The sequence below is a fragment of the Mesorhizobium sp. Primo-A genome (genome assembly GCF_003997175.1).
GTDB lineage: Bacteria > Pseudomonadota > Alphaproteobacteria > Rhizobiales > Rhizobiaceae > Mesorhizobium > Mesorhizobium ciceri.
Genome location: NZ_RZTG01000011.1, coordinates 1 through 53927 on the forward strand (window position 1 = coordinate 1; position 53927 = coordinate 53927).

Below are 53927 nucleotides of genomic sequence, written 5' to 3' on the forward strand. Positions count from 1 at the left end.
GAGTAGGGGAGTAGGGGAGTAGGGTGGGTTCGAGAGAATTCCAAACACACTCCCTTATTCCCTGCTCCCTTACTCCCCTGAATTCTAATTCCCCAGCGCCAACTGATCCGTGATCTCAAACCGCTCCGAGACGCCGACACGGATCATGTTGAGGCTGCCTTCCCTGGTGAAGCGGAAGTCGCCGGGCGCGTCGGAACCGGCCGGCTGGCCGGCACGGAAAGAGATGATGCGCGTGCCGCCATCGGGCCAGGTCACAGTGATGTTCGCCTTGTCGGCGGTGTGCACCACGCTGACCTTGCAGCGCTCCATCGGCTGGCCGACATAGCGGGCGCAGGGAATTTCGGGGCCAGAAGCCAGCGTCGGAGCGGAATCAAGCGGGACGTCAGGCGCCGCCAGCGCCAGTAGGTACGCATCCTGCATGGCGGCGTGGCCGATTTCCTCTGGCGATTTCGGCGTGCTTTCGGCTGCCGGACCGGCGCCGCCAAGCCGCGCCGTCAGGTCGGGCGGTGCGACCGGCGCGCTGTCGGCTGAGCCGGTGGCCTGCGATTGGTCCGGTGCCGAGGCCTGCTCGGCCCCACTGCCGGTGGAGGCAACCACCGGCGCACCGGCCGGTCTTGGCTCACCTTCGACATAGGGGTTCGGATTGAGGGGGATGAGATAGCGCGCCGGCGCCCAGCCGCTCAGCTTCTCCTTGCCCGTGCTCTCGACCTTGCACCATTTGTAGCCGTTGATGTCGTTGCAGCCGAGATTGGTGACCATGTCGCCACTGCTCAGCCGCGCCTCGACCGTGGCGACCGGCGATGCGGTGGTGCGGACCTTGAGAAGGTCGTCCGGCGCCAGGCCGGTAACGACGGAGATGACGAGCTCCGGCGCCTCTTGGGCCATCTCTTCAGCCATAGCGGGGGCAATCACAGGCCACGCCGTCATCAGCAGCGGAGCAGCAATCAGCGCATGGAGGATTGTTCGGAGCGTAACTGTGCGCCTCATCGTTTGGCCGTGCGCTGATACCGTGCCGCGGCGGATCGAGCCCGCCGCAAGCCCGGCCGGTTTTATAAGGGACGACGCGGCGCCATGTAAGCCCGAAAATTCGGGCCGCCGTTTCGCCAGCCTTCAGCCGGGCAGGGGCATGAACCCGGTTCTGAGCGCGTGAGCCCATTCCGGCCGGCCCGCTTGTTCGGCCTGCCTGGCGGCCGCCTCGTGGTCGTAGTCGACGGCGATGGCCTCGAAGCCGTCGGGCTGGCCGTTGCTGCCCAGGGTGACAATGCCGTAGCGCGCATGCGGCGAGCCCTGCTCGGAGACATGCGCCGGCGGCGTGGAATCGTCATAGGCAGGGCAGCCGATGCTGCCCGGATTGAAGATGACGGGACCGTCGGGGACGCGGATCAGTTCCGCGCGGTGGCTGTGGCCGCACAGCGCGATGCGGCAAGCCGGGTCGAGCGCCTTCAGCCGCCGCCGGATCGCCGTCAGCGGCGCGCGTACCAGCTGGCCATTGACGATCGTATCAGTGAGATATTTCTCGTCATGGTCGGGACGGGCGTGGAAAGCGATGATTCCGGGTGCGATCTCCAGCGTCAACGGCTGGGCGAACAGCACCTGGCGCTGTGCCTCGGTCAGCCGCTCCTGCGCATAGACGTCGGAGGGCCACATGGTGTCATCAGCGGGGTCGGCGGCAACACGGCGGTCGTGGTTGCCGCGCACCGTCGGCAGGTTCAGCGCCTGCAGCCGTTCCATCGTTTCGCGCGGCCATAGCGGGCCGGAAACGCTGTCGCCGAGATTGACGGTCAGGTCGGCGCCGCCGCGCCGGCGCAGGTCGTCAAGCACGGCGTCGAGCGCCAGCACATTGCCGTGGATATCGGCGAGGACGGCGATGCGCATTTCGGGAAGCTCCTGTGTGACGCCGCTTTTCCTTTTCCCCACGTTCGTGGGCGAGGAACCCAAGTCCTTCAGGGTCGGGCGTGCACTTCGATATCGTGGCCGCCAACCGCCGGCAGTGCGGGATCGTCGCCGGCGGCGGCGATGACGCTGTCGAGCAGGCCGGGGAAGCGGGCGTCGAGATCGGCGCGGCGCAGTGTGATCATGCGGTTGGTGCCGACCACCTCGGCGCGGGTGACGCCGGCCTCGCGCAATTTGGCGAGGTGGTAGCTCAGATTGGTCTTCGAGCCGAAATCGAGGAACTGGCTGCAGTTCAGCGGCACGCCCTGCTTGCTGGCGAGATAGCGCACGATGGCAAGCCGCGTCGGGTCGCCGAGCACGCCAAGCACGATCGGCAGGCTGATCTGGTCCGTATTGGGGTGTGGCAAGGTCATGGCTCGAAACTAAGCACAGTCGGGTCCGATTTCAACGCATCCATCATTGTTGGCTCCACGTGGCCTTTCTCCGTCTCGCGCGAACCCCGCCCGGCCTGTGCTGACACAGGGCTGTCAGGAAGGTTCAGCTATTTTTCCCTGGCTTCATTGACATGATGCCCTGTTATGTCCAATTGTTCAATAACTTTTGAACTAAGGACATCCCGCCATGGACAAGCGCCTCTTCTGGCTCGCGCTCGGATCGTTCACGATCTCGACCGAAGGCTTCGTCATCTCCAGCCTTCTGCCCGACATCGCGGCGGATGCCGGCATCTCCATTCCGCTGGCCGGCACGCTGATTACCGCCTTCGCGCTCGCCTATGCGGTCGGCACGCCGATTCTCGCGACGCTGACCGGCGAATGGGACCGGCGCCGCGTCATCCTGTGGACGCTGGTGTTCTTCGTCATCGGCAACATCGCCGCCGCCTTGAGTTCCTCCTTCGAACTGCTGCTGGTCGCGCGCATCGTCATGGCGCTGTCGTCGGGCCTGTTCGCCGCAACCGCGCAGGGCACCGCAGTAGCGCTGGTCGATGATCATCACCGGGCGCGTGCCATCGCCGTCGTTGTCGGCGGCACCACTGTGGCCGTTGCGCTCGGTGCGCCGCTCGGCGCGCTCGTTGCCACCGTCGCCGGCTGGCGCGGCACCTTCTTTGCCATCGCCGGCCTTGGCGCGCTTGCAGGCGCGATCCTGTGGTACCGGCTGCCGCAGGGCATCGTTGGCACCAGGCTGCCCTTGAAGCGCAGGCTGGCGGCAGCGCTGCGTCCCGGCGTGATGCCGATCCTGTTGACGACAGTGCTGGCGCTGATCGGCGCCTTCACCGTCTTTGCCTATGTCGCGCCGCTTGCCATCGAGGGCGGCGGTCTCAGCCAGATCGCGCTGCCCGGCATGCTGCTCGCCTTCGGCGTCGGCGCCGTCATCGGCAACATTGGCGGCGGCCAGGCCGCCGACCGGTTCGGTGCGACCCGCACCGTCGGCTGGTCGCTGGCGCTGAGTGCCGGCATGCTGGTCTTATTGTCGGTCATCCCGACCTTCCTGCCGCACCATATTGCCGGGCCGGCGCTGATGGCGATGATGGTGCCGTGGGGCATCGTCGGCTGGGCGTTCCCGCCGGCGCAGGCGAGCCGCATCATCAAGCTGGCGCCCGATGCCGCCCCGATCGTGCTGTCGCTCAACGCCTCGGCGCTCTATCTCGGCGTGGCGCTGGGTGCCGTGGTCGGTGGTGCCGTGCTGCGCTACGGCGCGCCGGCCGATCTCGGCCTGGTCGCCGCGATCTTCCCGATCGTCGGGCTTGGCGTCGTGGTCGCCGGCCGCTGGGCGGCTCGGCCTGTAGAAATGCCTGCCGAGTAGAGTCTTTGGCAAACGCTGGCCTTAGGGCGTGGCCGGCGGCAGATCAAAATCCAGCGCGGCGATCTCATCCAGAGCCGCGCGCAAATCTTCGGCCTTGTCCTTGCCGACGACATCCTCGAAACGCTGCTGGGCGATTTGCCACAGTTTCATCGCTTCCTCGATCTTGTCCAGGCCCTTTGGCGTCAGTCGTACACGCTTGACGCGGCGGTCCTCCGGGTCGGCGAAGGTCTCGACATAGCCGTCGCGGATCAGCGGTTTCAGCGTATGGCCGAGCGCCGACAGGTCCATGATCAGCGACGTGGCGATGGCGCCCATCGCCGGCTCATCGCCCATATGGATCTGGTAAAGCAGGCCCTGCTGCGTCGCCTTGAGGCCTGACGGCTCCACCACATCATCATAAAACTTGCCGAGCTTGCGCGCCGCGCGGCGCAGCGCGGCGTTGTTGCAGAGCGTGAGGCCGGGCAGGCTGTCCTTTGACATGATGGTCCCTGGCGCCGGCGAATGAGGCCCGGCTGCTCCCCTCAAATAATCCCCGCCCGTCTCATTGACAAGATAGTGGCATATGCCTACTTCACGATTAATGGTATATGCCACTATCTTGCGGCTTTCCGGCAGCGCGGCAGATGCCACGGTGCCGGGGGTCATTCGAAACGAACAAGATCAGTTGAAGAAGGAACAGGACAATGAGTGGACAGGGCAACAAGGGCACGGCGGTCGTCACCGGTGCTTCGTCGGGCATCGGCGCGGTCTATGCCGACCGGCTGGCCGGGCAGGGCTACGATCTGGTGCTGGTGGCGCGGCGCGCCGACCGGCTGGAGGAACTGGCCGGGAAGCTGCGCCAGACCTATAGCCGCAAGGTCGGCGTGATCAGCGCCGATCTTGCAAACGACGATGATGTGCGCCGCGTCGAGCAAGCTGTAACAGCCGACGAGAGCATCACACTGCTGGTCAACAATGCCGGCATCGGCGGCCAGGCCGTCGTGGCCACCGCCGATGTCGACGCGGCCGAGCGCATGATCAAGGTCAACACCATCGCCTTGACGCGTCTAACCCGCGCCGTGCTGCCGGGGCTTTTGGCACGCAACCGCGGCGGCATCGTCAACATCGCCTCGGTGCTCGCCTTCGACACCTCCTTCGGCGGCATCTACAGCGGCACCAAAGCTTATGTGGTCAACTTCACCGAAGCCCTGCACCGTGAGGTTGAGGGCACCAATGTGAAGGTGCAGGTGGTGCTGCCGGGCGCGACCCGGACCGATTTCTGGGAACTTGCCGGCACCGATATCGCCAACGTTCCGAAGGAGATCATCATGACCGCCGACGACATGGTCGATGCCGCACTTGTCGGCTTGGCCAAAGGCGAGGCGGTCACCGTGCCCGCGCTTGCCGATGCGGCCAAGCTCGACACATTCCTCGGCGCCCGGCAAGCCTTCTACGGCAGCCTGCACGCCGACAAGCCGGCGGCGCGTTACGGGGTTTGAAGTTTGAGAGGCTGGTTCGCTTTGCGAACCAGGACCCCCACCCCGCTGCTTCGCAGCGACTTGCCGGGGCGAGCCACGGGTCTCGCCCGTCCTTCGGACCCCCATAAGGGGGAAGGTTGGGGACGCGGCTTGTCCGCCCATGCGACAATGGTCTTGTGGGGTGCGAAAAGCTGGACTCCCCACCTCCCCCTTGTGGGGAGGTCGGACCGAAGGTCAGGGTGGGGGGCTGGCGCGGGTTTTGGCTTGAGCGCTTTACACCGACCGCCACATCGGAATGATCGAGGCGGCCAGTACCAGCGCCAACACGACGTTGAGCGCGCGCCATTGCCATTCGGTCTTGAGCAGCCGCGCCAGCACCATGCCGGCCACGCACCACAGTGACAGCGAGGCGGCGGCCGCGAGGCCGAAAGTGGCGCCGAGCAGCAGCGCGAGCTGCATCGGTCCGCTGGCCAATGCCGCGAACGACGCCGCGGCGCCCAGTCCCATCGCCCATCCCTTCGGGTTCATCCATTGAATGCCGGCGCCGCCGAGAAAGCTGTTCGGCCTGGCCATGCTCACATCCAGATTAGGCGGTCCGCTGCGGCCGATCTTGATCGCCAGCCAGACGAGATAAAGTGAGCCGGTGACCTTCATCGCCAGTTGCAGCGAGGGCACGGCGAGCAGCAGGCCGGCAAGCCCGGCGGCAGCGGCACCCGTGACGGTGGCGAGGCCGGCGGCGCTGCCGACCAGCAAAGGCACGGAACGGCGAAAGCCGAACTGCGCGCCGGACGCGGTCGACAGGGTCGTGGCGATGCCGGGCGTGGTGGTGGCGACGATGGCAAACAGGATGAGCGGGAAAATGGGCTCGAGCATGCGGCGTCCTCGGTGGGAGGGCTGCCATCGTAGCTGCGCACGAACTTCAGTAAATGCAATGTTTGCTATGGTTGACATTAGCAAGCATAATGCCAACCATGATCCGAAATCTCGACATGGCGCTGATCCGCACCTTTATCACCGTCGCCGACAAGGCCAGCATGACAGCGGCGGCCAATGCACTGCACCTGACGCAAGGTGCTGTCAGCCAGCAGGTCAAACGGCTGGAGGAGGCGTTCGGCTCGAGCCTCTTCGAGCGCGACCGGCGCGGCTTGCGGCTGACGCGCGCCGGTGAACAGCTGTTCGGCAGGGGCAAGCGGCTGCTGGCCTTGAATGACGAGATCTGGGCCGAAATGGCTGGGAGCCCGGTGGCCGGCCAGGTGCGGCTCGGCGTGCCCTACGACCTTGTCGGCACCTTGCTGGCGCCGGTGCTGAAGACCTATGCCGAGACCTATCCGCAGGTCGAGATATCGCTGGTCTGCGCCTCGTCGCCAGAATTGACTGCTGCCCTTGCGGCCGGGACCATCGACCTTGCCGTGATCGAGGAATGCGCCGGCCCGTCGGCCGGCGAATGCCTCGTCGTTGACCGGCTGGTCTGGGTCGGTGCCAAGGGCGGCGTTGCCCGCGCCAAGCGGCCGCTGCCGGTCTCGATCGTCGCCGACACCTGCGCTTTCCGGCCGGCTGTGTTGGCGGCGCTCGGTGAGCATGGGCTGGAGTGGCGCACCGTGTTCGAGAACGGCAACATCGACGCGACGACCGCGACGGTGCGCTCCGACCTCGCCGTCACCACCTGGCTGGCCTCCACGGTGCCAGCCGATCTCGACATATTGCGATCGGAGTCCGGCCTGCCGCCGCTGCCGAATTTTGCCATCAACCTGCATCTGCCGAGGCATGGGGTAGGGCCCGCGGCGCAGGAATTCGCACGGCATATACGGGAAGGGCTGGCGCGGCGACCAGTCGCTGCTTGAAGCTTCTCAGAACTTGGGTTCCTCTCCCCCGTCGATCGGGGAGAGGTGTCGAGCGAAGCTCGACCGAGTGGCGGGTCGATCTTTCATCGTGGGGCGAGGAACCCAGGTCCTGCTTACTTCCAGTTCTTCCGCCGCTCGAGCTCGGCTTCCGACGGCTCTCCCGTGACAAACGACCCGACCTTGACCTCGCCCGCGCGTTCGTAGGTCGCCATGATGACGCCGGTGCCGGTTGCCTGCGACTTAATGAGCTTGAAGGCGGCCGGGATCGCGCTGTCGCCGAACAGCCGCTTGCCCTTGCCCAGCAACAGCGGGAAGATCATCAGCCGGATCTCGTCGATCAGCCCGTTGGCGAGCAGCGTTTGGATCAGGTTGCCCGATCCCTGGATGAGCAGGTCGGGTCCATCCTCCTGCTTGAGGCGGCGCAACGCCGCAACGATATCGGGCCCGAGCGATTGCGTGTTCTGCCAGGTGAGGGTGTCGGGCCGATGCGTCGCGACATATTTGGCCGCAGGGTTGAAGGCATCCGCGATCGGATCTTTCTGATATGGCCAGTAGGCGGCGAAGATATCGTAGGTCCTGCGGCCGAGAAGCAGGGCGAAAGGCTTGGAGAACAGTTCATCCATCGCCGCGCCCCCCGCCTCGTCGAAGTAATGGAAGGTCCAGCCGCCGAACTTGAAGCCGCCGACCGGATCCTCTTGCGGGCCGCCGGGCGCCTGCATGACGCCGTCGAGGCTGATGAATGTCGCAGAGATGATCTTTCTCATTCCAATGCTCCCGTTCTTCGGTCCACGCCGTCGTGGCGGACTTCAGCCCAAGGACGGGCGACGAGCCACCGGTCCGACAGGACAGGACGAAATTTTGGAAAATCACCGTTGCTTGCGAGGCTCGGTGTGGAGATTTTCCGACGAGAACCAGACATCGCCTGATATGGCGGTGGCGGTGTCGTCCGGCGCCCTGTCCTGCGCCAGCCAGATCGAGCGGCTGCGCGCGGCCTGCTCGCCGGTGGGGATCATCGCCGCGGGGTCCGCGACCGAGGCGCCGACACAGGGAATGAACCACGACCGCATGAACGGATCGCAGGCGAAGCCTTTTTGCGTGCGTGTCACCATCACCGCCAGCGGGACGCGCTCGGCCGGCCGCCAGGGAAAGATCATGCGGCCGCCTGGCCGCAGCGCCTTCAGCCATCCGGCCGGGGGCGCTGCGACCCCGGCATTGACATAGATGATGTCGGATGGCGGCAGGGGCGTCGTCACGGCATCGCCATGGACCACCGTCGCATTGCCATAGGCTTCGAGATTTTGACGCGCCAGATCGGCCAGCTTCTCGTCGAGTTCGAAAGCGGTGACGATGCCGCCTGGCGAAACCAGCCGGGCCAGCACGGCGGTGTAGTAGCCGGTGCCGGCGCCGATATGGCAAACCGCCTCACCGGGTTTCGGTTCAAGCTTTCCAATCCACATGGCGTGCAGGAATGGCTCGCCATTGTTGATGCCCTTGTCGTCGTCGAGCGCCACCAGCACGTTCTGATAGATATGAGCCGGATCGGCGCTTGGTGTTGTGACCCTGCCGTTGCCGGCGACGACCGTCCACGGTCCGGGACCGAGAAACGCTTCGCGCGGCACGTCGGCGAAAGCCGCTTCCAGACGTGGGTCGGGCGAGCCGGCATTGGCGGCCAGCAGCCGCGCGTAGAATTTCCTGATGTCTTCGATCCGGGTCATGATGCCGGAAAACATAGCGCGGATTGCCGATTTGTCGCGAGGCTGCCCCCTGCGCAGAGGGCAGCTGGTTTCCAGGCGAAGCGGAACTCAGCCGACCCCGAACATGGTGTCGTAGAGCAGCTTGAAGTTGAGCACCAGGATGATCGCGGCGACCACCCAGGCAAGGGCTGCGACGCCGCGCGGAATGGCGAGATTGCCCATCTTCTTCTTGTCGGAGACGAACTGCACCAGCGGGACGACCGCGAAGGGCAGTTGCATCGACAGGATGACCTGGCTGAACACCAGCAACTGGCCGGTGCCCTTTTCGCCATAGAGCGCGGTGACGACCACCACCGGGATAATGGCGAGGCCGCGCGTCAGCAGCCGGCGTGCCCAGTTGGGGATGCGCAGGCGCAGGAAGCCTTCCATAACAATCTGGCCGGCGAGCGTGGCCGTCACCGTCGAGTTCAGGCCGGAAGCCAGCAGCGCCACAGCGAACAGGATCGAGGCGATGCCGAGGCCGAGCAGCGGCGACAGCAGCTCGAAGGCCTGGCCGATCTCTGCGACGTCCTGGTGGCCGGTGTTGTGAAAGGCGACCGCGGACACGATCAGGATCGAGGCGTTGACGAACAAAGCCAGCATCAGGGCGATGGTCGAGTCCGTCGTTGCCCATTTGATGGCGTCGCGCTTGCCCTTGTCGGTGCGTTCATAGGCGCGGGTCTGCACGATCGAGGAGTGCAGATAGAGATTATGCGGCATGACGGTGGCGCCGATGATGCCGATGGCGATGTAGAGCATCGCCGGATTGGTGACGATTTCCGACGACGGCACGAACATGGCATGCAGGATCGAACCGGCCGGCGGGGCGGCGACGAAGATCTGGATGGCGAAGCAGCTGAAGATGATGATCAAAAGCGCGATGACGAAGGCTTCGAGATAGCGAAACCCCTTGTTCATCAGGAGCAGCACGAGGAAGGCATCGAGCGCCGTCAGCATGGCGCCGCCGATCAGCGGAATGCCGAACAGAAGCTGCAATGCGATCGCGGTGCCGATGACTTCGGCCAGGTCGCAGGCGATGATGGCCAGCTCGCAGGCGATCCACAGCACGAAGTTCACCGGCCGGGGATAATAGGCCCGGCAGGCCTGGGCGAGGTCGCGGCCGGTGGCGATGCCGAGCCGTGCCGCCAGCGCCTGCAAAAGGATCGCCATCAGGTTGGACAGCATGATGATGAACAGCAGCGTGTAACCGAACTGGGCGCCGCCGGCGAGGTCGGTCGCCCAGTTGCCGGGGTCCATATAGCCGACCGAGACCATGTAGCCGGGACCCATGAAGGCGAACAGGCGACGGAACCAGACGCCCGAGTTCGGCACGGCGATAGAGGAATTGACTTCGCGCAGGCTGGGCTGCTCGTCCTCGTCGGGCCTGGCGAACCGCCATGAGGAACGGGAGGCTGTGGCTTCGGCTTCGGACATGAAGGAGGGCTTTCCGCGAGACTGGACGATGTTGGCTTAAGCTATGCCATGGCTCAACATTATGCAATATGCTATATTTCATTGTCGTTGCTTTTTATCCGGCTGGCGGTCATCGGGTGAAGCGGCAATCGGAAGCCCCGGTTGCACCTGTGGCGGAATGCAAATAAACGGCCTGAAGAATCAGAGCCCGTGCTATGAAAGCATGGATGGCAAATAGTCCTGGGAGGAGCGCGTATTGGTGCTGAAGAACAGACCAGTTCCGCGCGAGCCGCTGCTCGACGCCGAAATTCATTCGGAGGGCTTCCGGCAGCAGCGCGAAGCGCGCCGCAGTGCGTTGGTCGAGGATTATGTCGAGCTGATCGCCGACCTGATCGAAGACGGCAACGAGGCGCGTCAGGTCGACATCGCCGCACGGCTCGGCGTCGCGCAGCCGACGGTGGCCAAGATGCTGACCAGGCTGTGCGCCGACGGTCTGGTGTCGAGAAAGCCCTATCGTGGCGTGTTCCTGACCGAAGCCGGCCGCAAAGTCGCGGAGGAAAGCCGCATCCGCCACCAGACGGTGGAAGCTTTCTTGCGCTCGCTCGGTGTCAGTGCGGAGACAGCGCGCATCGATGCCGAGGGCATCGAGCACCATGTCAGCGCCGAGACGCTGGAAGCCTTCCGCAAGGCGATGACGGCGCGCTGAGCGCCAGAGTTCCCGCGTCGCCGGAACCGTCGCACGCCAGACACGTTTGCACCAGATCCGTGCGATTGGCGCGCGAAAGGGAGGAAACGATGGGCATCGAACAAACGCCGGCGGCAAAGGGCAAGCAGGCAGCCGAGGGACTGAAACAGGCGGCGGCCAGGGATGAGCGCAAGACCGAAGCCGAAACCGGCCATCCGCTGAAAAAGGGCGCGGCGCGTTTCGAGGAGCGTTCGAAGAGCTCCGACGGCAAGAGCGCCGGCGCCAAGCAGGAAGATTAGCTCTCTGTCGGGCTTACGTGATCGGCTGTAGGCCACGGGGACGATTGCCACGCCGAGCCGCTCGCCACAACGAACTTGGCCGCAAGGCAACCCGTGTGGCCAAAAAGGCCATCGAAAAATGCTGTGACTTGGCGCAACCGTTGAGATAATTGTTTGTCGCCCCGGAGCAACGGGGAGGTTTGCTGCACGAGGAGTTGCCATGCTCTGGAAGGGCCGTCGTCAGAGTGACAATATCGAGGACGACCGCAGCGACAGCGGCGGCGGCGGACTCGGCGGCGGCGGTGGCCAGTTCCGCATTCCGATCGGCGGCCGTACCGGTGGCGGCGGCAGCATCTTCCTCGTCATCCTGGTGGTGCTGGCCGGATGGTATTTCGGCTTCGATCCTTCGACGATCCTGGGCGGTGGCGACGGCGGCCTGCTGCCGGGCGGCGGCGGCCAGATCACCGACAATAGCGGCCAGGACAACGGTGCCACACCGGCCAATGACGAGATGAAGCAGTTCGTGGCGACCGTGCTGGCCGAGACCGAGGACACCTGGACCGGCATCTTCAAGTCGCAGGGATTGACCTACGAGGATCCCAAGCTGGTGCTGTTTTCCGGCCAGGTGCGCTCGGCCTGCGGCTTTGCCTCCGCGGCGGCCGGACCGTTCTATTGTCCCGGCGACCACAAGGTCTATCTGGACATGACCTTCTTCCAGCAACTCGACCAGCAGTTCGGCGCTTCGGGCGAATTTGCCCGCGCCTATGTGATCGCGCATGAAATCGGCCATCATGTGCAGAACCTGACCGGCATCATGTCCAAGTTCAACCAGATGCGGCAGAGCATGGGCGAGGTCGAGGCCAACCAGATGTCGGTGCGAATCGAGCTTCAGGCCGACTGCTTTGCCGGTGTGTGGGCCCACTACACCGGACAGAAAGGCATATTGGAGCAGGGCGACATCGAAAGCGCGCTGAACGCCGCCAAGCAGATCGGCGACGACACGCTGCAGAAGAAGATGCAGGGCTATGTCGTGCCGGAAAGCTTCAACCACGGCACCTCGCAGCAGCGGCAGACCTGGCTGGCGCGTGGTTACAAGAGCGGCAAGCTGTCGGATTGCAACACGCTGAGTGGGCCGATCTGACCAGACCGTTGTCGAGCTTCACCTGCCGGCGATGCTGCCGTCAGGTGGTGTCAGGATGAATAGATTCGGCCTGTTCCTGCATTGTTCCTTTCCGCGAGCTCGCCTATAAGGTGCGTCCGCCTGCGCCTGAGGGCGAGCAGAGGAGCTTGATCCTGCATGATCGACCCCAAAACCGCCAGACGGGGCCTTGCGCTCGTCTTCACCACGCTGCTGCTCGACATTATCGGCTTCGGCATGATCATGCCGGTGCTGCCGGCCTATCTCCGGGAATTGACCGGGGTCAGCATCAGCGGCGCGGCGATCGAAGGCGGCTGGCTGTTCTTCGTCTATGCGGCGATGCAGTTCTTCTTCGCACCGATCATGGGCGGCTTGAGCGACCGGTTCGGGCGGCGGCCGATCCTGCTCGCATCGGTGCTGACCTTCTCCATCGACAATCTGATCTGCGCCGTCGCCTGGTCCTACCCGATGCTGTTCATCGGGCGCGTGCTGGCCGGCATTTCGGGCGCCAGCTATTCGACGACATCGGCCTTCATCGCCGACATCTCGAACGATGACAATCGGGCTAAGAATTTCGGCCTGCTCGGCATCGCATTTGGCGTCGGCTTCGTCATCGGGCCGGTTCTGGGCGGGCTGCTCGGCACGTTCGGGCCGCGCGTGCCGTTCTATTTCGCCGCCGGGCTCGCCTTCGTGAATTTCCTCATCGCTTTGTTTTTCCTGCCGGAAACGCTCGATGACAAGCACCGCCGCCGCTTCGAGTGGAAACGCGCCAACCCGGTCGGCACGCTTCTGCAGATGCGCCAATATCAAGGCATCGGCTGGATCGGGCTTGTCTTCTTCCTGATGACGCTCGGGCATATGATGTATCCGGCGGTCTGGTCGTTCGTCTCCAGCTACCGCTATGGCTGGAGCGAGCAGCAGATCGGCTTCTCGCTCGGCGCCTTTGGCCTGTGCGGCGCGATCGTCATGGCGACGGTGCTGCCGCGCGTCATCCCTAGGCTTGGCGAGTGGAAGACCGCAGTCATCGGCCTGACATTCACGGCAGCCAGCGCCTTCGGCTACGCCTTCGCGTCGCAAGGCTGGATGATCTATGCGGTGATCGTCGTCGGCTGCCTGGAAGCGCTGGCCGACCCGCCGCTGCGGAGCCTCGCCGCCGCCAAGGTGCCGCCTTCGGCGCAAGGCGAACTGCAGGGCGCGATGACCTCGATCTTCTCGATCACCTCGATCATCACGCCGCTGCTCTACACGGCGATCTTTTCCTGGTTCACCGGGCCAAGCGCGCCGGTGACCTTCGGCGGCGCGCCCTATCTGCTGGGAGCGTGCTTCCTGACGCTGGCGGTCATCGTCTTTGTGACGAAAGTTGCGAGGCCGGCAGCGCGCACGAATGTCGCCACCGGTGTCGCTGAGGATGGAGCACAGGTGTGAGTCACAACCGCATTGCGCTCACCAGGGAGGGCCATCCCGGCAGGGCAATGAGGGGCGGCGCTACCGGATCGCGCTAAGCCCGTTCGGCCAGCAATTCCTCACCGCGCTTTTCGCGGATCAAATTGACGAAGCGGCGGAACAGGTAGTGTGAATCCTGCGGGCCGGGCGAAGCCTCGGGGTGATGCTGGACCGAGAACACCGGCCGGCCGGTCAGGGTGATGCCGCAATTCGAACCGTCGAACAGCGAGACGTGGGTTTCCTCGACGCCTGATGGCAGCGAGTCGGCATCCACGGCAAAGCCGTGGTTCATCGAGACGATCTCGACCTTGCCGGTGGTGTGGTCCTTGACCGGATGGTTGGCGCCGTGATGGCCCTGGTGCATCTTGGCGGTCTTGCCGCCCAGCGCCAGCGCCAGCATCTGGTGGCCAAGGCAGATGCCGAACACCGGGATGTCGGTCTTCAGCAGATCCCGGATGACCGGTACGGCATAGTCGCCGGTGGCTTCCGGGTCGCCGGGGCCGTTGGAGAGAAAAATGCCGTCCGGCTGCATGGCGAGGATTTCCTCGGCGCCGGACTTGGCCGGCACCACGGTGACCTTGGCGCCGAGGCCGGCGAGCAGGCGCAAGATGTTGCGTTTGACGCCGTAGTCGATGGCGACGACGTGCATTGTCGGTTCGATCTGTTCGCCAAAGCCTTCGTTCCACACCCAGGGTGTCTCGCGCCAGACCGAGGACTGGCCCGACGTAACCTCCTTGGCGAGATCCAGCCCGATCAGGCCCGACCATGCGGCGGCGCGGCGCTTCAGATCGTCGATGTCGAACACGCCATCGGGCGCATGCGCGATGACGGCGTTGGGCATGCCCTTTTCACGGATCAGCGCGGTGAGCGCGCGGGTGTCGATGCCCGACAAAGCGACGATGCCGCGCTTCTTCAGCCACTGGTCGAGACCAGTGCCGGCACGGTAGTTGGACGGGTTGGTGACATCGGCCTTGAACACGGCGCCGACGGCGCCGGCGCGGGCGAGCGGATTGAGATCCTCGATGTCCTCGTCATTGGTGCCGATGTTGCCGATATGCGGGAAGGTGAAGGTGACGATCTGGCCGGCATAGGACGGATCGGTGAGGATTTCCTGATAGCCGGTCAGCGCCGTGTTGAAGCAGACTTCGGCGACAGCGGAGCCGGTGGCGCCGAGACCGCGACCTTCGATGACGGTACCGTCGGCCAGCACCAGAAGGGCGGTCGGCTTTTCCGTGGCCCAAGCGGGGGTCAAGGCGGGCGTCATCTCGGCCATGCGGCACTCCTGTCAGGCCGCGCGCTGCAACCGGCCCGGCGGGCCATCTGCGCGGCAAACGGCGCGAAGCGGCGATTTCGCGGCTTCCACGCAGTCAAATTTCCGTTCATGCAAGGCCCAGTACATAGGGGAAGGGGGCAGGGCGGTCAATGATCATGCGAAATGCCGCCATATTTTATTTCGCCTAGCAAAATCAGTGGCTTGCCCCGGCACATCAGAGTTTGCCTTGGCTCGCCCGCGGCGCTATTGTCCGCGCCGATCGAAGGAGAATGCACCATGCGCGGCAAAATCGCCGAATCCCTGAAGAGCGCGATGAAGGCGCAGGACAAGCACCGGCTGCCGACATTGCGGCTGATCCAGGCCGCCATTCACGACCGCGACATTGCCAATCGCGGGTCAGGCAAGGAGCCGGCCAGCGACGAGGAGATCCTGCAGATCCTGGCCAAGATGGTGAAGCAGCGCGAGGAATCGGCCAAAGCCTTCGATGACGGCAAGCGGCCGGAACTGGCCGCGCAGGAGCGCGGCGAGATGGAGATCATCCGCACCTTCCTGCCGACGCAGCTGGATGATGCGGCGGTAACTGCTGCGGCGCGCGAGGCGATCGCCGCGACCGGTGCGGCCAGCCAGAAGGACATGGGCAAGGTGATCGCCGCACTGAAGCAGAAATATGCCGGCCAGATGGATTTCGGCAAGGCGAGCGGCATCGTCAAGGGTCTGCTGCAGTAGGGTGCTGCTCATCTCGTCGCTTGGGTGGCCGACCGGGCGGAATCCAGATCCGTCCGGAATCCAAGTCCAGGAATTGGAACCCGGATAGCGCCGAGATGTTTATCCGTCATGCAACTGGAGAGATGCCATGACTGAGAACGAAACCCGCTATGAAACCGGTGCGACGAAATATCCGGCAAAGACCGATGCCGACGCTTCCGATGAATTCTCCCAGGATGCGGCCGCCAACGAGAAGCCTGCCGGCGGAATAGGGCTCACCCGCCGGATGGGCGAAGTGGAAGACCGCACCCGCCAGTCGGAGGGACAAAACCCGCCAAAGCAAGCCACGCCGAGCGCTGCAACCGAAAAGACGTCCGGGGCCGGCCCCGCTATCGCGGAGCGTTCAAAGGACGCCAAGGCTCCGAAGAGCAGCCAATGAAGCGAAGGCCGGGAGCACTCCTGCGGCGCTTTGGAGATCGGCGGACAAGTGGTTCGCGTAGTTAGCGTTTGCCGATCCCTTCAACGACGATGCGGATGAGGTGCCTGATCTCGTCCTCGCTGAATGACCCGGCCGAAAGCGCCGAAAGCATCGCCTGGCCGTATATTCCAAGCAGGACCAGCGCCATGAAATTGGCATCGTCATCCCTGCGAATGACACCTTGCCGTTGGCCGAGCACCAGAAGGTCCCGGACCAGGCGCTGGAATGAGGGCCGGTCGGGCGGCGGCTGCAGGGACGGACGCTCGGCGGGGGCAAGAGCCAGCCTGGCAAGCGAGGGATTGGCCAGGCACCAGCCGGCGCTGTCGAGAAAGACTGTCTCGAGCATGACGAATACATCTTCGTTCGCCGCCATGCGGGCGCGGTAGGCGGCATCGCCCGCCTCCACGCGGGCGATGAGCCGCAACGCGATTTCTTCTTTCGAACTGAACAGATTGTAGACCGTTTTGCGGGTCAAGCCGGCACGCGTCGCGATCTCCTCGACCGAGGTGTTGGCAAACCCCATCTCCCGAAACGCCAGGTCGGCGGCATTGAGGATGAGGCTTCGCGACCGTTCGGTCCGCTTTGGGGTTGTCATTTTTATACCCTAGTGTAAATTTACACATATGTAAACTTTTGCTGCGTGACCGCCGCATTGCGGCAGCCGCCAATCCCGCGAAGGGTCGACTGTGGCGCATCGGAATTCAAGCGGCTCTATGGGAAGCAATGTGCAAATGGCTGGTAGTCTCAAGGAATTCGGCCTTGGGATCTGGATTGCGGATGGTCCGATCGTCACGGCGGCCGCCGGCTTTCACTATCCCACGCGTATGGCCGTTATCGGATTGTCCGGGGGCGGTTTGTTCATCTGGTCACCGGTAGAGCTCACGAACGAGCTGCGCGCCGATGTGGACGCTCTGGGCGTGGTGCGCTTCCTGATCCCGCCCAATTCGCTTCACCACGTGTTTCTCGCTGACTGGCAGCGCGGCTATCCCGATGCCAAGGTCTATGCGCCACCCGGCCTGCGGGAAAAGCGCCGAGATATCCTCTTCTGCGGCGAGCTCGGCGATACGCCTGCCGCCGACTGGGCGGACGATCTCGACCAGGTCGTCGTGCGCGGCAACAGGATCACCACCGAGATTGTCTTCTTCCACCGCGCAAGCAGGACAGTGTTGTTCACCGATCTGATCCAGCATTTCCACGCCGGATGGTTCAAGGGCTGGCGGGCGCTCGTAGCCCGGCTGGATCTGATGGTGGCCGCAGAGCCCTCAGTGCCGCGAAAATTCCGCGCCGGCTTTACCGACCGGCGCGCCGCGCGTGCCGCTCTTCAACGCATACTGGCATGGCCGGCCGAAAGAGTGCTGATGGCGCACGGCGAACCAGTGACGGAGGACGCTCAAACGTTCATCCGTCGCGCTTTTCGCTGGCTGGTTGGCCGCTGACTTCCTCGGCGGATTTCGGCGCTTCGAGCACACGGCGCAATGCCGGCGCTTCCTGCTGGATATGATCCCACAGCCGGTTCGCGATCGGCCCATGCGGCCGGTCGCGGCGGCGCGCCACCACCAGTTCGTCGGTGCGGCCCGGCAGATGACGGCCGGCAATGGAGTGCAGGCGTCCGTCCTGCAGTTCTTCCTCGATCAGGAAGCGGGGCAGGTGGCCCCAGCCAAGGCCCTGCAGGATGATCTCCTTCTTCATGCCCTGGTCGGCGACGAGGCATTGCGGCGCGCCTTCGATCAGCGAATAGTTTTGTTGTGGCGAATGGCGGGCGCTGTCGCGCATGACGCATTGGGTGAGTGCCTGCATCTGGTCCGGGGTGATCGGCTGCTCGATACGCTGAGGCAGAAAGCCCGGCGCCACCACGGGAATGAAGGACACCTTGCACAAATCGACCCATTCCACCCGCGCATCGCCCTTGTCGACCCAGTGCAGGATCAGGTCGGCTTCGTCGTCGAAGAGACGCTCCCATGGGCCGCCCACCGCTTCGAAATGCAGATGCAGGCGCGTGCCGGGCAACTGTGCGAAGAATCGCCCGAGCATGCCCAGCACCTGCGGGCGCGGGCACAGGTCGCCGATCACCACATGGATCTCGCTTTCCTCACCCATCGCCAACTGGGCGGCATGGACGCGCAAACCGTCCATCTCGCGCAGCAGCGATAGCGCTCGGCGGTGGAACGACAGCCCGGCCTCGGTCGGACGCACGCGATAGCCGCTGCGATCCAAAAGGACGAGGCCGAGCTGTCGCTCCAGCTTGGCGACGGCGGCGAACACCGCGGGGTGCGAGCGATACAGCATGGCCGCCGCAGGCTGAAAACCGCCGGTGCGGACCACCGCATCGAAGCATTGCAGATCGTGCAGGGTGAATTCGGCCATGTCAGTTTTTGTTACAGAGATTGTCTTATCTTTGTAATATCAACAAAATCGCTCCACAGCTAGGCTCTGTCTCGTTCAACGTTCCAGAAGGAATCTTCATCATGAATGAGCTGAATTTCGTCACAACGGGCGATGGCACGCGCATCGCCTACCGCTTCGACGGCGAGGCAAGCAAGCCGGTGCTGGTGCTGTCGAATTCCATCGGCACCACGCTGCACATGTGGGATGGGCAGGTCGGCGAATTGTCGAAGCATTTTCGTGTCCTGCGCTACGATTTTCGCGGCCATGGCGGATCGAGCGTTCCGGTCGGCGCCTATTCGCTGGACCGGCTTGGCCGCGACGTCATCGAGTTGCTCGATGCGCTCGACCTGCAACGCGTACATTTCCTTGGCCTGTCGCTCGGCGGGTTCGTCGCGCAGTGGCTCGGCATCCACGCGCCCGAGCGGATCGACCGGCTGATCCTGAGCAACACCTCGTCGCATCTGGCGCCGGCAAGCTATTTCGACGAGCGGATCGCTGCGGTGCGCCAGGCGCGGGACATGTCGGAAACCGCCGAGACGTTCCTGAGCAACTGGTTCCCCGCGTCGCTGGTTGCCGCCAACGAGCCTGTGGTCGAAGACTTTCGCGCCATGCTGCTGGCTATCGACCGGCAGGGCCTGGCGGGTCTGTTCGCGGCGGTTCGCGACGCGGACCTTCGCCGCACCGTGGCACTGATACCCCGGCCGACGCTGGTGATCGCTGGTCGGCACGACACGGTGACGGCAGCCAGCCACAGCGAGCTGATCGCCGCGACGGTACCCGGCGCGAAGCTGGTTGTGCTGCCTGCGGTCCATCTGTCGAACATCGAATATCCGGCGGAGTTCATCCAGGCTGTCATCGATTTCTGCGCGGAGCCGAGTGCCGCGACGGCAAAGGCATCCGGCACCAGCCCGGCGGTTGCCGAGCGTTCAAAGGACGCTGCGGTTCACAAGGGCGGGCGCCAGCCGGAGCCTGCGTCAATGTGAGCGCCGGGCCGAGCGGAGCCATCTGGCGAGAAGCTTTTCAACGCCTTTCGGAACGATCCCGTCACCTTGCCATTATCAGCACGAAGGCAGGCTCGGACAGGCAAACGCCGTAACCGACCTTAGAGACGGCCGGCGACGCACCACTTTCGGGCGCCGACACGAACACGCCGGAGGAAAGCGATGACTGGACGCAAAACCCACGATCAACAAATTCGCATCATTGAAGAGCGGGAAAACACAAAGAACGCCGGCAAGGATTTTGATGCCGAGGCGGATCTGAAACGATCAGCGGCGGAACGCGAAGCACTGCGCAAGGGAGCGGACATGAGGACCGATACACCGGACCTCGTCGATCCAGACGACCGCAACATGCTTCGCGGCAAGAATCAGGAAAGCGCCCATCACAAGAACCGTGCCGACGACTAAAGCGCGTCACGGACCAGCAACGCTCCTGGAACATTCGTCATAGATTGGAGGCAGCCCATGGCACACGGCAGCAAGAAGCACATCGGAGCAGGTTCACAAGGAAAGGGTTCCGGCACAGGCGCCATGACCGTGACGCCAAAAGACAAGCTCGAAGAAAACAAGGTTCTGTCCAATCGCGACAAGGCACAGCATTCCAAAGAACGCGGTTTGGACTCCAGGCAGGTCGCGACCGAGCAGCATCAGGATCATGCCGCCAACCGTTTGCGGGACTGACGCCCGACAGGGGCGCCAGCCTCGGCCTGGCTGTCCGGGGAGCCGCCAGATTCGTGCCATCTCTATTTGACACCGAGGCTTTCGGGCCAGAGCGCCTGGATTTCCTTCGGCAGCGCATCGCGCACCTTAGCCGATTGGCCAAGATCAATATGCCGTGCAAGAACTCGGAACACCGAGCGTGCTGCATCCTCGGGATCGACGGGGCGGATCGATTTCAATTCCTCGCCGATGTGCTGCGAGAAGTTTTCCAGGGAGCGCGTTTTGTCCGGCTCGGCTGCGGGCCGGTAGTGGTCGTAATAGGCGCCGCGCACCAGGAGCGGCAGTTCCGCCCCAAGTTTGGCCGCAAGCCCGATCTGCAGCCTGTCCCTTACGGTCCGCAGGACCGCGCCCAATATGTGCCATGCAATTCGCCGATCCGGACCATGATCGTCCATGATCTCGTCGAGCCAGATGTTGGTTGTCTGCAGCGTCCTGTCAAAGACATCCAAACCGGTAGCGCTCATCATCGCCTCCTCATCAAATTCATGTCTGGTTTCGAAACGATGCTCAGGGACAATCGTTTCGCTATCTGTCGACAAAATTGGCTCGGCCTGTGATCCGGCTCTGCCCCGGGATCCACGGTAGCGGTCTTGGTTGCGCCGGAACCCCTTCCGAAGCAGTTCGTTCCTGGGTGGGCGGCTTTGAGGAGCTGGTTGCGCGTCCTGCAACGGGTTTTTTGCGATGCCTGCAAGGAAGACAAAAACCACTGAAGGCGAGAACCGACAGCAACTCCTGCAGATGATGACGACGGAGCATTTGGTGCTGGGGACCGCCAGGGCGGCGACTATTCAGGAGGCGAATCAGCGCGCAAATTTGTTCCTGACTTCGGTATCCAGCGCCACGATCGCCCTTGCTTTCGTGGCCCAGGTGACGAGGATGGGGCTTCCTTTCATGCTGTTCAGCCTGATCCTGTTGCCGTGCCTCTACTTCATTGGGCTGGTGACATTCGTCAGGGCTGTGCAGGTGGCCATCGAAGACATGGTCCACGCCCGCGGCATGGCACGCATCAGGCACTGCTACACCGAGCTCACCCCTTCGATGGCGCGCTATCTGGTTCACTCCACCCCCAAACGGCTCTGCTGGCCGATGTCGGCCTCAAGCCAAGGCCCTGGCAAGCGTTCGCCGGAACCGCAGGGATGGTGAATGTCGTCAACGGTGCCATCGCCGGTGTCTTTGCCGGCGTGATGCTCAAGGTTGTCGTTGGCTCGATGGTCAGTCTCGCCGTGACTGTCGGCATTCTAGCTTTTGCGGTGAGCAACTGGTGCCTGTGGCAACATCACAGGCGCAGTTGGGCAAGCGCGGAACACAAGCTGAAGGTGCTGTTTCCAAACGTGCCGGACAGCGACGGCGAGGCGCGGATCGGATAACCCGTTCGAGAGGGGCAGGAGCATCAACTCGCGCTAGGCGGAAACCTCAAGCACGATCTTGCCACGCACATGCTCATTTTCCAGCCGTTCTTCCGCTTTGGCGACCTCTCCAAGCGGGTAGGTGGCTTGCACGAAGGGGGTGACCTTGCCGGCCTCGATGAGGCGGCCGATCTCGGCAAGATGCGCCGCATTCGGCTCGGCCAGGTAGGAGACGCCACGCGCCCGACGCAAGTTTGCCTTTTCCTGCGACGGTTGGGAAAGCGTGGAAACGAGCGTCCCGCCAGGCTTGAGCACCTCCCAGGAGCGCTCCTGCGTGTCGCCCGCGACAAGATCGAACACCAGGTCGACCGCATCGACGACCTCTTCGAAACGCTGATTCTTGTAGTCGACCGTCTGATCGGCGCCAAGCTCACGCACGAAAACGACGTCCTCGGCGGAAACGGTTGTCGCGACGAACGCGCCCGCGGCCTTGGCCAGCTGGATCGCCAGATGACCGACGCCGCCGGCGCCGCCATGGATGAGAACCCGTTGTCCGGATTTGAGGCCGCCATGATCGAAAAGGCCTTGCCATGCGGTGATGCCGGCAAGCGGCACCGCCGCGGCTTCGACATGGCTTAGACGATCCGGTTTGGCAGCCGCCTCCGTCGCCTTGACCACGACATATTCGGCATTGCCGCCCCGGTCATGACCAAGCATCGCAAACAACGGGTCGCCCTTCTTCAACGTATGCGCCCGCGTACCGCATATTTCCACCGTGCCGGATACGTCGCGCCCGAGCGTGACCGGCAGGGTCTCGCTCACCGACCCTTCGCGGGTCTTGTAGTCGATCGGATTGACGCTTGCGGCGCGGACCCTGAGCACAACCTCGTCGTCAAGGGGCTGAGGCGAGGGGACCTGATCGATCGAAAGAACCTCAGGTCCGCCAAAAGCGTGGATGCGGATTGCTTTCATGTCGGCATACCTCCTGTTGTCTGGCTTTCGGCGACGCTGTCTGCAGGGCTGTCGTCAGCGGCTGTGCAGCCGAGGTTGCGGCGGCAGGCACGCTGGCCTCCCGGCGGGCCACCGTCAGATGATTTTCCACCATCATCGGCGACCCAGCGGGATGCCAATTTGTCGGCGGCCAATCCGTCACGATCAGGCCGCCGCAAGGACGCCCAGTCCTGCTAGGCCGTAGACTGCGTCGGCGGGTTCTGGTTCATCATCCACAGCTCGATCGCAGCCAGAACCGCGACCAGAACGCCGATTACAACATGCACGCCCATGGCTGTGGTTGCCTGGAATCCAAGCACCCAGGGAGACACGACTACCCAAAGACCCACAACGAGGTTCAGCCATTCCTCCCAGACAGCAAAGGCGAAGAGGGCGGCAACCGAAAGCACGACAATCACGATGCCGCTGCCCATGGCATTCTGGGACTGTGTCCCTGCCGCGAAGGCGAATATCCATGGAGAGAAGAAGAGAATTGCTCCGAGGACCAGATTTGCTACGTCACAGAGCTTGGCATTTGACCATTGGTTCATGATTTTCTCCATCAAGCGTGCTCTCCACGCTTCCGAAGCTCAATCGGCGGCCTTGAAACCGTCGGTCACATGGCGGCAAGGCTACAACCAGACTTGCTGGCTTTCTAACTGGAGAGCAGGCCGTTGGTTCCAACCAATCGGCCTGGCACGGCACCGGGAACTCTCCTCGCCAGGAGCATTCAGCCACTCCCGATCCGTTCGCGACATACAACGCGGCGGGAAGATGCGAGGCGCAGGCGATTACCCATGTGATCGCCTCTCGATCATAGTCGTCACCCGGAGCGCCAGTCCTCGAAGAAGACGTTCAATGTAAGCGTGATGTGTTCGCGTTCTGGCAGCCTTCTGTGCCGCTTCCTTCCTGCCGCGGGTACCCTTGGTCCGCACTGCCTTGCGCGCGGCGGCGGAACGACCGGATGCGCCTTTCGTTTCGGCGGCCTTCTCGGCGGCGGCCGCCCGCGCCATGGGCGCGCGTTGTCTCTGGGGACCAACGCGCCGAGGTTACAAATGAACCTATCCCAGCCTTTGGCTTGCCGACATCGACGACGCGCGGGGAGTCAGACGCTGGCAAACCTCGGAGATCGGGATCGATACCGGTTCACGACGGGTTGCTGATCAATGCGCATGGTTCGCATGCCGAAGCGGACGTCACGGCTGCGTGCAAATCGGCACTGGCTGCGGCGGCGGTGCCGGATGATCCTTCCTGTATTGGGCGATGATCGGCTCGAGGGTCTTTCGCGGCCAGAATTTCGGTGTGCCGATTTCCTTCAGGCAGGACGCGTTCCAATAGGCGCCCGGCTGTGAATGGTTGGCTGCGACCGCGGCGATGTCGCGCGATTCCGGGTAGATGTAGAGCGTCGTCGGATTGTCCTTGACCATCGGGATAATCTGCTGCGCATCCGCCGGCGACCAACTGGTGCAGCCATTGCTGCGGCCGCCGGCATAATCCACCAGCTTGCCGAACGGTACGAAGCCGTCATGGTCGGCATGCGAGCTGTTCGGATTTTTGCGCAGGCACAGGCCGTGCAGCACCTGGGCCGCGTGGCCGCCGATCACCCGCTGCCTGGCGTTCGCGGCTTCGCCTTCGCCGTCGAACTGGATGAAGGTGCGCTGGAAAGCCACGTCCCGTTTCGCACCAGTGCGGTAATAACCCTTGAACGAGGTTTTCGCCTCGCGGGTCATATAGGCGCCGCCGGCCGTCAACGATGAATCCATCGCATTGCCGAAGTTCCTAGCGCACCGCTTGCCATTCGAAAAATCGACGACGCCCTTCAGATTCCGCCCGCTGCCATGACCCGACGAAATCGCGCGGAAGGACTCGCTGGCCTCGCAGATGACGTAGTAGCGGCGGCCGAGCACGCCATTGCCCAGATCGCTGGGGCGTGTCGCATCCATGGCGAAGTAGCAGGGGTTCTTGACGGCCCCTTGGGCGACCTTCTTCCGATAAAGCGCGCGGGCTCGTTCGAGGACAATTTGTGAGATCTGGCCCTCGCTGTTGCCGACATGAGCCTGCAACCAGGCCGGAACGTCAGATGATGCGGCAAAGGATCGAGCCGACACCGTCACGGCGATGACGGCGACGAAAAAGCTGGCGACGACGCCCAGACAAACAGATCTCAACCGCACCGGATCAATTCTCCTGTCGAAGCGAATGGCGATTTCTTGCGGTATTGCCGCGAGAATCGATCATAGATGGCCTCGCATTATCAGGCGAAACACATCTTGTTTAGCGCGCCCGCATGAAGATCCGCAAAGCAGGTCGACGCATGCAACGGCCCTACGCCGACATGCTGGCTCCAGGCTTGCGGCGGACGTCTTCGTATCCTTGAAGCAGGGCAACGAACTCGGGTTGGCGGGTTCCTTCGAGCTCGTCGGCGCGTTGGCTGACGGAGCATCAAACGAAAAACCCGCCTGTGCGGCGGGCCATCGGCGCAAATCAGCACCATGGACAAATATGTACCATAGCTGAGTGCAGGGAGTCAAGAAAAAATTCCTATCGCGAAAAGCCGCGGGTTCGGAACCTGATCTCTCGAGTTCCGCGATTTTCGATACGCAGGGATTGAGCTATCATCTGATTCTGGCGTGGCTCACGCCTCCTCCCTCCGCCGGGAAAGCATCATCCATGCAGGGCTCTCTCATCACCGAACCAACTGTTCGAGCGCTTGGCATAAGGAGGGGTTGCGAAAACGGCTCGCACCAGGAGGTTTGTCATGAAGCTGTCCGCGCCCATCTATCATCTGAAGCGTCAAGCCAGGCTGTTGTCCCGCGAGGCCAAAATTCCGCTCCACGAAGCGCTTGACCGTGTTGCAGTACGGGAAGGCTTCGCCAGTTGGAGCCTGCTTGCGGCCAAGGCAGCCGGGGCGGCGCCTGCCGGCACACTGTTTGCGCAACTTGCGCCCGGCGATCTGGTCCTGGTGGGTGCACGACCCGGCCACGGCAAGACGCTGATGAGTCTCGAACTGGCAATCGAAGCCATGAAGTCCGGCAGTCGGGGCGTGTTCTTCACGCTGGAGTATACGCAGCGGGATGTGCTCGACCGATTTCGAGCCATCGGGGCAGACCCGGTGCAGTTCAACGACCGGTTCGTGTTCGACAATTCCGACGCCATCAGCGCCGACTACATCGTCAAGGCATTGGGCTCGGCGCCGCGCGGCACGCTGGTGGTGATCGACTACCTGCAACTGCTCGACCAAAAGCGGCAAAATCCGGAGCTGATGGCGCAGGTTCGCACGCTGAAAGCGTTTGCCGGCGACAGGGGATTGATCCTCGTCTTCATCTCGCAGATCGACCGGTCCTACGACCCGGCGCAGAAGCCGGTTCCCGATATCGGCGATGTGCGGTTGCCGAACCCTCTGGATCTGTCGCTGTTCAACAAGACCTGCTTCCTGAACAAGGGCGAGATCCGGTTCCACGCGGCAGGCTGACGATCGGGTCAGCCAAGCCTTCATTGGGCGGCTGCTACCAAGTTCAGCTCAACCGATGCCGGATTGTGCTGCGCGCGCAACGTTTCGGCCGCCTGGCGAACCACTTCGGATATAAGCATCAGCTGTTTGGCGATCGGGCTTGTCTTGCGCCAGATCATGCCGATCGTCCGCGACGGTTGGGGGTTGGCAAAGTGGGCGACAGACACCGCCGCCGAGCGCGTCTCCACCGGCACGGCCATTTCGGGAATCAAGGTGACGCCGACACCGGCGCCGACCATCTGCACCAGGGTCGACAGCGAGCTGCCGTCCAGCAACTCCCTTGGCCGCGCCGAATGCATGTTGCAGAACGACAGCGCCTGGTCGCGAAAACAATGGCCTTCCTCCAGCAGGAGCAGCCGCATCTCGCGCAGCATTTCGCGGTTGGGGACCGGCTTTCCCTCGTCCTCGCCGGGCCGGACCAGCACGAAGTTCTCGGCAAACAGCACGATTTCCGTCAGCGAGGGTTCCGACACCGGCAAGGCGACGATGGCCGCGTCAAGCCGGCCGTCGGCCAGTTCCTGGATCAGCTTTTGCGTTTGCGTTTCGCGCACGTGGATATCGAGCCCGTCATGCATGCGGGCGAGGTTGCCGATGATGGCAGGCAGGAGGTAGGGTGCGATCGTCGGGATCACGCCGATGCGCAACCGTCCCACCAGCCGGTCGCGCGAGGCGCGGGCCAGATCCGTCAGCTCATCCACCGAGCGCAGGATGTCGCGGACGCGCAAGGCGAATTCCTCGCCGAAATTGGTCAGCCGGACCTGGCGTGGGCCTCTTTGGAAAAGCTCCGTGCCCAGCGTTTCCTCCAACTCCCGGATCTGCACCGAGATGGCGGGCTGCGAGATCGAGCAGGCATCGGCGGCGCGGCCGAAATGATTGTGCCGGGCCAGCGCCTCGAAATAACGCAGCTGCTTCAGCGTCAGGTTTGTCATAATGTCATCTTATCGCTGCAATCAGGAAATCCAACTTAAATTAATCAAGCGGCTTTGCTATAGGAGTCGTAACGAAGATGAGGAGCAGCCGGGACCGCCTGGTGAGGCGCATGCCCGCAGCAACAGGACATCCAACATATTCGGTCGCGTATCGGGCTCAGGTCATCGCGCCAGCCATGAAACGGACCGCCTACAGGGACATTTTTGTGTCCCTGTTCACGCAGCAGTTGAACAGCTCAACACAGCCACGATCGGAGAGAAGAACATGGACGCACAGACCGATGATCCCAGTGCCGGCAAATGCCCCGTTGCGCACGGATCCTCCAGCAGGACGAACCGTGACTGGTGGCCGAACCAACTGGACCTTGGCGTTCTCCATCAGCAGTCGAACCTTTCGGACCCGATGGGCGAAGAGTTCGACTATGCCGAGGAATTCAAGTCGCTCGATCTCGATGCGGTGATCAAGGACCTGCACCAGGTGATGACGGATTCGCAGGATTGGTGGCCGGCCGACTTCGGCCATTACGGGCCGCTGTTCATCCGCATGGCCTGGCACAGTGCCGGCACCTACCGCATCGGCGACGGCCGTGGCGGCGCCGGGGCCGGCCAGCAGCGTTTTGCTCCGCTCAACAGCTGGCCGGACAATGCCAATCTCGACAAGGCGCGCCGGCTGCTGTGGCCGGTCAAGCAGAAATATGGGCGCAAGATCTCCTGGGCCGACCTGCTGATCCTCACCGGCAACGTCGCGCTGGAATCGATGGGCTTCAAGACCTTCGGTTTCGCTGGCGGCCGCGCCGACGTCTGGGAACCCGAACAGGACGTCGATTGGGGTTCGGAAACCAAGTGGCTCGACGACAAGCGCTACTCCGGCGACCGCGAACTCCAGGGCCATCTCGGCGCCGTCCAGATGGGACTGATCTATGTCAATCCGGAAGGGCCGAACGGCAAGCCGGATCCGCTGGCCTCGGCACGCGATATTCGCGAGACGTTCGGCCGCATGGCCATGAACGACGAGGAGACCGTGGCGCTGATCGCCGGCGGCCACACCTTCGGCAAAACCCACGGCGCCGGCGATGCCTCGCTTGTGGGTGCGGAGCCGGAAGGCGCCGGCATCGAGGCGCAGGGCCTCGGCTGGTCGAGCAAGCATGCCACGGGCATCGCCGGCGATGCCATCACCTCGGGCCTCGAGGTGACCTGGACCACGACGCCGACCAAGTGGAGCAACAACTTCTTCGACAATCTGTTCAACTTCGAATGGGAGCTGACCACGAGCCCGGCGGGCGCTCATCAGTGGACGCCGAAGGGCGGCGCCGGCGCCGGAACCGTGCCGGATGCCCACGATCCGTCCAAGCGCCGCGCGCCTGCCATGCTGACGACCGATCTCGCGCTGCGGGTCGATCCGGCCTACGAGAAGATCTCGCGGCGCTTCCATGAGCATCCGGACCAGTTCGCCGACGCCTTTGCCCGCGCATGGTTCAAGCTGACCCATCGCGACATGGGTCCGGTCGTTCGCTATCTCGGCCCGCTCGTGCCCAAGGAAGAACTGATCTGGCAGGATCCGATCCCCGCGGTCGACCACGAACTGGTCGGCGAGCAGGACATTGCGTCGCTGAAGGCGAAGATCCTGGCATCGGGCCTGTCGGTTTCCGAATTGGTCTCGACGGCGTGGGCCTCGGCCTCGACGTTCCGCAATTCCGACAAGCGCGGTGGTGCCAATGGTGCACGCATCCGGCTGGCGCCGCAGAAGGATTGGGAGGTTAACCAGCCGGCGGAACTGTCGAAGGTGCTGGCCAGGCTGGAAGCCATCCAGAAGGAGTTCAACGCGGCACAGACCGGCGGGAAAAAGATCTCGCTGGCCGACCTCATCGTTCTCGGCGGTGTCGCCGCTGTCGAGAAGGCGGCGAAGGATGGCGGCCACGAGGCCAAGGTGCCGTTCACGCCGGGTCGCATGGATGCTTCGCAGGAACAGACGGATGTCCATTCCTTTGCCGCGCTCGAGCCGAAAGTCGATGGCTTCCGCAACTATGTCAGGGGCAAGCAGCCGATGTCGGTCGAAGCCATGCTGGTCGACCGGGCGCAATTGCTGTCGCTGACCGCACCCGAAATGACGGTGCTGGTCGGCGGTCTTCGTGTGCTCGGCGCCAACACGGCCAACTCGAAGCACGGCGTGTTCACCGACCGGCCGGGTACGTTGACCAACGACTTCTTCGTCAACCTGCTCAGCATGAACACGGTCTGGGATCCGGCCGCCGGCTCCGACGAAGTCTACGAGGCGCGTGACCGCAAGACCAAGGCGGTCAAGTGGACCGGCACCCGTGCCGACCTGATCTTCGGCTCGCACGCCCAATTGCGCGCGCTTGCCGAGGTCTACGGGTCGGCGGACGCCAAGGCGAAATTCACCAGGGATTTCGTTGCGGCATGGACCAAGGTGATGAACGCCGACCGCTTCGACATCGCCTGAGATCGCTAAAGGTGCTCCGGCGCGGCCGCGCCGGATCGCCGGTCCTCCCAAGGACACAACGCCAGGGCCGCGTTTCCAGTGATGGGAGCGCGGCCTTTGTCGTATGGGGCCGCGCTTTGGTGGACCGTGCCTCCCTGGTCAAGCATGCTATTTTGTGGGCATCGCGTCTGCACCGGTGCACCATGATCGAAATCGTCAAACCCGCGTTCGAACATCTGCCGTCCTACAAGGCGGCACTCGAACGCGGCTGGTCGCCGGACAATGTGCGATTGCTGGAAGCGACGCGCGAGCAGCTTGCGGCAATCGAAAGGGATCCCGTGGCTTTTCTCGCCGACCTCGATGATCCCCAGGCCAGGGGCGGTCCGATCACCTTGCCTGACGGCAAAAAGGTGCCGCGCCTGCCAGGCTTCCGCCGCTGGATCTGGGACGGCGAGGCGTCGGGCTCGATCGGCTTTCGCTGGCAGAAGGGTACGTCGGACCTGCCGCCGCATGTGCTCGGCCATATCGGCTATGCGGTGGTGCCGTGGAAGCGGCGGCGCGGCTACGCTACACAGGCGCTGCGCCTGATGCTGGAGGAGGCGAGGGCGGTCGGCCTGGCTCACGTCGAGATCACCGCCAAACCGGGCAATCCGGCCTCGCACAAGGTGATCCTGGCCAATGGCGGCAAGCTCGTCGAACGCTTTTTCGAGGACGCCGCCTATGGCGGAGCGGAAAGTTTGCGGTTCCGGATCGAGCTGTAGGATGTATCTCAACCATGCTCATCGGCGCACAGCGCATGATCCGACAGCGCGCGGATGACGTAGCAGTCGCCGACCGTCTGGCCATTGCAGCACGTGGCGATGCGTTCGAGCTCGGCCTCGAGCCGCTTCAACTGGGCAATCTTTTCCCGCACCGAGATCAGTTGCTCCTCGGCGATCTTGTCGGCGTGGCCGCAGGGTTGCTCGGGGTGGCCGCTCAAATCGATCAGAGAGCGGATGTCCTCGACGGCGAAACCGAGATCGCGGGCGTGGCGGATGAAGGCCAACCGCTCCAGCTCCTGCCTGGAATAGCGGCGCTGGTTGCCTTCCGAGCGCTCGGGTGCGGCAACAAGGCCCATCTGCTCGTAGTAGCGGATGGTCGGCACCTTGACCCCGGTGCGGCGCGAGAGATCACCGATCGAAAACATGAATTGCCTCTTGAAGCTCTAGTGACTAGAGCAATTACAGTGCCTGACATCAGCGTTCAAGACCCATGCGGCGACGCCGCGCGGGCAAGACAGACAGGTGATGTGATGACGGCGCCCCTCGACCAGGTAAAAATCAGGCAGACGCGGTTCAAGATCGGCGGCATGGATTGCGCCTCTTGCGCAACCAAGATCGATACGGCGGTGCGTCGCCTAGACGGCGTCGCCGATGTCTCGGTTTCGGTGACCGGTGCCAGCATGACGGTCAGCCATGGCGGCGCGTTGCCGGAAGGCAGGGTGCTGCAGCAGGTGGCTCGGCTCGGCTACGGCATCGTCAGGGCAGAGGCACATGTATCGCCGATGTCAGACAAGGCGCACGCCGATCACGTCCACAATGACCATGAAGGCCACGATCATGCGAGCCACGATCCCGATCCCGATCATGGCCATTCCGAGACGGGGCAGGCGTGGTGGCGTTCCCGCCGGGCGGTGCTGACGCTCGCCTGCGCGGCAGCGCTTCTCGCCGCATACGGCATCGGCCATCTGTTCCCGGTGGCGGAACGCGGGGTGTTCCTGGCCGCGCTGTTGGTCGGCCTGGTGCCGATCGCACGGCGCGCGCTGATGGCGGCATTGGCCGGCACGCCGTTTTCGATCGAGATGCTGATGACCATCGCGGCGATAGGCGCCGTGATGATCGGTGCCACTGAAGAGGCCGCCGCCGTGGTGGTGCTCTTCCTGATCGGCGAGCTTCTGGAGGGTGTCGCCGCCGGCCGGGCGCGGGCGAGCATCCAGGGACTTGCCGATCTGGTGCCGAAGACGGCCTTGGTCGAGCGCGCAGGCGGCACATCGGAGTGTCCCGCCGAAGACCTTGCGGTCGGCGACATCATCCTGGTGCGGCCGGGCGCCCGCATCCCGGCCGATGGCGAGATCATCGAGGGCGCGAGCGAAATCGACGAGGCGCCGGTGACCGGCGAGAGCACGCCGAAGCGCAAGGGCGTTGCGGACGCCGTCTTTGCCGGCACGATCAGCACCGATGGCGTGCTCAAGGTGCGGGTGACGGCGGCCGCTTCCGACAACACCATCGCCCGAATCGTGCGGCTGGTGGAGGAGGCGCAGGAGGCCAAGGCGCCGACAGAGCGCTTCATCGACCGCTTCTCGCGCACCTACACGCCGGCGGTGCTGGCGGTCGGTGCGCTGGTGGCATTGTTGCCGCCGCTGCTTGCCGGCGGCGACTGGAACGAATGGATCTACAAGGGCTTGGCGATCCTGCTGATCGGCTGCCCCTGCGCGCTGGTCATCTCGACCCCGGCGGCGATCGCCGCGGGCCTTGCGACCGGTGCGCGGCGTGGCCTATTGATGAAAGGCGGTGCGGTGCTGGAAGGCTTTCGCCGGATCACGGCGGTCGCCTTCGACAAGACCGGTACGCTGACCGCAGGCAAGCCTGCCGTCACCGACATCGTGGCGTATGGAAGGGATGAACGCACCGTGCTGGCGCTGGCGGCAGCACTGGAGCAGGGCTCCAGCCATCCGTTGGCGATGGCGATCCTGGACCGGGCCAAGGCCGACAAGGCGCCGGTGCCGCCGGCTCTCGCGGCGAAGGCAATCTCGGGCAAGGGTGTCGAGGGCAGCGTTGGCGGCGTCGCCGTCTTCCTCGGCTCCGGCCAGGCGGCGGGCGAACGCGCCGACATGACGCAAGCGCAGCGCCTCGCCGTCGACAGCCTCAACGGCCAGGGCAAGACGGTGTCAGTGCTGGTCGCCGATGGCGTGGTGGCCGGGCTGATTGCCATGCGCGACGAGCCGCGGCCGGATGCTGCGGCCGGGATCGCGGCGCTGAAGGCCGAGAGCATCCGCGCGGTGATGCTGACCGGCGACAACCGCCGCACGGCGCAAGCCATCGCCGCTTCGCTCGGCATCGAGGCGCGAGCGGAGCTGTTGCCCCAGGACAAGCAGCGCATCGTCGGCGAATTGCAGCGCGAGGGTTTCAAGGTCGCCAAGGTCGGTGACGGCATCAACGACGCGCCGGCGCTCGCGGCCGCCGACATTGGCATTGCCATGGGCGGCGGCACCGACGTGGCGCTGGAGACCGCGGACGCGGCGATCCTGCACGGCCGCGTCATGGACGTCGCGCGTATGGTGAAACTGTCGCGGGCGGTGATGGCCAATATCGGCCAGAACATCACCGTGGCGCTGGGGCTGAAGGCGGTGTTCCTGGTCACCACCATTTTGGGCATCACCGGCCTGTGGCCGGCGATCCTGGCCGATACCGGCGCGACCGTGCTGGTCACCGCCAACGCCATGCGCCTGCTGCGCTGGCGCGGGTGAAGCGCTTTTGGTTGATCACGATCTTTTCGGAAAACCGGCGTCCACTTTTCCGGATCGTGATCTACTCGGCTGGGGCTGTCAGCGGCGGCGTGGCGTTGCTGCGCCCTTCCCAGACATAAGAGGCGAGCGCCACTGCCACGGCGACCAGCATGGCGATGGCGCCCAGCAGCGGCAGGCTGCGGTAGCCATAGCCGCTGTTCAGCATCGCGGCGCCCAACGAAGCGGCCAGCGCGATGCCGACATTGAAGCCGGAGGGAATGAGCGACGAGGCGAGGTTGGAAGCATCTGCCGTCCAGGCCAGGATGCGGGTCTGGATCGGCGTGCCGATGGCGAAGTTGAGACCGCCCCAGATGACGATCGCCACAACCATCGGCAGGGGATAGGGGCTGACGGCATAGATCACGCCAAGCGTCACCGCCTGCAGGGCCAGCATGGTGATCAATGACGGCATCAGCTTCCAGTCGGAGAGCTTGCCGCCGAGGAAGACGCCGAGCGTCGCGCCGACGCCGTTGAGCAGCAGCACCCACGGCACCAGGTTCTCGTCGAGACCGGTGACTTCGAGCAGTGTCGGCGTGATGTAGGTGAACAGGCCGAACTGGCCGATCATCAGCATCAGCATCAGGATCAGCGATGTCCAGACCTGCTGGCGGGCCAGCACGCGGACCTCGCGGGCGAAACCGGCGGGCTTGGCCGATGAGCCGGTGGTGCGCGGCAAAAGGGCTGCCATGGCAAGCGTTGCCGCGACACCCAGCGCGCACATCACCCAGAAAGTCGCACGCCAGCCCCAGATGTTGCCGATCGCGGTGCCGGCCGGCACGCCGATGACGTTGGAGACGGTGAGGCCGGACAGGATGACGGCGACAGCCATGCCGCGCTGGTCCTCGCGCACGAGACCGACGGCAACGACCATGGCGACGCCGAAATAGGCGCCATGCGCGACCGCCACGGCAATGCGCAACAGAAGCATCGAGGTGAAATCGGGCGCCAGCGCGCAAGCCGCCTGGCCAATGGTGAAGGCGATGGCTAGGCCGAGCAGCAGGCTCTTGCGCGACAATGACTTGGTGGCGAGCGCCAGCAGCGGGCCGCCGATGGCGATGCCGCCGGCATAGCCGGAGACGAGATAGCCGGCGGAGGGAACCGAGACGCCCAGGCCTTGCGCCACCTGCGGCAGCACGCCGGCAATGACGAATTCGGTGGTGCCGAAGGCAAAGGCGGCGATGAACAGGGCGATGAGCGGAAGCGACATGGGGAAGCCTTAGCTGGAAGCGCCTCAAACCACGGATGGGCTTTGCGGGCAATCCAGAAATTTTTGTCGCGAGTTTAGGTTTTCTTGAATTGGATGCGAGCAGCCGCTTCCCTTCTCCCCAGGGGAGAAGGGAAAGTGGCGCTTCTCAGCTCGCCTTCAACCGCGACCCCGTCAGCAGGCCGCGCTCTTCAAGCACCGGATAGGCCATCGAGGCCAGCAGCGAATTGATCTGTTTCAGGTCGCGGATGGTGTCGAGATGGATCGAGCTGGTTTCGACGCTCTTGGCGGTGCCGTCGCGCAGCCGCACGAAATGGCTGGCGCTGGTTTCCTTTTCGCGGTCGCGCAGCCGGTCCTTTTCCAGCACCAGCTGACGGGCGGTCTCGGGATCGCGCGACACCAGAACGTTGAAGGCAAGCCGCGCATTGGCCAGAACCGAGCCATGGAAGGCGCACAGCTCGGCCCAGCCCTCGTCGGTGAATTCCAGTCCGCGCTCGAACTTCTTCTTCACATGCACCAGCATGTTGCGCACGATGATGTCGCCGACCTGCTCGAGCTTGACGCAGGCGCCGATCAGTTCCTGGCAGCGCAGCGCCTCGTCCTCGGTCAGCGGGTTCCTGGTCAGTTTGGCGAGGTAGAGCTTGATCGCGGCGTGCTTGCGGTCGACGCGGTCGTCGAGTGCGGCCAGCGCCTTGATCTTGTCGGCGTCGGCACTTTCATAGAGTTCGATGATACGCTTGAGCATGATCTCGATCGTCTCGCAGACCCGCACCACCTCGCGGGTGGCATTGGCCAGCGCCTGGCTCGGCACGTCGAGCGCGCTTTCGTTGAGCGCGGACAGCTCGACGACGTCAAGCGAGGCGGCCGGCACGGGCTTGGTGCCAAGTGCGACGATCTTCTCCGAAGCGCGGTAGACGAAGCCTGCCAGCGGCAGGCCGGCGAGCAGGATCAGCACATTGAACAGGATGTGGGCATTGACGATCTGGTCCGCCGCCGTCGAACCGAGAAAGGCGAAGTGCGGCCTGAAGATCATGACCAGGATCAGCATGACCAGCGAGCCAAGCCCGCGCATCAGGAGATTGCCGATCGGCACGACGCGCACCTCGGGGCTCGACGAACGGGTCAGCATCGGCGCGATGATCGAGGAGCCGAGGTTGACGCCAAGGATGAGAACGACGCCAAGTTCGGGCGTGATCAGGCCACGGCCTGCCAGCGTCGCCATCAACAGCACCGCCGCGATGCTCGACTGGAACAGCCAGGTGATCAGTGCCGCCAGCAGATAGGCGGTGATGGAATCGGTCGAGAAGTAGTTGATGATGACCGGCATGAGCTGGCTGTTGCGCAGGGGCTCCGATGCCTGGCCGATCATCTCCAGCGAGAGGATCAGAAGGCCGATGCCGACCAGGATGCGGCCGGACTGGCGCCAGTCGCGCCGCTCGGTGGCCATGAACATGACCGTGCCGGTGATCAGGCACAGCGGCACCAGCAAGGTGAGGTCGAAGGTCAGCAGCTTGACCACCAGCGCCGATCCGATTTCGGCGCCGCGCACTGCCAATTGACCCGCGGCGCCAGAGACGATGCCAGAGCCGGCGAAGGAGCCGACCAGCAGCGTGACGGCGGTGGAGCTCTGCAGGGCGATGGCAAGGCCGGTGCCGGCCAGCACCGCCATGATCGGATTGCGCATGGTGGCGCGGAGGCGATGGCGCAGCACGTCGCCATAGGCGCGTTCAACGCCGGTCTTCACCATGCGGGTGGCAAACAGCATCAGCGCCACGGCGCCGGCCAGATGCAGAAGGACGACGGACCCGCTCATTTCGTCCCCCGCATGCAAACAGGGCGCCCGCCCTGTTTTGCGTGGCGATCAGAAGGAAAAACGAGGGAACGAATCATGTTCATGGCGGTGACTTATAATAGCTCGAATATTTTAGCCGGATAATAAAATCTTGTCGATTTCAAGGGCCGTTGCCGCGCGACAGGCGGTGTCGGAAAATGGACGGACGCGCAAATGGTTGCATTGCTGGGCGGGCGCGAAGCGGCGGATAGGCCGAGTTTGCGGTGCGACTGGCTCCTGCCTTTGCGATCATGTTCAGCTTCCTTGGGTAAATCAAGGAATCCATTACATAATTGTAATGCGTGCGTTCAGTTTCGGTTCATCGATGGGCAGCTACTGCTTCGATATCGACAACCAAGGAGACTTCTCATGAAACGCATCGTCCTTTCCGCACTCGCTTTCTCGATGCTGGCCGCCACGTCGCTCACCGGCCAGGCCGCACCGCTGAATGCGCCGAACGCGCCGCAGTCGAACTACAGCCAGGTCGACTGGCAGAAGCCCGGCCACCACAGCGATGTGAGGAAGCGCGTTTACAAGAAGAAGGTCGTCGTCGTGAAGCGCAACAACTGGCGGCATGGCCAGAAATATTCCGGCTGGAAGCGCCATCAGCCGATCCGCGACTATGGCCGCTACGGCCTGCATCGCCCCGGCCGCGGCCAGGAATGGATCCGCGTCGGCAACGACTATGTGCTGGTCGGCATCCTCTCCGGCGTCATCTTCGGCGCGCTTGCCGCGCATTAATCGGCACCTTGCCGGACATTGAAAAGGGAGGCGGCCCGCTACGGCCGCCTTTCTTTTTGCCTGTGGAAACCGGGTATGGCCCGCATTAAGGGTCGTCGGATTTCGCGGGCGTGATTATATAATCGGGAAACGAGTTCCCCGATGCGCTTTCCACCCGCCTTCCTCGACGAGATACGCGACCGCGTGCCGATTTCATCGGTGATCGGCCAGCGCGTCGCGTGGGACCGCAAGAAGACCAACGCACCGCGCGGCGACTATTGGGCCTGCTGCCCGTTCCATGGCGAGAAGAGCCCTTCCTTCCACTGCGAGGACAAGAAGGGCCGCTACCATTGTTTCGGCTGTTCGGTCTCGGGCGATCATTTCAAGTTCCTCACCGAACTGGACGGGATGAGCTTTCCCGAAGCTGTGGAAAAGATCGCCGACATGGCCGGGGTGCCGATGCCGGTCCGCGATGCGCAGGAGGAGCGGCGCGAAAAGGAACGCGCCAGCCTGACCGACGTCATGGAGATGGCGACCGCCTTCTTCCAGGAACGGCTGCAGGGACCGGAAGGCGCCAAGGCGCGTGCCTATCTGCGCGACCGCGGCCTGACGCCGGCGACGCAGCAATCGTTCCGGCTTGGTTTTGCGCCCGACAGCCGCAATGCGCTGAAGGAGCATCTCGCCGCCAGGGGCGTGCCGAAAGCCGATATCGAGGCCTGCGGACTGGTGCGCCACGGCGACGACATCCCGGTTTCCTATGACTGGTTCCGCGACCGCATCATGTTTCCGATCCCGGATTCCAGGGGGAAGATCATCGCCTTTGGCGGCCGCGCGCTGCAGCCCGATGCGCTGGCCAAATACATGAACTCGCCCGACACCGAGCTCTTCCACAAGGGCAACGTGCTTTATAATTTCGCCCGCGCCCGCAAGGCCTTGGCCAAGGGCGGCACGGTCATCGCCGTCGAAGGCTATATGGATGTCATCGCGCTGGCACAGGCCGGCTTCGAGAATGTCGTGGCGCCGCTCGGCACCGCGCTTACCGAGAACCAGCTCGAGCTGCTGTGGCGCATGGCGCCGGAGCCGATGTTGTGCTTCGACGGCGACAAGGCCGGGTTGAAGGCCGCGTGGCGGGCCGCCGACATGGCGCTGCCGTCGGTGCAGGCCGGCCGCTCGGCGCGTTTCGCGCTGCTGCCGGAAGGCAAGGATCCCGACGATCTGGTCAAGGCCGAAGGACCGGATGCGTTTCGTAGCGTTCTGGCCGAGGCGCGGCCGCTGGTCGATCTTTTATGGATGCGTGAGACGGCGGGCGGCGTCTTCGACACGCCGGAGCGGCGGGCCGAGCTTGAGAAGACGCTGCGCGAACTGACCAGCCGCATCCGCGATGAAAGTCTCCGCTACCATTATCAACAGGAGATGCGCGAGCGCGTGTTGAGCTTCTTCGGCTCGCAGCGCGGCACCAGGCAAAGCGGCCGCCAGGATGGGCGCCCGGGCCAGGGCAAGGCAGCCGCTCCCGGCGGGCAGTTCGCCAAGAGCGGTGGCGGCCGCATTGCGATCACCGAAAGTCTCGGCCAGTCGGCTTTGGTCAAACGCGGCGGCGAGGGGATGTCGGTGCGCGAGGCGACGATCATCGTCGCATTGGTCAACCATCCGGCACTGATCGACGAGAATTTCGCCCATATCGAGTTTCTCGATCTCGCCAACTCCGATCTGAGGCGGCTGCATGCGGCAATCCTCGATGCAATGGCGCATGACATGGCCAATGACCGGCAGGCGGTGATTGCGACGATCGAACGCGCCGGCTGCGCCGAGATCTGGGAGCGGGCCGTCGGGTTGATCCGGCGGATGCGGCAATGGCCGGCGCTGGAGACCGCCGCCCTTGAAGATGCCCGCGATGCTTTCAGCCAGGCGCTGCACTTGCAGCGCAGCGCGCGCACCTTACATAAGGAACTGAAACAGGCGGAAGCGGCGCTCGCCACCGATCCCACAGACGAAAACTACCGGCACCTGATCGAAATTCAGGCGCAATTCCAGGATGTGCAAGCCACGGAAGCGCTGATCGAAGGGTTTGGCGTCTCCTCGGGCAGGGCAGGGCGAGCTTAGTTGGAAGCGAGTGAATTGAGAAAGCGTCGTTGCGCGTCGAAATGGCGCGTAACGGGCTAAGTCGGGTAATTGATTCGCTTTTTTCATGCGAATCATGCGAGAGGCGCTTGACCTTCTGGCAGATTGGCGGAATCAGGACGATTCGAAACGTTAACCCGAACCCGCGTCGACGGGAAATAAGCGATGTGAGGTACTGGTCACTGGACAGGCAGCCCGCCTGCCACAGATATCAGGGTTAATCTGGACTTAATGGATGTCGCCCAAAAAGGGGAAACCCGGTTTTGGGGCAACGACATACACCAAACGAAACGAGTTGATGCAGTTACTGGCCCGGTGAAGCGCGTTTCATAAGCGAGCGCATCCGATTTGACTGGTCCGACAGCTTACGCGGCTTTGAAGTTCGGCCGCTAGGAGAAGATAAAGACTATGGCGACAAAGGAAAAGGAAGAGGTCGAAACCGAACGCGAAGGCGCCACCGATGGCCCTCTGCTCGACCTTTCCGATGATGCTGTCAAGAAGATGATCAAGGCCGCCAAGAAGCGCGGCTATGTCACCATGGACGAGCTGAATTCGGTGCTGCCCTCAGAGGAAGTGACCTCCGAGCAGATCGAGGACACGATGGCGATGCTGTCCGACATGGGCATCAACGTGGTCGAGGACGACGAGCAGGGCGAGGAGCCCGAGGCCGCCGACACCGCGGCCGATGCCGAGGAAGACGCCAACGAGCTGGCTGAGCAGACCGGCACCGCGGTTGCCGCCACCACCACCAAGAAAGAACCGACCGATCGCACCGACGATCCGGTGCGCATGTATCTGCGCGAGATGGGCTCGGTGGAGCTTTTGTCGCGCGAGGGCGAAATTGCCATCGCCAAACGCATCGAGGCCGGTCGCGAGACGATGATCGCGGGTCTGTGCGAAAGCCCGCTGACCTTCCAGGCCATCATCATCTGGCGCGACGAACTCAACGAATCCAAGATCCTGCTGCGTGAGATCATCGATCTCGAAGCCACCTATGCCGGCCCCGAGGCCAAGCAGGCGCCGGTGGTCGAGCGCGTCGAGGAAGCCAAGGTCGAGGACAAGCCGCGCCGTTCGCGCGACGACGAAGACGACATCACCAATGTCGGCGCCGATACGCGTGGGCTGACGGATGACGACGACGAAGACGAGGACGAAGCAAGCCTGTCGCTGGCCGCGATGGAAGCGGAACTCCGCCCGCAGGTGATGGAGACGCTCGACGTTATCGCCGACACCTACAAAAAGCTGCGCAAGCTGCAGGATCAGCAGGTCGAGAACCGTCTGGCCGCGGCCGGCACGCTGTCGCCCAGCCAGGATCGCCGGCTGAAGGAGCTGAAGGACCAGCTGATCAAGGCGGTGAAGTCGCTGTCGCTCAACACGGCGCGCATCGAGGCGCTGGTCGAGCAGCTCTACGACATCAACAAGCGCCTGGTGCAGAACGAAGGCAAGCTGCTCAGGCTCGCCGAAAGCTACGGCGTGCGTCGCGAAGAGTTCCTGAAGGAATATCAGGGTTCCGAGCTCGACCCGAACTGGACGCGCTCGATCGGCAACCTGACCTCGCGCGGCTGGAAGGAATTCACCAAGAACGAGAAGGATGCGATCAAGGACCTGCGCGCCGAGATCCAGAACCTCGCCACCGAAACGGCGATCTCGATCCTGGAATTCCGCAAGATCGTCAACCAGGTGCAGAAGGGCGAGCGCGAAGCGGCGATCGCCAAGAAGGAAATGGTCGAGGCCAATCTGCGCCTCGTCATCTCAATCGCCAAGAAATACACCAATCGCGGCCTGCAGTTCCTCGACCTGATCCAGGAAGGCAATATCGGCCTGATGAAGGCGGTCGACAAATTCGAATACCGCCGTGGTTACAAGTTCTCGACCTACGCGACATGGTGGATCCGGCAGGCGATCACGCGTTCGATCGCCGATCAGGCGCGCACCATCCGCATTCCGGTGCACATGATCGAAACGATCAACAAGATCGTGCGCACCTCGCGCCAGATGCTGCACGAGATCGGCCGCGAGCCGACGCCGGAAGAACTGGCCGAAAAGCTTGCCATGCCGCTCGAAAAGGTACGCAAGGTCTTGAAGATCGCCAAGGAGCCGATCTCGCTCGAAACGCCGGTCGGCGACGAGGAGGATTCGCATCTGGGCGATTTCATCGAGGACAAGATGGCGATCCTGCCGATCGACGCGGCGATCCAGGCCAATCTGCGCGAGACCACCACGCGCGTGCTGGCCTCGCTGACGCCGCGCGAGGAGCGCGTGCTCAGAATGCGCTTCGGTATCGGCATGAACACCGACCACACGCTGGAAGAAGTCGGCCAGCAGTTCTCGGTTACCCGCGAGCGTATCCGCCAGATCGAAGCCAAGGCGCTGCGCAAGCTCAAGCACCCGAGCAGGTCGCGCAAGCTGCGCAGTTTCCTGGATAGCTGAGACTTACCGATGCAAAGAGTTCAAGGGCGCCGATGGCGCCCTTTTTTGTTTGTGGGGCGCACTCTTGCGGGCCGGGCCCTTCGGGAGGATAATTTCGCTGTCGGATGCATTTCTGGGCGATAACCCGGATGCCCGCCCCGGCGAAGCCGCCGTGCTCCGTGGCCCCGGAGGGAGGTGTGCCATGACAAGCTACATCGTGCTGATGAACTGGACGGAGCAGGGTGCCAGAAACGTGCGCGAGTCACCGAAGCGGCTCGACGCCGCCAGAAAGCAGCTGGGAGACATGGGCGGATCGTTCAAGGCGTTCTACCTGACCATGGGCGAATACGACATGGTGGCGATGGTCGAAGCGCCCGACGACGCGGTGCTGGCGCGCTTCTCGCTGATGCTGGCGGCAGCCGGCAATGTCAGGACGCGGACGCTGAAGGCCTTTCCCGAATTGGCCTACCGCGAGATCGTCACCTCGCTCGGATAGAGCCTGTAGCGGAAGGGCCGGACCGGCTGGCCCGATACATTCTCCTTCGCGCGAGCGACCGAGCGACGTCTTGACGGCGCCCGATCGTTCGTGGTCCTTCAAGTTTGCGCTACCAACCAAATGCCGGAACTATGCTGACCGTCTGGTACAATACGCGCTGCCCGGTCTGCGATGCCGGGATCAGCAGGCAGAAGCGGCGGCTGATCGAAGCGGTCAAGGCTGGGCGGATCGAGTTCCGAGACATCAATCTTGAACCGGCAGCGCTAGCCGGATTTGGCGCGTCGCTTGAGGATATCCGCCGCCGGCTGCACGCCACCGATGCCGAGGGCCGACTGCTGGTCGGCGCCGATGTCGCCATCGCGGTATGGAAGGTCACGCCGGGCGAGGGCTGGTTGGCGACGCTGTTCGGCAATCCGGTTGCCTTGCCGCTGACACGCTTTGCCTACGATCGCTTTGCCGATCTTCTCTATGCCTGGAACCGGCGCAAGGGGCGCTGGTAGCCGAATTTATCGGTGGCCGCCGTTCGCAACGAAGCGGCCGAGACTGGAAAATCGAGCCCGCTGGTGCTGCATTCAGATACATCGTAAGATATATCTTGACTCCATCGATTGACTTGCCTAATTAAGATATATCGTACGATACAACTCAAGGAGCAATCAATGCACAAACACAATCATTTCGGGCGCGGTCATTTCGGCGAGCGCATGTTCATGCACATGGCCGGCAAATTCGGTGGCAGAGGGGGCGGCGGCTTTGGCCCGTTCGGCCACGGCGGCCGTGGTGGCGGGCGCGGCGGTCCGGGCGACATGTTCCGCGCCGGACGCATGCTGGCCGACGGCGACCTCAAGCTGATCACGCTGTCGCTGCTGGCCGAAGCGCCGCGTCACGGCTACGACATCATCAAGGCCCTGGAAGAGCGCACCAGCGGCATCTACAGCCCGAGCCCGGGCGTGGTCTACCCGACGCTGACCTTCCTGGAAGAGGCCGGCTATGCCGCCTCCGCCGCCGACGGTAACAAGAAGGTGTTTTCGATCACCGAGGCGGGCCAGGCGCATCTCGCCGACAACCGCGAGATGATCGACGGCGTGCTCGACCATCTCGAGCGCTTCGGCCGCAAAATGGCCAAGGCGCGCGACTGGTTCGGCTGGAACGACGAGAGCGAAGAGGGCGGGCGTCGTGGCGGCCGCGGGGATCGTTCGGAAGCGCGCGACGAATTCCGCGCAGTCCGTCACCGGCTGCGCGCGGCTCTGGGCGACTTCGTCGACGCCCCGGCCGACAAGCAGGCCGAGGCCATCGCCATCCTCGAAGCCGCCGCCGAGGCGCTGGAAGCGCTGTCGCACAAGTAAGCTCGTCCAGCCGACCGGACGCAGCCCTTGCCCGCTGGCCCAAGGACCGATAGTGAAATTCATCCCGCGTCACTCTACATGGTGCGGGATGAATGCTGTTGGAGGAAGTCCGATGTCTTTTCTGAAGCGTCTTTTCGGCGGTGGCGGCGGCGGAACCCAGACGGCTGAGCCGACGAGTGCAGCGCCAGCCAAGCAGGTCGAGCACAAGGGCTTTCTGATCAGCGCCACGCCCTACAAGGCCGATGGCCAGTACCAGACCTGCGGCGTCGTCTCCAAGGAGATCGACGGCGTGGTGAAGGAACACAAATTCATCCGCGCCGACCGCTTTGCCGGGCTCGATGACGCCGTCGACATCTCGATCAAGAAGGGCATCCAACTGGTCGACGAGCAGGGCGATCGGGTTTTTGGGTAAGGGCCGGACCATCGCCACACCGAGCGCCCCTTAGCCGCCCGGGCCTTGCGCCACGATAGACCTATCGCTCAGGGGTTGACGTGCGACCGCCAGCGGGTCAATTCGTCCTGGCGGGATCGATCGTCATCAGGCGTGCCCTTGCCTCGATCAGGTGCCTTTGCGCGGCCCTTATCCGGCTGCACAATGCCAGATTGAGGGCGACGCCACCTTCCTCATCCAGCAAGTCGTTCGCGCACTTCAAAGAGTGCTCAGCTCTCCTTATACGCAGTCTGGCTTTGGCCGCTTCCATGCTGTGAATTTCAATCATTGCGCCGCGTCCTTTGCGGTTCCGGTCCCTTCATGGACTAAACCGCTGATGATCGCATTGGTTCCGGCCCAGGGAATATGCCCGCGGCTTCGGCTATTTCGTTGTCGTGTTGAATTCACGGTTTGCCGTGTAATCGATCACGAAGGTACCCTCGGGAGCGCGAACGCCCTGCTTCACATTTGATATAGTCACCGTTGTGGTAAGTCCCTTCTCGTCGGTGAGGCTCCATCTGCGCAGATCGAGAGATTTACTGTCGAACACCATGGAGATGCTCGAATTGCCGAAGGTCGATCTGTCGGCCAGCTTGACGGTAACTTGGGCGCCATCGTCCCTGATGCTTTTCACGCGATTGCCGGAGAAGTCGACCTTATTGTCGAGCAGCAGCTTAAGCGGCGTCTTCGAGAGAGCATAAAGCCGCGATGTCTTCAGCTTTCTGTTATAAACCACCAGGGATTTGCCATCTGCAATCACGCTGATCCCTGATTGGCCTGCATAGTTGAATCGGATCTTGCCGGGGCGTTGTAGAAAAAACCTGCCACGGGTCCTCTCCGCATTTGGACCCGACTGGACGAAGTCCCCGGACATGGACTTTACCGATGAGAGGTGATCGGCAATCGTCTTGCCATCAACAGGCGCGGCGGAGATCGCGGCGGTGGATGCCGCATACATCGCGGCAGCGCTGGCAACGGCGAACCAGCAACCCAGCAGTACTTTGATCCGATAGCCCATCGCTTATCCCACCTCCGGAGCAGGCGCGTGATCGAAAGAGATCACGCGCCTCCAGGTCAGTAACCCTCCGGGCATCGTGCAACGTAAACCCGGCCATACTGATCGCGATATCTGCACTGGCCGGCTTCGCTGGCGTGCCCGATGACGGCCCCGGCTATCGCGCCAACCGCACCGCCAACAACCGCCCCTTGCACAGGATCGCCGGCCACCGCGGCGCCTACCGCTGCGCCACCCAAGCCGCCGACGGCAGCGCCTTGTTCTGTACGGGAGCACGCCGAGAGCGGAATGAGCAGGCTCAAAATGAGCAGCGTCTTTTTCATTGGTTCTCTCCTGGGCTACTATTAGCCAAAGCTTAAATGCTCAAGAAAGCTTTTCGATCCATCGTGGGTTGCCTGTCCGTCAAGCGCCGGGCCGTGGCGGACCCGTGTGCCCTCCGGCTCAAACGCCTGCAATCGCCAAAAGCCAGGCCAGGATATCGAGCAGCAGAAACAGCAGCGCAATCTGCAGCGCCACCCGCAGCCGCTGGATAATTCGCCAGTTGCCGGCCATGTCCGCCTTGATGCGAAGCGCAAGCGCGCGGCGCATGGCCGACATCGTCGTCGGCCTGTCGCCGTCGACATATTGATCAAGCAACTCTTCGGGATCGAAGCGGAATGTGTATTGGTGGTAGGGCCAAAGCATGAAGACGATCAGCCCGCCAATGCCGAACAGCAGGGCCACCGCAATCCAGTCCCAAGGCCCAAGCCCGTTGGAAAGGGCCGCACCGCCAAGCAACGAGTTTGCGAAGGCGGTGGCGAAGACAAGGCTGCCGGCGCGGCTGCTCATGTTCTCCACAAGGGTTTGCTGTTGCGTGAGACCTCTCACTGCTTCCTGATAAATGAATGCAAGACGCGGATCGTCGTCGGTAACAGCGCTTGCGGCAATTCTGTTGCTTTCGCTTCCACTCGGATGTTCGACCATCAGGGTGTCCTCTCTGGCGTGGACTGGATGCGCGAGCTCAGTCGAGATCGCTTGCCTGCAAACGTTGGCCGTAAGCTGCCTCGCGCAAGGGGGAATCCGCAGTGAACCGAACGGGCCAGGCTGATTGCGCGCCTGGCCAGCAAGGTGTGGAAATCGACGCGGACTAAGCCGGCTGCAACTCCCTGCGCGGTAGCGGCGGAAACGCGATGGCGATGCCGACCGCGCCGAGCCCGATAAGAGCCGAGCCGATGAACAGCCAGGAATAGTTGGCGTAGGCGTCGAACACCATGCCGCCGGCAAGCGGGCCCAGCGCCATGCCGAGGCTGGACAGCATGGTGGCGGCGCCGAACACGGTGCCGAGGATGCGCTGGCCGAAATATTCGCGCGCCAGCACCGCATAGAGCGGCATGACGCCGCCATAGGTGGCACCGAAGATAACGGCCAGCATGTAGAACTGCTCAAGCCGGCTGATCGAGAGATAGGCGGCAATGACGATCGCCTGGATCGCCAGGCCCGCGATCAGCACCGGCTTGACGCCCAGCCGGTCGGCCAGCACGCCGTAGAAGAGCCGGCCGCCGAGGCCTGCCAGGCCTTCGACACTGTAGATCGAGACCGCTGCCATGGGGGCGACGCCACACAGCATGGCATAGCTGACCATATGGAAGATCGGGCCGGAATGCGCCGCACAGCAGGCAAAGAAGGTCAGCCCCAGCACGATGAACTGCGGTGAGCGCAGCGCCTTGCCGACCGTCAGGCCGGCGCCTTCGGCAACCGGCGCGGAGCCGGTATCGGCCATGACGGGCTTCGGTGGTTGGCGCACCAGCAGCACCGCCGGCAACAGCAATAGCCAGGCGGTAATGCCGATATCGAACATGGCGGTGCGCCAGTCATAGGCGGAGATCAGCCAGCGGGCGAAGGGCGAAATCGTCATCGGCGCCACGCCCATGCCGGCCGAGACCAGCGAGACGGCGAGGCTACGGTTGGTGTCGAACCAGCCTGTGGTCAGCGCGATCATCGGCGCGAAAAAGGCGCTTGCCGCGAGGCCGACCAGCACGCCATAGGTAATCTGGAAGCTCAGCAGCGAACCGGCCCGGCTGGCCAGCACCAGCGCCAGCCCGAGCAGAACCGCGCCGGTCATCACGACGATGCGGGCGCCAAAACGGTCCGATATCGCGCCCCAGGCGAAGCCGCCAAGGCCCATCACCAGGAAGTTGAGCGTCATGGCGCTCGAAATGCCGGCGCGCGACCAGTTGGTGTCGATCGCCATCGGCTCGAGAAAGATCGCCAGCGAAAACATCGTCCCGATGGCGACACAGGACATCAGCGCGCCAGCCGCGACGATGACCCAACGATAGGAAAAGCTCATTCAAATCTCCCATGCCAGAGGGCAGCGCTCAGCGCTGCTTGCATCCGAAGGACGCCGGCAGCGAGGCTGATCCTACAATCCGGTTGCATTTTTTATCCAGTCTGGCCCGACGCCGTTTTCAGCAGATCAGACCGGCAGTTCCGACGTGTATTTGATCGTTTGGCTGGGGACGTCGGTCTTGACGTTCTGCACGCCCTTGATGCGGCTCAGATGCTCCGACTGGAAGCGGCGATAGTCGTCGATGCCGGCCGCCACCACGCGCACCATGGCGTCGCAATCGCCGAGCATCAGATAGCACTCCATCACCTGCGGCAGCTTGGCGACTTCGGTGGCGAAATGCTCGATCGTGTCCTCGTCCTGCGTCTTCAGCCAGATGCGGGTGAAGAAGGTCAGACCCTTGCCGATGCTGGCCGGGTTGAGCACGGCGACGTAGCGGTCGATGACACCGGCTTCCTCCAGCAGCTTCACGCGACGCAGGCAAGGCGATGGCGACAGCCCGACCTCATTGGCCAGATCGTTGTTGGCCATGCGGCCGTCGCGCTGCAGCGCCCGCAGAATCCGCTTGTCGATCTCATCCAGCTTCATGGCTACAGATTCCATCTATTCGAAAATTTGTAACATAAAATGCCAGAACTCGGCGAAATACAACAATCTCCGCAACCAAATTGCGGACCGATTTCGGTATGTTTGCTGCCGACATCAGTTGATTTCAAACGCAGAGAAGCGGCGGCCGCGAGGTCAGCCGATGAAGACACATGAGCATTTCACAGGCAGTCGAGACGGTGGCAGATGGTTCGAAATCCGAATTCCGCCGTGGCGTGGCGTCCTGCGCGCCGGTGCTGTTCGGCACCATCCCCTATGCGCTGGTGCTTGGCGCCCAGGCGACGCAGAAAGGCTTGAGCACGGTCGAACTGTCTGCCATGACAGGGCTGAACTTCGCCGGCGGTTCGGAGTTCGCGGCGATCCAGTTGTGGACGTCGCCGCCGCACATCGTGCTCATCGTCGCCATCACCTTCCTGGTCAACAGCCGTCACCTGCTGATGGGGGCGGCACTGGCGCCGTTCCTGCGCGACCTGCCACGGCGCAAGGTGTTTCCGGCGCTTTTCCTTATGTGCGATGAAAGCTGGGCGCTGGGCTTGGCCGATGCCAAACTGCGTGCTGCAGCCGGCATCACGCCGGCCTTCAGCCCGCGCTACTATATGGGCGCGGCGCTGGCGATGTATCTCACCTGGGTGGCCTTCACCACGCTGGGTGCCTTGCTCGGTCCGATGCTTGGCCATGTCGAGACCTATGGTTTTGACATGGCGTTCCCGGCTGTCTTCCTGGTGCTGATGCGCGGCATGTGGACGGGTATGGCGGCGGCGCGGCCCTGGCTGGTCAGCCTGGTCGTTGCAGCACTGGTCTATCTCTTCGTTCCCGGTGCCTGGTATGTCGCCGCCGGCGCCATGTCGGGTCTGGTCGCGGCCTGGCTGATGGCAGGTGATGCATGATTGATGCCGTGACCCTTCTCACCATCGTGCTGATGGCCGGCGTCACTTATCTGACGCGGATCGGCGGCTATGTCGTCCTACGCAACCGCACGCTGGGCGCCCGTGCCACGGCTGTGATGGAAGCTGCGCCCGGCTGCGTGCTGATCTCTGTCATCGCACCGGCCTTCGTATCGAAGTCCCCGGCGGATCTTCTGGCGCTGGCTGTTACTCTGGCAGCCGCCACGCGGTTTTCCATGCTGCCGACCGTGCTGATCGGGGTCGCTTCGGCGGGGTTGCTCAGGCATTTCATTGGGTAGTCTAGACTACAGCCTTGGATCTATTGGCTCGCTCTCCAGCGCCAGGACGCCGAAAACACACTCGTGGACACGCCGTAGGGGCTGCCTGGCGACAAACCGCTTCAGCGCCTCGTGACCGAGCGCGAACTCCCGGAGCGCCAGACTACGCTTGCCACCTAAGCCTCGTTCCCGCAGGCGCACGAGATTGTCCGGTGCGTCGTATTCAGGGCCATATATGATGCGCAGATACTCCCGGCCGCGCACCTTCAGCGCCGGCTGGATAACCCCCTTCTTGTTCCGGCTGACGAAGTCGCGCGGCTTCACCACCATGCCTTCGCCGCCCGAGCCGGTCAGCGTCTCCCACCAGGCAACAGCCTCGGCACAAGCGCCGGCGTCGGCCAGATCTACCACCCGCCATTGTGTTCGCGTTACCACGCCGGCAGCCAGGCGCTCTGCAAGTGTCATGTGCCAAACGTGGTCATGATCGAACCAGACACGTCCCTCGCTGGCGAGCAGGTGGAATGGTGCGACCTTCAGGTCCTCGATGCCCGAGACAGGCCACACGTAAGGCGCCCAAGCGGTAGCGTATCTGGCCGCGCGCGCGGCCCGGTCCTCAAGGCGAGCGTCCAGCGAGGCCGCATCGATGCCACGCGCCATCGCACGGGCCAGCGCCTCGCGACTGGCTTGGAGGCCTGCGGCCGCAGACGTCGCTACTGGTGCATACTGGCTTTCAATCAGGCTGCTGGCCTTGGCCGACCAGGGCATGATCTCGGCGTCCAGCAGCAGCCAATCGCTGTTCAATTCCTTCCATAGGTCCACAGCCTCGACTCTGGCGCGGAGGCGGGCGAGCAGGCCCTCCGTCATGCCAGTGCCGTTGAAAAAGGAGCGTCCGGTCCGGGTCCAGATCGCGCCGGTCTCGTCGCCAGGGACCCCGAACCGGTCGCGCGCCGCCTGTGCGTCTCGGCACAGCGCGATGACTGCCCGCGAACCCATGTGCTTCTCCTCGCAAACGATTTGGGTGACGCCACGCTCGCGGAAATGGGCGAAGGCCTCCTCGGGGCGCTCCAGCCAGCCGCTTTGGCTGCTGGTCTCCGATGGCGACATCGTCGGTGGCAGATACATCAACCACTGCGGCGACAATGCGAAACGGCTCATCACCTCAAGTGCTGCCGACGCGTTCTCCTCGGCCACAACGACCCGGCCCCTCAGTTCGGTCTCGATCCAACGTCGACCAGAGACATCCTCATAGTCGAGCACCCCGTCGGCGTCGGCCTGTGCCGATCTGCCCAGACCGGAGGATCCACCTAGTGGGCGCACCGGTTCGGACCAAGTCTGGATTGCCGGCACCTCGACCAGTTCGCGTTCCGGCCAGCGCAAGGCCGTCAGTTTGCCGCCGAACACGCAACCGGTGTCGATACACAGCGTGTTGTTGACCCATTCGGCCGACAGCACCGGCGTGTGCCCGTAGACCACGGCGGTCTTGCCGCGATAGGCGGCAGTCCAATCGGCACGGACGGGCAGGCCGAATTCGTCGATTTCGCCAGTGGTTTCGCCATAGAGGGCGAACTCGCGCACAGCGCCGGAGCCACGTCCGATCATCTCTTCCTTGAGGCCGGCATGGGCGACGGCGAGGCGTCCGTCATCCAGCCAGACGTGGCTGCGCAGGCTGTCGAGGAAGGCCGGCAAAGCCTCTCGCAGGCCGCGATCCTGAGCGTCCAGCTGATCGATGGTTTGTTGCAGGCCGTGGGCAATCGTCACCTTGCGGCCCTCCAGCCAGCGGCTGAGCTTGCGTTCGTGATTGCCCTGGACACAGTAGGCGGCTCCGGCCGCGACCATGCTCATGGCGATGCGCAAGGTGTCGGGCACGTTGGGACCGCGATCGACGAGGTCGCCGACAAAGACGATCTTGCGGCCTTCCGGCGGTGTCACAGCGACGATTCGTTCGCCATGATCCTCGGACCAGGCGACGCTGTAACCGAGTTGAGCGAGCAAGGCCTGAAGTTCATCGGCGCAGCCGTGGATGTCGCCTATGATATCGAACGGACCGTGGTGGTCGCGCTTGTCGGTCCACAATGGCTGGCGCGTGACCCTGGCGGTGTCGATACTGGCCTCGCTGGTAAGCTTCCAGACCTGGCGGAAACCTTCGCGTTGCAGCCCGCCGAGGCCCTTGCGAATTTCGGTGGTCATGCGCTGGACCACGCCGGCGCCGAACGGCCGGTCGGGTCGCAACGCGTTGCGAGCGACGCAGACGTCGACACCTGGATCGATGACCACGGCGACCGGCAAGGTGTGCCACTTGCGCGCAAGTTCGATCCAGGCCTTGCGGTCAGCGGCTCGCACGTTGGTGGCATCGATGACGGCCAGCTTGCGATACTTGAGCCGTTTGCTGGCAATCTCGCGCGCCAAATCGAAGGCATCTGCCGAGACATCCTGATCAGTCTCGTTGTCGCTGACTAGCGCGCGGCAGCGATCCGAGGAGATGATTTCTGTCGGCAGGAAGTGCCTGGCGGCGAAGGTCGACTTGCCTGATCCCGTCGATCCGATCAGCACGACCAGGGCGAAGTCAGGGATGGCGAGATCGGTCTTGTCGGGCTCTCTCATCGGGTGAACACCGCCATCTGTGTCGGCGCCCCCAGGACTGGGTGCACGGCTCCGATGTCGCTGAATGCGGCGCTGTAGCCATAGGCCTTGCCGATCCGGGCCGCCCAGGCTTCAAACCGAACGCGGCTCCATTCGAAACGGTGATCCGGATGGCGAAAGGCGCCGGGAGCCAGATTGGGAAACAAGGCGTTATAATCGGCGTTGGGCGTGGTCACGATCACGGTTTTGGGCGCCGTCTCGCCGAAGACAACACGTTCGATTAGGGGCAATCTGTCTTCGTCGAGATGCTCGATGACCTCCACCAACACGGCAACATCAGCTTCTGCCCAGCGGCTGTCGCGATATGTCAGCGATCCATGCATCAGCGTGACACGGCCTTCGGGCGGTCCGCCGAACTCGTTCAGCTTGAGACGCTTGGCAGCCCGTTCCAGCTCACGAACGGCAGGGTCGAGTCCGAACATCTTGTGGACCCATCGTTCGCGCACGAGCCGATAGAGAAGCTTGCCTTCGCCGCATCCCAGATCTGCAATACTGGTCGCGCCGGTCGCGCGGATGGCTCGGACCACTGCGTCCATGCGCAGGTCATTCAGTCGGATGGGCGCCTCGAGCGCTTCCTCGGGCGCAATCCGGGCTTCGGGAGGCAGGGCCTCACCAGCCGTCTCGGGAGCCAGTCGCTCTAGGGCGATGCGGGCCAACGCACCCCGGTTGCGCAGATAACGGCGCACGATTAGGTCTTTGGCTGGGTGGTTTTCCAGCCAGCCTTCGCCTTTGGACAGCAGCTTGTCGATCTCGGCCTCGCCAACCCAGTAGTGCTTGGCGTCGTCCATCACCGGGATCAGGACATAGAGGTGATTGAGCAGGCTGCTTAGCCGGCCGGTGCCGGTCAGCCTAAGATGACCGTATCGGGGGCCGCCTGTGTTGGATCCAATAGTTTCGATCGGTGTCAGGTCAACGGACCATCCCAAGGGTTCGAACAGACCCCGCACGAGAGCCTCGCCGCCGCGCATCGGCAGCGGGGTCACCACGGTTTCGAGCGGCAGGTCGCTGTCGGCCAGTTGCTGGCGTTCCTTTGATATGCCGGTCATCGCGGTTCGCAGCGCCTTATTCAATGCCACTGACAGGAAGGACGATGCCGCATACGGGCGGTCGTTCACATACTGGTCCAACAAGCCTTCTGCCTGCCCCTTGCCTCGCACTAGCCCTATAGGGTCGACGTCTAGCAGAAGTACGGCCTCGCAACGCTCGTCGGTCGCTTCCGGATAGAACAGCCAAGCCTTGCCGAAGGATAGGTCAGTCTCGTGCAGACGTTCGGGGTGCTTGTGCAGCAAGAAGCCGAGATCTGTGGCCGGACGTTGCGTTGTAGCGACGGAAAGGAACATCGGCGACCGATAACGCAGAACAGCAGAATAACCAATGGCGTTGCGCTGCAATTTATCCAACGCAATACATCCATTTTCCACACGTAACTTTGTCGCGCCGCCAAGAAAAAGGCAGGCGCGTACGCGCCTGCCTTTTTCAATTTCGGGTGGGTGGCCGCAGCGCCTTATGCGGCAGCCGCGACGTCCCGGCTGGCGGCCACGACGGCGTCGACCTTGGCGGTCGCCTTGGCGAGCGCTGCTGTCACCGCGTCAGGGCCCATGCCGACACCTTCGATGCGGATGACATCGACATCGGTCATGCCGAGGAAGCCGAGCACGCCACGCAGGTAGGGAATGGCGTGATCGAACTGCACGGCCGCACCTTCCGAATAGATGCCGCCGGAAGCCAGCACGATATAGACCTTCTTGCCGGTGACCAGACCCTTGGGGCCGTTCTCGCCATAGGCAAAGCTCTTGCCGGAGCGGGAGATGTGGTCGACCCATGACTTCAGGGTCGAGGAGATGTTGAAGTTGATGAAGCCGGTGGCCAGGATCACCGTGTCGGCGGCGAATAGCTCGTCGAGCACGACATCGGAGACGCCGACGACTTCAGCCTGGCGCGGGGTGCGCGCTTCGGCCGGGGTATAGATGCCCGTCGCATAGTCGGCATCGATGTGCGGCAACGGATTGGCGACGAGGTCGCGCACGACGAGCGTGTTCGACGGATCGGCGGCGACGAGCTTTTCGGCGAATTCGGTGGCGATGCGGGTCGAATGCGAGGCAGCGCCGCGCGGGCTCGAAGTGACAAGAAGAATGGACATTTTGGGCTCTCTCCAGCGGTTGGAATGATTTGTCCCGCCAGATATGGGGCTTTCGATCCATTCAATAAACTGGTATATTTTCTATACGATCCATCCATAAGTTGGATATAACGATGCAGCCCAACCCGACGCTCGATCAACTTCAGATCTTTGTGACAGTCGCCGAAGCCGGCAGCTTCTCGGCCGCCGGCCGCAAGCTCAACCGGGCACAGTCCGTCATCAGCTACGGCATCGCCAATCTCGAGGCGCAGCTTGGGCTGAAACTGTTCGAGCGCGAGGGCACGCGCGAGCCGCAATTGACGGAGATCGGCCGGGCAATGCTGGAGGACGCACGGCGCATGATCGGCGTGCTGCAGCGCATCCGCTCGCGCGTCGACGGCCACCACCAGGGGCTCGAGGCCGAGGTCGCGCTGTCGGTCGACGCGACGCTGCCGTCACCGGTGCTGGTTCGGGTGCTGAAGGCATTCGAGGCGCAGTTTCC

57 protein-coding genes (1 of these 57 running past the window's edge) are annotated in these 53927 nt (G+C 63.5%); 29 read left to right on the forward strand and 28 right to left on the reverse strand.

The window, feature by feature from the left end; all coding sequences use genetic code 11:
• Positions 1–84: 84 nt before the first annotated feature.
• The 3 genes from EOC83_RS20410 to EOC83_RS20420 all read right to left on the reverse strand — a co-directional run bounded on the left by EOC83_RS20410 (position 85) and on the right by EOC83_RS20420 (position 2306).
• The gene (locus EOC83_RS20410; protein WP_342030143.1) at positions 85–897 is read right to left on the reverse strand and encodes an SH3 domain-containing protein; all 813 of its coding nucleotides are present in this window, start codon (positions 895–897) and stop codon (positions 85–87) included.
• Between the two features lie 213 nt (positions 898–1110).
• Entirely contained in the window at positions 1111–1875 is a 765-nt protein-coding gene (locus EOC83_RS20415) for a metallophosphoesterase family protein (protein WP_063168791.1), read from the reverse strand.
• Between the two features lie 68 nt (positions 1876–1943).
• Complete coding sequence (locus tag EOC83_RS20420; RefSeq protein ID WP_013530112.1) at positions 1944–2306, reverse strand: helix-turn-helix transcriptional regulator; 363 nt, start codon at positions 2304–2306, stop codon at positions 1944–1946.
• A gap of 208 nt (positions 2307–2514) precedes the next feature.
• Between EOC83_RS20420 and EOC83_RS20425 the strand changes: the two genes are divergently transcribed.
• Entirely contained in the window at positions 2515–3693 is a 1179-nt protein-coding gene (locus tag EOC83_RS20425) for an MFS transporter (protein ID WP_027162085.1), read from the forward strand.
• 21 nt (positions 3694–3714) lie between these two features.
• Here the strand turns inward: EOC83_RS20425 and EOC83_RS20430 are convergent, their stop codons facing one another.
• On the reverse strand, positions 3715–4173 hold the full coding sequence (locus EOC83_RS20430; RefSeq protein ID WP_024504123.1) for a MarR family winged helix-turn-helix transcriptional regulator: 459 nt from the start codon (positions 4171–4173) through the stop codon (positions 3715–3717).
• Between the two features lie 203 nt (positions 4174–4376).
• Here EOC83_RS20430 and EOC83_RS20435 point away from each other — a divergent pair, with 203 nt between their 5' ends.
• Positions 4377–5171 carry an SDR family oxidoreductase gene (locus EOC83_RS20435; RefSeq protein ID WP_013530115.1) on the forward strand — a complete coding sequence of 265 codons (795 nt, stop codon included), beginning with the start codon at positions 4377–4379 and terminating at the stop codon, positions 5169–5171.
• A 252-nt stretch (positions 5172–5423) separates the two neighbouring features.
• Here EOC83_RS20435 and EOC83_RS20440 read toward each other — a convergent pair whose 3' ends face one another.
• The gene (locus EOC83_RS20440; RefSeq protein ID WP_063168790.1) at positions 5424–6023 is read right to left on the reverse strand and encodes a LysE family translocator; all 600 of its coding nucleotides are present in this window, start codon (positions 6021–6023) and stop codon (positions 5424–5426) included.
• Between the two features lie 98 nt (positions 6024–6121).
• Here EOC83_RS20440 and EOC83_RS20445 point away from each other — a divergent pair, with 98 nt between their 5' ends.
• Positions 6122–6991, forward strand: a complete 870-nt coding sequence (locus tag EOC83_RS20445) for a LysR substrate-binding domain-containing protein (RefSeq protein ID WP_082826693.1) — start codon at positions 6122–6124, stop codon at positions 6989–6991.
• A gap of 113 nt (positions 6992–7104) precedes the next feature.
• On the opposite strand, the gene EOC83_RS20450 is transcribed toward EOC83_RS20445, so the two are convergent.
• From EOC83_RS20450 to EOC83_RS20460, 3 genes are all read right to left on the reverse strand, one after another.
• On the reverse strand, positions 7105–7755 hold the full coding sequence (locus tag EOC83_RS20450) for a dihydrofolate reductase family protein (RefSeq protein WP_063168788.1): 651 nt from the start codon (positions 7753–7755) through the stop codon (positions 7105–7107).
• Between the two features lie 102 nt (positions 7756–7857).
• Positions 7858–8706 (reverse strand): protein-L-isoaspartate O-methyltransferase, encoded by an 849-nt coding sequence (locus EOC83_RS20455; protein ID WP_063170313.1) that lies wholly within the window; start codon positions 8704–8706, stop codon positions 7858–7860.
• 87 nt (positions 8707–8793) lie between these two features.
• Positions 8794–10158: an Nramp family divalent metal transporter gene (locus EOC83_RS20460; RefSeq protein ID WP_013530120.1), complete on the reverse strand. Its 1365-nt coding sequence runs from the start codon at positions 10156–10158 to the stop codon at positions 8794–8796.
• Positions 10159–10393: 235 nt separating this feature from the next.
• Between EOC83_RS20460 and mntR the strand changes: the two genes are divergently transcribed.
• The 4 genes from mntR (at position 10394) to EOC83_RS20480 (ending at position 13663) form a co-directional block, all read left to right on the forward strand.
• The gene (gene mntR / locus EOC83_RS20465) at positions 10394–10843 is read left to right on the forward strand and encodes a manganese-binding transcriptional regulator MntR (RefSeq protein ID WP_024504117.1); all 450 of its coding nucleotides are present in this window, start codon (positions 10394–10396) and stop codon (positions 10841–10843) included.
• 89 nt (positions 10844–10932) lie between these two features.
• Complete coding sequence (locus EOC83_RS20470; protein WP_013530122.1) at positions 10933–11121, forward strand: hypothetical protein; 189 nt, start codon at positions 10933–10935, stop codon at positions 11119–11121.
• Positions 11122–11320: 199 nt separating this feature from the next.
• Positions 11321–12241 (forward strand): neutral zinc metallopeptidase, encoded by a 921-nt coding sequence (locus tag EOC83_RS20475; RefSeq protein WP_013530123.1) that lies wholly within the window; start codon positions 11321–11323, stop codon positions 12239–12241.
• Between the two features lie 156 nt (positions 12242–12397).
• On the forward strand, positions 12398–13663 hold the full coding sequence (locus EOC83_RS20480; RefSeq protein ID WP_063168787.1) for a TCR/Tet family MFS transporter: 1266 nt from the start codon (positions 12398–12400) through the stop codon (positions 13661–13663).
• 73 nt (positions 13664–13736) lie between these two features.
• Here EOC83_RS20480 and carA read toward each other — a convergent pair whose 3' ends face one another.
• A complete protein-coding gene (carA, locus tag EOC83_RS20485; RefSeq protein ID WP_063168786.1) occupies positions 13737–14954 on the reverse strand; it encodes a glutamine-hydrolyzing carbamoyl-phosphate synthase small subunit in 1218 nt (405 codons plus the stop codon).
• 276 nt (positions 14955–15230) lie between these two features.
• Here carA and EOC83_RS20490 point away from each other — a divergent pair, with 276 nt between their 5' ends.
• On the forward strand, positions 15231–15680 hold the full coding sequence (locus EOC83_RS20490; protein ID WP_013530126.1) for a GatB/YqeY domain-containing protein: 450 nt from the start codon (positions 15231–15233) through the stop codon (positions 15678–15680).
• A 127-nt stretch (positions 15681–15807) separates the two neighbouring features.
• Positions 15808–16098 (forward strand): hypothetical protein, encoded by a 291-nt coding sequence (locus EOC83_RS20495; RefSeq protein ID WP_063168785.1) that lies wholly within the window; start codon positions 15808–15810, stop codon positions 16096–16098.
• Between the two features lie 61 nt (positions 16099–16159).
• Here EOC83_RS20495 and EOC83_RS20500 read toward each other — a convergent pair whose 3' ends face one another.
• Positions 16160–16732, reverse strand: a complete 573-nt coding sequence (locus tag EOC83_RS20500; protein WP_063168784.1) for a TetR/AcrR family transcriptional regulator — start codon at positions 16730–16732, stop codon at positions 16160–16162.
• Between the two features lie 118 nt (positions 16733–16850).
• Between EOC83_RS20500 and EOC83_RS20505 the strand changes: the two genes are divergently transcribed.
• Positions 16851–17573 (forward strand): DUF4336 domain-containing protein, encoded by a 723-nt coding sequence (locus EOC83_RS20505; RefSeq protein ID WP_224620599.1) that lies wholly within the window; start codon positions 16851–16853, stop codon positions 17571–17573.
• Here the strand turns inward: EOC83_RS20505 and EOC83_RS20510 are convergent.
• The gene (locus tag EOC83_RS20510) at positions 17536–18501 is read right to left on the reverse strand and encodes a LysR family transcriptional regulator (RefSeq protein ID WP_013530130.1); all 966 of its coding nucleotides are present in this window, start codon (positions 18499–18501) and stop codon (positions 17536–17538) included. The genes EOC83_RS20505 and EOC83_RS20510 overlap by 38 nt on opposite strands.
• Before the next feature lie 101 nt (positions 18502–18602).
• On the opposite strand from EOC83_RS20510, the gene EOC83_RS20515 reads away from it, so the two are divergent.
• The 3 genes from EOC83_RS20515 (at position 18603) to EOC83_RS20525 (ending at position 20204) form a co-directional block, all read left to right on the forward strand.
• Entirely contained in the window at positions 18603–19505 is a 903-nt protein-coding gene (locus tag EOC83_RS20515; protein ID WP_063168783.1) for an alpha/beta fold hydrolase, read from the forward strand.
• Positions 19506–19685: 180 nt separating this feature from the next.
• Complete coding sequence (locus EOC83_RS20520) at positions 19686–19931, forward strand: hypothetical protein (protein ID WP_013530132.1); 246 nt, start codon at positions 19686–19688, stop codon at positions 19929–19931.
• Between the two features lie 57 nt (positions 19932–19988).
• On the forward strand, positions 19989–20204 hold the full coding sequence (locus tag EOC83_RS20525) for a hypothetical protein (RefSeq protein WP_063168782.1): 216 nt from the start codon (positions 19989–19991) through the stop codon (positions 20202–20204).
• A 62-nt stretch (positions 20205–20266) separates the two neighbouring features.
• Here EOC83_RS20525 and EOC83_RS20530 read toward each other — a convergent pair whose 3' ends face one another.
• Positions 20267–20707: a DUF2267 domain-containing protein gene (locus EOC83_RS20530; protein ID WP_013530134.1), complete on the reverse strand. Its 441-nt coding sequence runs from the start codon at positions 20705–20707 to the stop codon at positions 20267–20269.
• Positions 20708–20924: 217 nt separating this feature from the next.
• Between EOC83_RS20530 and EOC83_RS20535 the strand changes: the two genes are divergently transcribed.
• Together EOC83_RS20535 and EOC83_RS33270 are read left to right on the forward strand one after the other, a co-directional pair.
• Positions 20925–21386: a hypothetical protein gene (locus EOC83_RS20535; protein WP_244514337.1), complete on the forward strand. Its 462-nt coding sequence runs from the start codon at positions 20925–20927 to the stop codon at positions 21384–21386.
• Positions 21380–21610 (forward strand): hypothetical protein, encoded by a 231-nt coding sequence (locus EOC83_RS33270; RefSeq protein ID WP_244514335.1) that lies wholly within the window; start codon positions 21380–21382, stop codon positions 21608–21610. Before EOC83_RS20535 ends, EOC83_RS33270 begins: the two co-directional genes overlap by 7 nt.
• Positions 21611–21643: 33 nt before the next feature.
• Here EOC83_RS33270 and EOC83_RS20540 read toward each other — a convergent pair whose 3' ends face one another.
• From EOC83_RS20540 to EOC83_RS20555, 3 genes are all read right to left on the reverse strand, one after another.
• Positions 21644–22561, reverse strand: coding sequence for an NADP-dependent oxidoreductase (locus tag EOC83_RS20540; RefSeq protein WP_013530136.1), 918 nt, complete (start codon positions 22559–22561; stop codon positions 21644–21646).
• Between the two features lie 212 nt (positions 22562–22773).
• Complete coding sequence (locus EOC83_RS20545; protein WP_027162069.1) at positions 22774–23130, reverse strand: SPW repeat protein; 357 nt, start codon at positions 23128–23130, stop codon at positions 22774–22776.
• Between the two features lie 645 nt (positions 23131–23775).
• Complete coding sequence (locus EOC83_RS20555) at positions 23776–24753, reverse strand: hypothetical protein (RefSeq protein ID WP_063168781.1); 978 nt, start codon at positions 24751–24753, stop codon at positions 23776–23778.
• Between the two features lie 584 nt (positions 24754–25337).
• On the opposite strand from EOC83_RS20555, the gene EOC83_RS20560 reads away from it, so the two are divergent.
• Entirely contained in the window at positions 25338–26051 is a 714-nt protein-coding gene (locus tag EOC83_RS20560; protein WP_013530139.1) for a DNA helicase, read from the forward strand.
• A gap of 20 nt (positions 26052–26071) precedes the next feature.
• On the opposite strand, the gene EOC83_RS20565 is transcribed toward EOC83_RS20560, so the two are convergent.
• A complete protein-coding gene (locus EOC83_RS20565) occupies positions 26072–27019 on the reverse strand; it encodes a hydrogen peroxide-inducible genes activator (protein ID WP_013530140.1) in 948 nt (315 codons plus the stop codon).
• A 265-nt stretch (positions 27020–27284) separates the two neighbouring features.
• Here EOC83_RS20565 and katG point away from each other — a divergent pair, with 265 nt between their 5' ends.
• Positions 27285–29480, forward strand: coding sequence for a catalase/peroxidase HPI (gene katG / locus EOC83_RS20570; RefSeq protein ID WP_063168780.1), 2196 nt, complete (start codon positions 27285–27287; stop codon positions 29478–29480).
• A 182-nt stretch (positions 29481–29662) separates the two neighbouring features.
• The gene (locus EOC83_RS20575; RefSeq protein ID WP_013530142.1) at positions 29663–30220 is read left to right on the forward strand and encodes a GNAT family N-acetyltransferase; all 558 of its coding nucleotides are present in this window, start codon (positions 29663–29665) and stop codon (positions 30218–30220) included.
• Positions 30221–30228: 8 nt separating this feature from the next.
• Here the strand turns inward: EOC83_RS20575 and EOC83_RS20580 are convergent, their stop codons facing one another.
• Entirely contained in the window at positions 30229–30645 is a 417-nt protein-coding gene (locus EOC83_RS20580) for a helix-turn-helix domain-containing protein (RefSeq protein ID WP_013530143.1), read from the reverse strand.
• A gap of 105 nt (positions 30646–30750) precedes the next feature.
• On the opposite strand from EOC83_RS20580, the gene EOC83_RS20585 reads away from it, so the two are divergent.
• Positions 30751–32964 (forward strand): heavy metal translocating P-type ATPase, encoded by a 2214-nt coding sequence (locus EOC83_RS20585; RefSeq protein ID WP_063168779.1) that lies wholly within the window; start codon positions 30751–30753, stop codon positions 32962–32964.
• A 61-nt stretch (positions 32965–33025) separates the two neighbouring features.
• On the opposite strand, the gene EOC83_RS20590 is transcribed toward EOC83_RS20585, so the two are convergent.
• Together EOC83_RS20590 and EOC83_RS20595 are read right to left on the reverse strand one after the other, a co-directional pair.
• Positions 33026–34210, reverse strand: a complete 1185-nt coding sequence (locus EOC83_RS20590) for an MFS transporter (protein WP_024505485.1) — start codon at positions 34208–34210, stop codon at positions 33026–33028.
• Positions 34211–34355: 145 nt separating this feature from the next.
• Positions 34356–36020, reverse strand: a complete 1665-nt coding sequence (locus tag EOC83_RS20595) for a Na/Pi cotransporter family protein (protein ID WP_013530146.1) — start codon at positions 36018–36020, stop codon at positions 34356–34358.
• Between the two features lie 387 nt (positions 36021–36407).
• Between EOC83_RS20595 and EOC83_RS20600 the strand changes: the two genes are divergently transcribed.
• The 7 genes from EOC83_RS20600 (at position 36408) to EOC83_RS20630 (ending at position 43539) form a co-directional block, all read left to right on the forward strand.
• On the forward strand, positions 36408–36779 hold the full coding sequence (locus EOC83_RS20600; protein WP_013530147.1) for an RcnB family protein: 372 nt from the start codon (positions 36408–36410) through the stop codon (positions 36777–36779).
• Between the two features lie 141 nt (positions 36780–36920).
• Positions 36921–38858: a DNA primase gene (gene dnaG, locus EOC83_RS20605; RefSeq protein WP_063168778.1), complete on the forward strand. Its 1938-nt coding sequence runs from the start codon at positions 36921–36923 to the stop codon at positions 38856–38858.
• A 426-nt stretch (positions 38859–39284) separates the two neighbouring features.
• Positions 39285–41306, forward strand: a complete 2022-nt coding sequence (rpoD, locus tag EOC83_RS20610; protein ID WP_013530149.1) for an RNA polymerase sigma factor RpoD — start codon at positions 39285–39287, stop codon at positions 41304–41306.
• A gap of 181 nt (positions 41307–41487) precedes the next feature.
• Positions 41488–41781, forward strand: coding sequence for a GYD domain-containing protein (locus EOC83_RS20615; RefSeq protein WP_063168777.1), 294 nt, complete (start codon positions 41488–41490; stop codon positions 41779–41781).
• Between the two features lie 131 nt (positions 41782–41912).
• Positions 41913–42281: a DCC1-like thiol-disulfide oxidoreductase family protein gene (locus EOC83_RS20620; protein WP_063168776.1), complete on the forward strand. Its 369-nt coding sequence runs from the start codon at positions 41913–41915 to the stop codon at positions 42279–42281.
• A 159-nt stretch (positions 42282–42440) separates the two neighbouring features.
• A complete protein-coding gene (locus EOC83_RS20625) occupies positions 42441–43127 on the forward strand; it encodes a PadR family transcriptional regulator (RefSeq protein ID WP_063168775.1) in 687 nt (228 codons plus the stop codon).
• 112 nt (positions 43128–43239) lie between these two features.
• Positions 43240–43539, forward strand: coding sequence for an HlyU family transcriptional regulator (locus EOC83_RS20630; protein WP_024505488.1), 300 nt, complete (start codon positions 43240–43242; stop codon positions 43537–43539).
• A gap of 97 nt (positions 43540–43636) precedes the next feature.
• Here EOC83_RS20630 and EOC83_RS20635 read toward each other — a convergent pair whose 3' ends face one another.
• The 6 genes from EOC83_RS20635 to EOC83_RS20660 form a co-directional block, all read right to left on the reverse strand.
• The gene (locus EOC83_RS20635; RefSeq protein ID WP_013530154.1) at positions 43637–43846 is read right to left on the reverse strand and encodes a hypothetical protein; all 210 of its coding nucleotides are present in this window, start codon (positions 43844–43846) and stop codon (positions 43637–43639) included.
• 93 nt (positions 43847–43939) lie between these two features.
• Positions 43940–44575 carry an outer membrane lipoprotein carrier protein LolA gene (locus EOC83_RS20640; protein WP_063168774.1) on the reverse strand — a complete coding sequence of 212 codons (636 nt, stop codon included), beginning with the start codon at positions 44573–44575 and terminating at the stop codon, positions 43940–43942.
• Between the two features lie 56 nt (positions 44576–44631).
• Positions 44632–44895: a YMGG-like glycine zipper-containing protein gene (locus EOC83_RS20645; RefSeq protein WP_013530156.1), complete on the reverse strand. Its 264-nt coding sequence runs from the start codon at positions 44893–44895 to the stop codon at positions 44632–44634.
• A gap of 118 nt (positions 44896–45013) precedes the next feature.
• The gene (locus EOC83_RS20650) at positions 45014–45400 is read right to left on the reverse strand and encodes a hypothetical protein (protein ID WP_082826532.1); all 387 of its coding nucleotides are present in this window, start codon (positions 45398–45400) and stop codon (positions 45014–45016) included.
• 298 nt (positions 45401–45698) lie between these two features.
• On the reverse strand, positions 45699–46901 hold the full coding sequence (locus EOC83_RS20655; protein ID WP_063168772.1) for an MFS transporter: 1203 nt from the start codon (positions 46899–46901) through the stop codon (positions 45699–45701).
• Between the two features lie 126 nt (positions 46902–47027).
• A complete protein-coding gene (locus tag EOC83_RS20660) occupies positions 47028–47486 on the reverse strand; it encodes an Lrp/AsnC family transcriptional regulator (RefSeq protein ID WP_063168771.1) in 459 nt (152 codons plus the stop codon).
• A 170-nt stretch (positions 47487–47656) separates the two neighbouring features.
• On the opposite strand from EOC83_RS20660, the gene EOC83_RS20665 reads away from it, so the two are divergent.
• Positions 47657–48391: an AzlC family ABC transporter permease gene (locus EOC83_RS20665; RefSeq protein WP_013530159.1), complete on the forward strand. Its 735-nt coding sequence runs from the start codon at positions 47657–47659 to the stop codon at positions 48389–48391.
• Entirely contained in the window at positions 48388–48687 is a 300-nt protein-coding gene (locus EOC83_RS20670) for an AzlD family protein (protein ID WP_013530160.1), read from the forward strand. The genes EOC83_RS20665 and EOC83_RS20670 overlap by 4 nt, the downstream gene beginning before the upstream one ends.
• 6 nt (positions 48688–48693) lie before the next feature.
• On the opposite strand, the gene EOC83_RS20675 is transcribed toward EOC83_RS20670, so the two are convergent.
• The 3 genes from EOC83_RS20675 to EOC83_RS20685 form a co-directional block, all read right to left on the reverse strand.
• Positions 48694–51267, reverse strand: a complete 2574-nt coding sequence (locus tag EOC83_RS20675; RefSeq protein WP_063168770.1) for a polynucleotide kinase-phosphatase — start codon at positions 51265–51267, stop codon at positions 48694–48696.
• Positions 51264–52706 carry a 3' terminal RNA ribose 2'-O-methyltransferase Hen1 gene (locus EOC83_RS20680; protein WP_244514334.1) on the reverse strand — a complete coding sequence of 481 codons (1443 nt, stop codon included), beginning with the start codon at positions 52704–52706 and terminating at the stop codon, positions 51264–51266. Before EOC83_RS20680 ends, EOC83_RS20675 begins: the two co-directional genes overlap by 4 nt.
• 104 nt (positions 52707–52810) lie before the next feature.
• Positions 52811–53446 (reverse strand): FMN-dependent NADH-azoreductase, encoded by a 636-nt coding sequence (locus EOC83_RS20685; RefSeq protein WP_024505492.1) that lies wholly within the window; start codon positions 53444–53446, stop codon positions 52811–52813.
• 113 nt (positions 53447–53559) lie between these two features.
• Between EOC83_RS20685 and EOC83_RS20690 the strand changes: the two genes are divergently transcribed.
• Positions 53560–53927, forward strand: the beginning of a protein-coding gene (locus EOC83_RS20690; RefSeq protein ID WP_024505493.1) for a LysR family transcriptional regulator. The gene runs 589 nt beyond the window's last position; only the first 368 of its 957 coding nucleotides appear in the window; the start codon lies at positions 53560–53562; its stop codon lies off the right edge, out of view.

What these genes read in the sequence shown, in the direction of transcription:
- EOC83_RS20420 (WP_013530112.1), bottom strand. Translation starts at nt 2,306, where the DNA reads ATGACCTTGCCACACCCCAATACGGACCAGATCAGCCTGCCGATCGTG.
- EOC83_RS20665 (WP_013530159.1), top strand. Translation starts at nt 47,657, where the DNA reads ATGAGCATTTCACAGGCAGTCGAGACGGTGGCAGATGGTTCGAAATCC.
- carA (WP_063168786.1), bottom strand. Translation starts at nt 14,954, where the DNA reads ATGGCCGAGATGACGCCCGCCTTGACCCCCGCTTGGGCCACGGAAAAG.
- EOC83_RS20505 (WP_224620599.1), top strand. Translation starts at nt 16,851, where the DNA reads ATGGGAAGCAATGTGCAAATGGCTGGTAGTCTCAAGGAATTCGGCCTT.
- EOC83_RS20675 (WP_063168770.1), bottom strand. Translation starts at nt 51,267, where the DNA reads ATGAGAGAGCCCGACAAGACCGATCTCGCCATCCCTGACTTCGCCCTG.
- EOC83_RS20500 (WP_063168784.1), bottom strand. Translation starts at nt 16,732, where the DNA reads ATGACAACCCCAAAGCGGACCGAACGGTCGCGAAGCCTCATCCTCAAT.
- EOC83_RS20450 (WP_063168788.1), bottom strand. Translation starts at nt 7,755, where the DNA reads ATGAGAAAGATCATCTCTGCGACATTCATCAGCCTCGACGGCGTCATG.
- EOC83_RS20655 (WP_063168772.1), bottom strand. Translation starts at nt 46,901, where the DNA reads ATGAGCTTTTCCTATCGTTGGGTCATCGTCGCGGCTGGCGCGCTGATG.
- EOC83_RS20475 (WP_013530123.1), top strand. Translation starts at nt 11,321, where the DNA reads ATGCTCTGGAAGGGCCGTCGTCAGAGTGACAATATCGAGGACGACCGC.
- EOC83_RS20600 (WP_013530147.1), top strand. Translation starts at nt 36,408, where the DNA reads ATGAAACGCATCGTCCTTTCCGCACTCGCTTTCTCGATGCTGGCCGCC.
- EOC83_RS20575 (WP_013530142.1), top strand. Translation starts at nt 29,663, where the DNA reads ATGATCGAAATCGTCAAACCCGCGTTCGAACATCTGCCGTCCTACAAG.
- EOC83_RS20530 (WP_013530134.1), bottom strand. Translation starts at nt 20,707, where the DNA reads ATGAGCGCTACCGGTTTGGATGTCTTTGACAGGACGCTGCAGACAACC.
- EOC83_RS20640 (WP_063168774.1), bottom strand. Translation starts at nt 44,575, where the DNA reads ATGGGCTATCGGATCAAAGTACTGCTGGGTTGCTGGTTCGCCGTTGCC.
- rpoD (WP_013530149.1), top strand. Translation starts at nt 39,285, where the DNA reads ATGGCGACAAAGGAAAAGGAAGAGGTCGAAACCGAACGCGAAGGCGCC.
- dnaG (WP_063168778.1), top strand. Translation starts at nt 36,921, where the DNA reads ATGCGCTTTCCACCCGCCTTCCTCGACGAGATACGCGACCGCGTGCCG.
- EOC83_RS20560 (WP_013530139.1), top strand. Translation starts at nt 25,338, where the DNA reads ATGAAGCTGTCCGCGCCCATCTATCATCTGAAGCGTCAAGCCAGGCTG.
- EOC83_RS20430 (WP_024504123.1), bottom strand. Translation starts at nt 4,173, where the DNA reads ATGTCAAAGGACAGCCTGCCCGGCCTCACGCTCTGCAACAACGCCGCG.
- EOC83_RS20620 (WP_063168776.1), top strand. Translation starts at nt 41,913, where the DNA reads ATGCTGACCGTCTGGTACAATACGCGCTGCCCGGTCTGCGATGCCGGG.
- EOC83_RS20515 (WP_063168783.1), top strand. Translation starts at nt 18,603, where the DNA reads ATGAATGAGCTGAATTTCGTCACAACGGGCGATGGCACGCGCATCGCC.
- EOC83_RS20415 (WP_063168791.1), bottom strand. Translation starts at nt 1,875, where the DNA reads ATGCGCATCGCCGTCCTCGCCGATATCCACGGCAATGTGCTGGCGCTC.
- EOC83_RS20535 (WP_244514337.1), top strand. Translation starts at nt 20,925, where the DNA reads ATGCCTGCAAGGAAGACAAAAACCACTGAAGGCGAGAACCGACAGCAA.
- EOC83_RS20460 (WP_013530120.1), bottom strand. Translation starts at nt 10,158, where the DNA reads ATGTCCGAAGCCGAAGCCACAGCCTCCCGTTCCTCATGGCGGTTCGCC.
- EOC83_RS20635 (WP_013530154.1), bottom strand. Translation starts at nt 43,846, where the DNA reads ATGATTGAAATTCACAGCATGGAAGCGGCCAAAGCCAGACTGCGTATA.
- EOC83_RS20470 (WP_013530122.1), top strand. Translation starts at nt 10,933, where the DNA reads ATGGGCATCGAACAAACGCCGGCGGCAAAGGGCAAGCAGGCAGCCGAG.
- EOC83_RS20540 (WP_013530136.1), bottom strand. Translation starts at nt 22,561, where the DNA reads ATGAAAGCAATCCGCATCCACGCTTTTGGCGGACCTGAGGTTCTTTCG.
- EOC83_RS20455 (WP_063170313.1), bottom strand. Translation starts at nt 8,706, where the DNA reads ATGACCCGGATCGAAGACATCAGGAAATTCTACGCGCGGCTGCTGGCC.
- EOC83_RS20510 (WP_013530130.1), bottom strand. Translation starts at nt 18,501, where the DNA reads ATGGCCGAATTCACCCTGCACGATCTGCAATGCTTCGATGCGGTGGTC.
- EOC83_RS20585 (WP_063168779.1), top strand. Translation starts at nt 30,751, where the DNA reads ATGACGGCGCCCCTCGACCAGGTAAAAATCAGGCAGACGCGGTTCAAG.
- EOC83_RS20650 (WP_082826532.1), bottom strand. Translation starts at nt 45,400, where the DNA reads ATGAGCAGCCGCGCCGGCAGCCTTGTCTTCGCCACCGCCTTCGCAAAC.
- EOC83_RS20440 (WP_063168790.1), bottom strand. Translation starts at nt 6,023, where the DNA reads ATGCTCGAGCCCATTTTCCCGCTCATCCTGTTTGCCATCGTCGCCACC.
- EOC83_RS20425 (WP_027162085.1), top strand. Translation starts at nt 2,515, where the DNA reads ATGGACAAGCGCCTCTTCTGGCTCGCGCTCGGATCGTTCACGATCTCG.
- EOC83_RS20525 (WP_063168782.1), top strand. Translation starts at nt 19,989, where the DNA reads ATGGCACACGGCAGCAAGAAGCACATCGGAGCAGGTTCACAAGGAAAG.
- EOC83_RS20545 (WP_027162069.1), bottom strand. Translation starts at nt 23,130, where the DNA reads ATGAACCAATGGTCAAATGCCAAGCTCTGTGACGTAGCAAATCTGGTC.
- EOC83_RS20565 (WP_013530140.1), bottom strand. Translation starts at nt 27,019, where the DNA reads ATGACAAACCTGACGCTGAAGCAGCTGCGTTATTTCGAGGCGCTGGCC.
- EOC83_RS20670 (WP_013530160.1), top strand. Translation starts at nt 48,388, where the DNA reads ATGATTGATGCCGTGACCCTTCTCACCATCGTGCTGATGGCCGGCGTC.
- EOC83_RS20435 (WP_013530115.1), top strand. Translation starts at nt 4,377, where the DNA reads ATGAGTGGACAGGGCAACAAGGGCACGGCGGTCGTCACCGGTGCTTCG.
- EOC83_RS20580 (WP_013530143.1), bottom strand. Translation starts at nt 30,645, where the DNA reads ATGTTTTCGATCGGTGATCTCTCGCGCCGCACCGGGGTCAAGGTGCCG.
- EOC83_RS20480 (WP_063168787.1), top strand. Translation starts at nt 12,398, where the DNA reads ATGATCGACCCCAAAACCGCCAGACGGGGCCTTGCGCTCGTCTTCACC.
- EOC83_RS20615 (WP_063168777.1), top strand. Translation starts at nt 41,488, where the DNA reads ATGACAAGCTACATCGTGCTGATGAACTGGACGGAGCAGGGTGCCAGA.
- EOC83_RS20645 (WP_013530156.1), bottom strand. Translation starts at nt 44,895, where the DNA reads ATGAAAAAGACGCTGCTCATTTTGAGCCTGCTCATTCCGCTCTCGGCG.
- EOC83_RS20685 (WP_024505492.1), bottom strand. Translation starts at nt 53,446, where the DNA reads ATGTCCATTCTTCTTGTCACTTCGAGCCCGCGCGGCGCTGCCTCGCAT.
- EOC83_RS20660 (WP_063168771.1), bottom strand. Translation starts at nt 47,486, where the DNA reads ATGAAGCTGGATGAGATCGACAAGCGGATTCTGCGGGCGCTGCAGCGC.
- EOC83_RS20495 (WP_063168785.1), top strand. Translation starts at nt 15,808, where the DNA reads ATGACTGAGAACGAAACCCGCTATGAAACCGGTGCGACGAAATATCCG.
- EOC83_RS20445 (WP_082826693.1), top strand. Translation starts at nt 6,122, where the DNA reads ATGATCCGAAATCTCGACATGGCGCTGATCCGCACCTTTATCACCGTC.
- EOC83_RS20630 (WP_024505488.1), top strand. Translation starts at nt 43,240, where the DNA reads ATGTCTTTTCTGAAGCGTCTTTTCGGCGGTGGCGGCGGCGGAACCCAG.
- EOC83_RS20490 (WP_013530126.1), top strand. Translation starts at nt 15,231, where the DNA reads ATGCGCGGCAAAATCGCCGAATCCCTGAAGAGCGCGATGAAGGCGCAG.
- EOC83_RS20595 (WP_013530146.1), bottom strand. Translation starts at nt 36,020, where the DNA reads ATGAGCGGGTCCGTCGTCCTTCTGCATCTGGCCGGCGCCGTGGCGCTG.
- EOC83_RS20625 (WP_063168775.1), top strand. Translation starts at nt 42,441, where the DNA reads ATGCACAAACACAATCATTTCGGGCGCGGTCATTTCGGCGAGCGCATG.
- katG (WP_063168780.1), top strand. Translation starts at nt 27,285, where the DNA reads ATGGACGCACAGACCGATGATCCCAGTGCCGGCAAATGCCCCGTTGCG.
- EOC83_RS33270 (WP_244514335.1), top strand. Translation starts at nt 21,380, where the DNA reads ATGGTGAATGTCGTCAACGGTGCCATCGCCGGTGTCTTTGCCGGCGTG.
- EOC83_RS20410 (WP_342030143.1), bottom strand. Translation starts at nt 897, where the DNA reads ATGGCTGAAGAGATGGCCCAAGAGGCGCCGGAGCTCGTCATCTCCGTC.
- EOC83_RS20520 (WP_013530132.1), top strand. Translation starts at nt 19,686, where the DNA reads ATGACTGGACGCAAAACCCACGATCAACAAATTCGCATCATTGAAGAG.
- EOC83_RS20590 (WP_024505485.1), bottom strand. Translation starts at nt 34,210, where the DNA reads ATGTCGCTTCCGCTCATCGCCCTGTTCATCGCCGCCTTTGCCTTCGGC.